49 protein-coding genes and 1 tRNA gene (2 of these 50 cut by a window edge) are annotated in these 57,671 nt (G+C 45.8%); 30 read left to right on the top strand and 20 right to left on the bottom strand.

From position 1 onward, the window contains the following. The 3 genes from AC51G0_RS26510 to AC51G0_RS26520 all read left to right on the top strand — a co-directional run. Nucleotides 1-755, top strand: partial view of a potassium/proton antiporter gene (locus AC51G0_RS26510; protein ID WP_496302559.1) — the 3' portion only. Its footprint begins 436 nt before the window's first position; the window shows 755 of its 1,191 coding nt (coding positions 437-1,191); its start codon lies beyond the left edge, outside the window; it ends in the stop codon at nucleotides 753-755. 203 nt (nucleotides 756-958) lie between these two features. After that, nucleotides 959-2,143: a maltose/maltodextrin ABC transporter substrate-binding protein MalE gene (malE, locus tag AC51G0_RS26515; protein ID WP_496302560.1), complete on the top strand. Its 1,185-nt coding sequence runs from the start codon at nucleotides 959-961 to the stop codon at nucleotides 2,141-2,143. A gap of 138 nt (nucleotides 2,144-2,281) precedes the next feature. Continuing rightward, nucleotides 2,282-5,077, top strand: coding sequence for an amylo-alpha-1,6-glucosidase (locus AC51G0_RS26520; RefSeq protein WP_496302561.1), 2,796 nt, complete (start codon nucleotides 2,282-2,284; stop codon nucleotides 5,075-5,077). A gap of 156 nt (nucleotides 5,078-5,233) precedes the next feature. Here the strand turns inward: AC51G0_RS26520 and AC51G0_RS26525 are convergent, their stop codons facing one another. The 3 genes from AC51G0_RS26525 to malK form a co-directional block, all read right to left on the bottom strand. Further along, on the bottom strand, nucleotides 5,234-5,413 hold the full coding sequence (locus AC51G0_RS26525) for a hypothetical protein (RefSeq protein ID WP_496302562.1): 180 nt from the start codon (nucleotides 5,411-5,413) through the stop codon (nucleotides 5,234-5,236). Nucleotides 5,414-5,551: 138 nt separating this feature from the next. Further along, nucleotides 5,552-6,412, bottom strand: a complete 861-nt coding sequence (locus tag AC51G0_RS26530) for an alpha/beta hydrolase (protein ID WP_496302563.1) — start codon at nucleotides 6,410-6,412, stop codon at nucleotides 5,552-5,554. 98 nt (nucleotides 6,413-6,510) lie between these two features. Then, nucleotides 6,511-7,620: a maltose/maltodextrin ABC transporter ATP-binding protein MalK gene (malK, locus tag AC51G0_RS26535; protein WP_496302564.1), complete on the bottom strand. Its 1,110-nt coding sequence runs from the start codon at nucleotides 7,618-7,620 to the stop codon at nucleotides 6,511-6,513. 630 nt (nucleotides 7,621-8,250) lie between these two features. Between malK and malE (AC51G0_RS26540) the strand changes: the two genes are divergently transcribed. From malE (AC51G0_RS26540) to malG, 3 genes are all read left to right on the top strand, one after another. After that, nucleotides 8,251-9,432 carry a maltose/maltodextrin ABC transporter substrate-binding protein MalE gene (gene malE, locus AC51G0_RS26540; protein WP_496302565.1) on the top strand — a complete coding sequence of 394 codons (1,182 nt, stop codon included), beginning with the start codon at nucleotides 8,251-8,253 and terminating at the stop codon, nucleotides 9,430-9,432. A 65-nt stretch (nucleotides 9,433-9,497) separates the two neighbouring features. Next, nucleotides 9,498-11,072 (top strand): maltose ABC transporter permease MalF, encoded by a 1,575-nt coding sequence (gene malF, locus AC51G0_RS26545; protein ID WP_496302566.1) that lies wholly within the window; start codon nucleotides 9,498-9,500, stop codon nucleotides 11,070-11,072. A gap of 11 nt (nucleotides 11,073-11,083) precedes the next feature. Next, nucleotides 11,084-11,974 carry a maltose ABC transporter permease MalG gene (malG, locus tag AC51G0_RS26550; RefSeq protein ID WP_496302567.1) on the top strand — a complete coding sequence of 297 codons (891 nt, stop codon included), beginning with the start codon at nucleotides 11,084-11,086 and terminating at the stop codon, nucleotides 11,972-11,974. Nucleotides 11,975-12,636: 662 nt separating this feature from the next. Here malG and AC51G0_RS26555 read toward each other — a convergent pair. From AC51G0_RS26555 to AC51G0_RS26565, 3 genes are all read right to left on the bottom strand, one after another. Beyond that, nucleotides 12,637-13,803 (bottom strand): GGDEF domain-containing protein, encoded by a 1,167-nt coding sequence (locus tag AC51G0_RS26555; RefSeq protein ID WP_496302568.1) that lies wholly within the window; start codon nucleotides 13,801-13,803, stop codon nucleotides 12,637-12,639. Nucleotides 13,804-14,047: 244 nt separating this feature from the next. Beyond that, entirely contained in the window at nucleotides 14,048-14,605 is a 558-nt protein-coding gene (locus AC51G0_RS26560) for a DUF1415 domain-containing protein (protein ID WP_496302569.1), read from the bottom strand. Nucleotides 14,606-14,743: 138 nt separating this feature from the next. After that, nucleotides 14,744-16,753: an exoribonuclease II gene (locus AC51G0_RS26565; RefSeq protein WP_496302570.1), complete on the bottom strand. Its 2,010-nt coding sequence runs from the start codon at nucleotides 16,751-16,753 to the stop codon at nucleotides 14,744-14,746. A 566-nt stretch (nucleotides 16,754-17,319) separates the two neighbouring features. On the opposite strand from AC51G0_RS26565, the gene AC51G0_RS26570 reads away from it, so the two are divergent. After that, the gene (locus tag AC51G0_RS26570) at nucleotides 17,320-18,852 is read left to right on the top strand and encodes a sensor domain-containing diguanylate cyclase (protein WP_496302571.1); all 1,533 of its coding nucleotides are present in this window, start codon (nucleotides 17,320-17,322) and stop codon (nucleotides 18,850-18,852) included. Between the two features lie 210 nt (nucleotides 18,853-19,062). Further along, a complete protein-coding gene (locus AC51G0_RS26575) occupies nucleotides 19,063-20,964 on the top strand; it encodes a DEAD/DEAH box helicase (protein ID WP_496302572.1) in 1,902 nt (633 codons plus the stop codon). A gap of 121 nt (nucleotides 20,965-21,085) precedes the next feature. Here AC51G0_RS26575 and AC51G0_RS26580 read toward each other — a convergent pair whose 3' ends face one another. Together AC51G0_RS26580 and AC51G0_RS26585 are read right to left on the bottom strand one after the other, a co-directional pair. After that, complete coding sequence (locus AC51G0_RS26580) at nucleotides 21,086-22,021, bottom strand: alpha/beta hydrolase (RefSeq protein ID WP_496302573.1); 936 nt, start codon at nucleotides 22,019-22,021, stop codon at nucleotides 21,086-21,088. Beyond that, nucleotides 21,972-22,940, bottom strand: a complete 969-nt coding sequence (locus tag AC51G0_RS26585) for a LysR family transcriptional regulator (RefSeq protein WP_496302574.1) — start codon at nucleotides 22,938-22,940, stop codon at nucleotides 21,972-21,974. Before AC51G0_RS26585 ends, AC51G0_RS26580 begins: the two co-directional genes overlap by 50 nt. Nucleotides 22,941-23,210: 270 nt before the next feature. Between AC51G0_RS26585 and fabG the strand changes: the two genes are divergently transcribed. Beyond that, nucleotides 23,211-23,945 (top strand): 3-oxoacyl-ACP reductase FabG, encoded by a 735-nt coding sequence (gene fabG / locus AC51G0_RS26590; protein ID WP_496304215.1) that lies wholly within the window; start codon nucleotides 23,211-23,213, stop codon nucleotides 23,943-23,945. Between the two features lie 72 nt (nucleotides 23,946-24,017). On the opposite strand, the gene AC51G0_RS26595 is transcribed toward fabG, so the two are convergent. Continuing rightward, entirely contained in the window at nucleotides 24,018-24,557 is a 540-nt protein-coding gene (locus AC51G0_RS26595) for an HD domain-containing protein (protein ID WP_496302575.1), read from the bottom strand. 589 nt (nucleotides 24,558-25,146) lie between these two features. Here AC51G0_RS26595 and cspE point away from each other — a divergent pair. Continuing rightward, a complete protein-coding gene (gene cspE, locus AC51G0_RS26600; protein WP_496302576.1) occupies nucleotides 25,147-25,356 on the top strand; it encodes a transcription antiterminator/RNA stability regulator CspE in 210 nt (69 codons plus the stop codon). A 154-nt stretch (nucleotides 25,357-25,510) separates the two neighbouring features. Here the strand turns inward: cspE and AC51G0_RS26605 are convergent, their stop codons facing one another. Beyond that, complete coding sequence (locus AC51G0_RS26605; RefSeq protein ID WP_496302577.1) at nucleotides 25,511-26,053, bottom strand: TetR/AcrR family transcriptional regulator; 543 nt, start codon at nucleotides 26,051-26,053, stop codon at nucleotides 25,511-25,513. Nucleotides 26,054-26,224: 171 nt separating this feature from the next. On the opposite strand from AC51G0_RS26605, the gene AC51G0_RS26610 reads away from it, so the two are divergent. After that, complete coding sequence (locus AC51G0_RS26610) at nucleotides 26,225-26,821, top strand: hypothetical protein (protein WP_496302578.1); 597 nt, start codon at nucleotides 26,225-26,227, stop codon at nucleotides 26,819-26,821. A 67-nt stretch (nucleotides 26,822-26,888) separates the two neighbouring features. Here the strand turns inward: AC51G0_RS26610 and AC51G0_RS26615 are convergent, their stop codons facing one another. The 6 genes from AC51G0_RS26615 to rbsD form a co-directional block, all read right to left on the bottom strand. Continuing rightward, complete coding sequence (locus AC51G0_RS26615; protein WP_496302579.1) at nucleotides 26,889-27,893, bottom strand: substrate-binding domain-containing protein; 1,005 nt, start codon at nucleotides 27,891-27,893, stop codon at nucleotides 26,889-26,891. Between the two features lie 78 nt (nucleotides 27,894-27,971). Beyond that, nucleotides 27,972-28,889 (bottom strand): ribokinase, encoded by a 918-nt coding sequence (gene rbsK, locus AC51G0_RS26620; protein WP_496302580.1) that lies wholly within the window; start codon nucleotides 28,887-28,889, stop codon nucleotides 27,972-27,974. 218 nt (nucleotides 28,890-29,107) lie between these two features. Next, nucleotides 29,108-29,986: a ribose ABC transporter substrate-binding protein RbsB gene (rbsB, locus tag AC51G0_RS26625; RefSeq protein WP_496302581.1), complete on the bottom strand. Its 879-nt coding sequence runs from the start codon at nucleotides 29,984-29,986 to the stop codon at nucleotides 29,108-29,110. An 85-nt stretch (nucleotides 29,987-30,071) separates the two neighbouring features. Next, entirely contained in the window at nucleotides 30,072-31,055 is a 984-nt protein-coding gene (rbsC, locus tag AC51G0_RS26630) for a ribose ABC transporter permease (RefSeq protein WP_496302582.1), read from the bottom strand. Further along, the gene (gene rbsA, locus AC51G0_RS26635) at nucleotides 31,052-32,557 is read right to left on the bottom strand and encodes a ribose ABC transporter ATP-binding protein RbsA (protein WP_496302583.1); all 1,506 of its coding nucleotides are present in this window, start codon (nucleotides 32,555-32,557) and stop codon (nucleotides 31,052-31,054) included. The genes rbsC and rbsA overlap by 4 nt, the downstream gene beginning before the upstream one ends. A 35-nt stretch (nucleotides 32,558-32,592) precedes the next feature. After that, complete coding sequence (gene rbsD, locus AC51G0_RS26640) at nucleotides 32,593-33,012, bottom strand: D-ribose pyranase (RefSeq protein ID WP_496302584.1); 420 nt, start codon at nucleotides 33,010-33,012, stop codon at nucleotides 32,593-32,595. A gap of 399 nt (nucleotides 33,013-33,411) precedes the next feature. Here rbsD and AC51G0_RS26645 point away from each other — a divergent pair, with 399 nt between their 5' ends. Then, entirely contained in the window at nucleotides 33,412-33,657 is a 246-nt protein-coding gene (locus AC51G0_RS26645; protein WP_496302585.1) for a hypothetical protein, read from the top strand. Here AC51G0_RS26645 and AC51G0_RS26650 read toward each other — a convergent pair. After that, nucleotides 33,654-34,445, bottom strand: coding sequence for a TOBE domain-containing protein (locus tag AC51G0_RS26650; protein ID WP_496302586.1), 792 nt, complete (start codon nucleotides 34,443-34,445; stop codon nucleotides 33,654-33,656). The two genes, AC51G0_RS26645 and AC51G0_RS26650, sit on opposite strands and share 4 nt — an antisense overlap. Nucleotides 34,446-34,551: 106 nt before the next feature. On the opposite strand from AC51G0_RS26650, the gene AC51G0_RS26655 reads away from it, so the two are divergent. Continuing rightward, nucleotides 34,552-34,923 (top strand): DsrE/DsrF/TusD sulfur relay family protein, encoded by a 372-nt coding sequence (locus AC51G0_RS26655; protein WP_496302587.1) that lies wholly within the window; start codon nucleotides 34,552-34,554, stop codon nucleotides 34,921-34,923. A gap of 60 nt (nucleotides 34,924-34,983) precedes the next feature. Here the strand turns inward: AC51G0_RS26655 and AC51G0_RS26660 are convergent, their stop codons facing one another. Continuing rightward, a complete protein-coding gene (locus tag AC51G0_RS26660; RefSeq protein WP_496302589.1) occupies nucleotides 34,984-36,381 on the bottom strand; it encodes an aminopeptidase in 1,398 nt (465 codons plus the stop codon). A 968-nt stretch (nucleotides 36,382-37,349) separates the two neighbouring features. Between AC51G0_RS26660 and trxB the strand changes: the two genes are divergently transcribed. The 9 genes from trxB (at nucleotide 37,350) to AC51G0_RS26705 (ending at nucleotide 46,731) form a co-directional block, all read left to right on the top strand. Next, nucleotides 37,350-38,561, top strand: a complete 1,212-nt coding sequence (gene trxB / locus AC51G0_RS26665) for a thioredoxin-disulfide reductase (protein ID WP_496302590.1) — start codon at nucleotides 37,350-37,352, stop codon at nucleotides 38,559-38,561. Nucleotides 38,562-38,571: 10 nt separating this feature from the next. Continuing rightward, nucleotides 38,572-38,898: a thioredoxin TrxA gene (gene trxA / locus AC51G0_RS26670; protein ID WP_496302591.1), complete on the top strand. Its 327-nt coding sequence runs from the start codon at nucleotides 38,572-38,574 to the stop codon at nucleotides 38,896-38,898. A gap of 148 nt (nucleotides 38,899-39,046) precedes the next feature. Further along, entirely contained in the window at nucleotides 39,047-39,514 is a 468-nt protein-coding gene (grdA, locus tag AC51G0_RS26675) for a glycine/sarcosine/betaine reductase complex selenoprotein A (RefSeq protein ID WP_496302592.1), read from the top strand. A gap of 14 nt (nucleotides 39,515-39,528) precedes the next feature. Next, nucleotides 39,529-39,993, top strand: coding sequence for a glycine/sarcosine/betaine reductase complex selenoprotein A (gene grdA / locus AC51G0_RS26680; RefSeq protein WP_496302593.1), 465 nt, complete (start codon nucleotides 39,529-39,531; stop codon nucleotides 39,991-39,993). A gap of 79 nt (nucleotides 39,994-40,072) precedes the next feature. Next, nucleotides 40,073-41,614: a glycine/sarcosine/betaine reductase complex component C subunit beta gene (grdC, locus tag AC51G0_RS26685; protein ID WP_496302594.1), complete on the top strand. Its 1,542-nt coding sequence runs from the start codon at nucleotides 40,073-40,075 to the stop codon at nucleotides 41,612-41,614. 12 nt (nucleotides 41,615-41,626) lie between these two features. Then, entirely contained in the window at nucleotides 41,627-42,790 is a 1,164-nt protein-coding gene (gene grdD, locus AC51G0_RS26690; RefSeq protein ID WP_496302595.1) for a glycine/sarcosine/betaine reductase complex component C subunit alpha, read from the top strand. A 121-nt stretch (nucleotides 42,791-42,911) separates the two neighbouring features. Then, nucleotides 42,912-43,958 (top strand): selenide, water dikinase SelD, encoded by a 1,047-nt coding sequence (gene selD, locus AC51G0_RS26695; protein ID WP_496302596.1) that lies wholly within the window; start codon nucleotides 42,912-42,914, stop codon nucleotides 43,956-43,958. A 167-nt stretch (nucleotides 43,959-44,125) separates the two neighbouring features. Beyond that, a complete protein-coding gene (locus AC51G0_RS26700; RefSeq protein WP_496302597.1) occupies nucleotides 44,126-45,418 on the top strand; it encodes a glycine/sarcosine/betaine reductase component B subunit in 1,293 nt (430 codons plus the stop codon). A gap of 74 nt (nucleotides 45,419-45,492) precedes the next feature. After that, the gene (locus AC51G0_RS26705; protein ID WP_496304216.1) at nucleotides 45,493-46,731 is read left to right on the top strand and encodes a glycine/betaine/sarcosine/D-proline family reductase selenoprotein B; all 1,239 of its coding nucleotides are present in this window, start codon (nucleotides 45,493-45,495) and stop codon (nucleotides 46,729-46,731) included. Nucleotides 46,732-47,339: 608 nt separating this feature from the next. On the opposite strand, the gene AC51G0_RS26710 is transcribed toward AC51G0_RS26705, so the two are convergent. Next, complete coding sequence (locus AC51G0_RS26710; RefSeq protein ID WP_496302598.1) at nucleotides 47,340-47,765, bottom strand: GrdX family protein; 426 nt, start codon at nucleotides 47,763-47,765, stop codon at nucleotides 47,340-47,342. A 388-nt stretch (nucleotides 47,766-48,153) separates the two neighbouring features. Between AC51G0_RS26710 and AC51G0_RS26715 the strand changes: the two genes are divergently transcribed. From AC51G0_RS26715 to selB, 3 genes are all read left to right on the top strand, one after another. Continuing rightward, nucleotides 48,154-48,245 (top strand) — tRNA-Sec (locus AC51G0_RS26715). A 283-nt stretch (nucleotides 48,246-48,528) separates the two neighbouring features. Continuing rightward, nucleotides 48,529-49,896: an L-seryl-tRNA(Sec) selenium transferase gene (selA, locus tag AC51G0_RS26720; RefSeq protein ID WP_496302599.1), complete on the top strand. Its 1,368-nt coding sequence runs from the start codon at nucleotides 48,529-48,531 to the stop codon at nucleotides 49,894-49,896. Further along, nucleotides 49,893-51,698: a selenocysteine-specific translation elongation factor gene (gene selB / locus AC51G0_RS26725; protein WP_496302600.1), complete on the top strand. Its 1,806-nt coding sequence runs from the start codon at nucleotides 49,893-49,895 to the stop codon at nucleotides 51,696-51,698. The genes selA and selB overlap by 4 nt, the downstream gene beginning before the upstream one ends. Nucleotides 51,699-51,764: 66 nt before the next feature. Here the strand turns inward: selB and AC51G0_RS26730 are convergent, their stop codons facing one another. Then, nucleotides 51,765-53,141, bottom strand: coding sequence for an endonuclease/exonuclease/phosphatase family protein (locus AC51G0_RS26730; RefSeq protein WP_496302601.1), 1,377 nt, complete (start codon nucleotides 53,139-53,141; stop codon nucleotides 51,765-51,767). Between the two features lie 372 nt (nucleotides 53,142-53,513). On the opposite strand from AC51G0_RS26730, the gene AC51G0_RS26735 reads away from it, so the two are divergent. The 5 genes from AC51G0_RS26735 to AC51G0_RS26755 form a co-directional block, all read left to right on the top strand. Further along, nucleotides 53,514-54,461 (top strand): DUF4382 domain-containing protein, encoded by a 948-nt coding sequence (locus AC51G0_RS26735; protein ID WP_496302602.1) that lies wholly within the window; start codon nucleotides 53,514-53,516, stop codon nucleotides 54,459-54,461. A gap of 214 nt (nucleotides 54,462-54,675) precedes the next feature. Next, entirely contained in the window at nucleotides 54,676-56,391 is a 1,716-nt protein-coding gene (locus AC51G0_RS26740; protein ID WP_496302603.1) for an NAD-dependent malic enzyme, read from the top strand. A 170-nt stretch (nucleotides 56,392-56,561) separates the two neighbouring features. Further along, entirely contained in the window at nucleotides 56,562-56,975 is a 414-nt protein-coding gene (arfB, locus tag AC51G0_RS26745) for an alternative ribosome rescue aminoacyl-tRNA hydrolase ArfB (RefSeq protein WP_496302604.1), read from the top strand. A gap of 92 nt (nucleotides 56,976-57,067) precedes the next feature. Continuing rightward, on the top strand, nucleotides 57,068-57,517 hold the full coding sequence (locus AC51G0_RS26750; protein ID WP_496302605.1) for a hypothetical protein: 450 nt from the start codon (nucleotides 57,068-57,070) through the stop codon (nucleotides 57,515-57,517). 91 nt (nucleotides 57,518-57,608) lie between these two features. Next, nucleotides 57,609-57,671, top strand: partial view of an aspartoacylase gene (locus AC51G0_RS26755; protein ID WP_496302606.1) — the start only. The gene runs 834 nt beyond the window's last position; only the first 63 of its 897 coding nucleotides appear in the window; its start codon is at nucleotides 57,609-57,611; its stop codon lies beyond the right edge, outside the window.

Consider the following 57,671-nt stretch of genomic DNA (forward strand, 5'->3'; position numbering starts at 1 on the left):
AGAGCACAGATACCGTGCTTGAGTTTGAATCGGCGACCAATGATCCCGTGGCATTGCTATTGGTGGTGATCCTTACTGGCATGTTGGTGAGTAGCGGGCAGCCGATGGGAGCCGCTGATATCGGAATGGAGCTGGCGCAGCAGATTGTTGTAGGGCTGTTGTTTGGTTATCTAGTGGGTGTTAGTGGCGTAAAGTTGTTGAACTGCATCAAGCTTGAAGAATATGGCTTGATCCCTGTGTTCATTCTAGCTTGCTTTATCATAGCAGCTTACGGTAGCCATATACTGGGCGGTAATATTCTCATCGCTTCTTATGTGTCAGGCGCCGTGATCGGCAATATGCTACAGCGTGGAAAGGAAGTGAGTAAACACTTTTTTAATAGCTTATCTTGGCTAGCTCAAGCATTGATGTTTATCATTCTCGGTTTACAGTTTTTTCCCAAAGCGTTACTTGGTGACCTATGGGTAGCGATTATTCCGGCTTTGGTGTTGATGTTTGTTGCCCGTCCTCTGGCGGTATTTATCAGTTACCTGCCTTTTAGAGGGGTGAGCACTAAGAAGAAGGTATTCATTTCGGCGATTGGTTTGAAAGGGGCAACACCGATTGTCTTTGCACTGATCCCAGCGTCGGCTGGCGTGCAGGGCGCACAGTTGATGATGCATATGGTATTTTTTATCGTGTTGATTTCCGTTATAGCCCAAGGTTGGGCGATAGAACCGTTGTCTAATAAGCTGGGCTTGAACCAGAAAGATTAGCTTCTATTGTGACTGGGTTTGAAACGGTCATGGATATTACGGCGAAGGTTTTCCTTCGCCGTTTTTGTTTTGGGCCAACATAATGTGTTCAGTTTCACATAGTTGAGTAAAACAGACAGGGGGCGTAGGGCGGGGGATGATGCTCATCAGCCTAGGGGGGGGGAGAATGCGTCTGTTCATAAAAATTACAATGGAAATCAACTATGAAACGTGTTCTGAAAACTCTGACCCTTTGTTCTCTAACAACAGCACTGGCTTTTCCTATGGCAGCTTCGGCTATGCAGGAAGGTGAAATTCTTATTTGGATTAATGGCGATAAAGGCTATGACGGCCTGGCTGAAGTGGGTCGCCAGTTTGAAGAAGACACCGGTGTTAAAGTTAATGTTCAGTACCCTGAATCTCTAGAAGCAAAATTCCAGCAAGTTGCTGCGACAGGCGGCGGTCCGGATATTATTTTCTGGGCGCATGACCGCTTTGGTGGTTATGCAAAATCAGGTTTACTAGCAGAAGTTAAGCCATCGGAAGAGTTTAAGCAGAAGTTAGTTGATTTCAGCTGGGATGCGGTGACTTATGAAGGTAAGTTAGTGGGTTACCCTGTTGCTGTTGAGTCTCCATCTCTTATCTACAACAAAGATCTATTGCCTGAAGCACCTAAAACATGGGAAGAACTGTATGCTATCGAGAAGCAAATGCAGGCGAAAGGCAAGAAAGCCATCATGTGGGATGTGAAGAATGCTTACTTTACGTGGCCAATGATTTCGGCTAACGGTGGCTATGCCTTCAAGAAGACGGCAACCGGTTTTGATGCTAAACAAGTTGGCGTGAACAGCGAAGCTGGCATCGCTGGTTTGAGTTTCTTGCTTGATCTGGCGAAAAAAGATGTTATCTCTCCAGATATGGATTATGCAGTGTCAGAATCCGAATTTAACAAAGGCAATGTTGCGATGACTATTAACGGTCCATGGTCATGGGGCAACCTTGAAAAATCAAAAATTAACTACGGTGTAGCGGTACTGCCTACATTAAATGGTGGGGCATCGAACCCATTCGTTGGTGTCTTGAGTGCTGGTATAAACTCTGCTAGTCCAAACCAAGATCTGTCGGTTGAATTCCTTGAGAATTACCTACTCACTAATGAAGGTCTGAAGATGGTCAACGACGATAAACCGCTGGGTGCTGTAACCCTGAAATCATTCCAGAATATCTTGTCGAAAGACAGCCGAATTGCGGCAACCATGACCAATGCTGAAAATGGTGAAATCATGCCTAATATTCCTGAAATGACGGCGTATTGGTTTGCCGAAGGTGCTGCAATTGAAAATGCGCTGCTAGGTCGCCAAACAGTAAAAGAAGCGCTAGATACAGCTGTTTCTCAAATTAAAAAATAAGCAGGTTGTGAGCCTATAACAGGCTGTAACCATCGATTCAATGCGCAGGCCTGGTCTGCGCATTGTGCTTTCTGAATGACCTATTTTGGCGTTGAATATAAAGCAGATTGCTATATCTCTTACTGATAAGGAACACAAGTGAACGGGTTAGCGAAAGCTCCATATAATGAGCAGTTATACGTTAAAGGTACCTTTAATGGATGGGGGGATGATACCCCAATGTCTTATCTTGGCGACGGGGATTATCAGGCGGTAATTTGCCTTTCGGCTGATCAGCATAGTTTTAAGATCTCTGATCAGCAGGGTAGCGAGCAACTAACGTTTTCTGCGGATAAGTATAAAGCAGTATCGTGTGCGGAGGATCAGGCCCAGCCTCTGATCTCTGCGAAGGGTATTGGCAATGATTTGACGTTCTTGGCACCGGAAACGGGGTTGTATACGATCTCAATGAGTGTTGTTGATGGTTCGCCATCATTGATGATCTCTCGAGGTGGTGAGAATGCCGAGTCTGAGCCTAGCCGTGATCTCGTTCAGGCTGAGTTTTCTATTCAGTCGGTAACACGACAGTTACATGCTAAAGCAGAACCCATACTTGCACCCCAAACGCTGTTCGAACAACTTGCAATCAAAGTTAACCAAAGCGCACCGTTTGTATTTGGCGATAATGTCGACGGTTACTATGAAGGTGTAACACACGGCTATGTTGCTGCAGGTAAATACCGCCATAAGCAGGGTTGGTACCTAGGGACTTTTGCTTCGTTTGTTGATGGTATAATCAATGACAGAAATAGTGCCCCTGAAGCTGATATTCTGCCATATGGTGCGACGCACAAGTATGCCAACCGTGCGACAGATACATTTATGCTGTTTTCCCAACAGCGATCAGCAGCGTTAACCGTCACATCAGAGCAGGCCAAGACACTGGCGATTGTGCCTCAGCTTAACCTGGCAATTAATTCCTCGTCTGTATCGACTTTCGATAATGGGGTGGTGTATGCGATTGATCCGTCTTTACGGCAGGAAAAAACGCCATCATTTATCGCGCTTTGTGCCAATAAGTCTTTTCGCTTTAAAGAAGCCACTTTCACCGAACTGCCGGCGCTGAATGATGTGATGCATCTTAGCGGCAACCATGTCAAACCGGTGATTGAAACACTTCAGCCTGAAACCAGTATTACGCTTTATCTTGCTTTTGCGGAGACAGAAGCCGAAGCAATCGCACAGGCGAACCAATTGCTGGAAGTCGATGGTTACACCCAACACCTTCAGCAAACGTACGATATGCTGACTCAGTCCTATTTATGGACTTCCGATCTTGAATACAACCGGGCGCTGATGTGGGCAAAGGCCTCAGGCAAGGTGTTTGTTTCGCATGAATTCGGTATGGGGATCTGGGCTGGCTTGCCTTGGTTTAAAGATTGCTGGGGGCGCGATTCCTTTATTGCGCTGCCAGGTATCACACTTGTCAACGGTGACTTCGGTGATGCCAAAACCATCATTGATAACTTTGCTTCGATGCAGCTCACGGACAAGCAGAGCCTTAATTACGGCCGGATCCCGAATCGGGTCACCAGCCTGACCAATATCATCTATAACACTACCGACGGCACGCCCTGGATGGTCAGAGAAGTATGGGACTATTTGCGTTATAGCGGCGATTTCGAGTATGCAAAATCCATTTACCCGGTGGTACAAACCTATATTGATGGAATCGAGAGGAATTACCTGGACCAGTATGGCCTGATGACTCACCGAGACCCTGATACCTGGATGGATGCTAAGTTGGAAGGGAAGTTGCCGTGGTCTGCCCGGGGGAACCGTGCCAATGACATTCAGGCGTTATGGTATACCAGTTTGAAAGTGGCAGTCGAATTGGCTCGGCTTAACGGTGATGCGAAGGGCGAGAATCATTATCAGGCCTTGGCTGATAACGTGCAATCGAGTTTTCAGTCACTGTTCTGGGATGAACAACAGGGGATGTTGGCAGATCGCCTCCGAGAAGATAATAGCCGTGATTTGCAAGTGCGTCCCAATCAGTTGATGACATTGACTGTGCCCTTTGACAAAGGGTTAGTCGATACCGAAGTCGGTGCCCAAGTGGTGCAAAAGGCGGTTAGCGAGTTGCTGTTTCCGTGGGGGATCACTTCGTTGTCACAGCATGATCCTGACTTCCATCCGTATCATGCCAACCGGGAGGAGTACCATAAGGATGCGGCTTACCATAATGGTACCATTTGGGGGTGGAATGCGGGCTTTACCGTATCAAGCCTGATCCAATATGGGTATGCAGATTTTGCCTATAAACTAACGAAGAACTTATCGGAGCAAATTCTCTCAATCGGCCACCGCGGAGCAATGAGTGAGAACCTGGATGCCTTCCTCGATGTTGAGGGTAAACTGACAACGACAGGTACCTATGCGCAGGCATGGTCGGTGTCTGAGTTTACCCGTAACGGCTATCAGGATTACCTTGGTTTTTCGCCGAATTTGCTAGCTGGTAAAGTGACGCTTTCGCCTTGCCTGCCTGCACAATGGCAGTCATTCCATGCGGTATTGCGATTTGGTCAAGCCAATGCGCTTAATGTGTCTTTTGAAGGCCACCTAGATGGTGCTGAGGTGTACCACCTAGAGTATCAGCAAACCGCAGGGGAAACGCTTGAACTGGTTCTGACGGCTAATGATAAAACCAAGTATCTGCTACAGGTTGGATCTAATATGTTACCGGCAACAGTGAAATTTAACCCGCTTTGCGCCGAAGCTGAACTTAACGGCAAGAGTGTGGCGCTAACCTGTATTCAGCGTAGCCATCAGGCTCTGATTGGTCATTTGGAATTTGCCAAACCCGAAGTCGATATTGCTTTTCCGGTGCTGCAAGAAAGCCATGTGCTGCAACAGCGTGTCGAGGCGAGTGGATTAGCCAAGGCTATTGATTAGAGCTGGACGAAAAACTCAATAAGCCAATGAAAACGCTGCTCTGTGAGCAGCGTTTTTGTTGGTTGTTGCTATGTGAATGCTAGGCATATTGCATATCTTGAGTGATAGCGCGGGATGAGCAACAAGGTGTTATCAAGCTAGGTATAGTTTTACCTTTCATTCATCAGTCACTATTTTTCCTTCTATCGAGTAGGGGTCGCTGTCATCATAGAGGTGCTTATCACCCCTTAGTTTTATCACCTTCGCTTCAAGCGATTTAGCCTCCTGATAGTTACCTTCCTGATAAGCCAAATAGATCTGTTGTTCGATATCTTCGATTCTGTCATGGCTGCTCATGTAATGATCCTCCATCAAAGATATTTATAGGTATACGCCGATTGGATGGTGCTGGTATCCGAATCAATGACCACCTGCAAGATTAAGTTTAGGAGGGATGGTGGCCAACCTCCACCTTATTACAAAGCTATAAATGGGTTAACAGCAGTAAAACTGTTTTACCATTTCAGGGTATCGTCTTGCCCAGGCACTTTCACTGTGCACGGCATCGTTGTCTACCCGCAAGCTGCAGCTTATTTTGTTGCTCTTGGCCTGAAGTTGCTGGTGGATGCGCTTGGCACCATCAAGATAGAGAAAGGGAAAATCGGGGATTGAATGATCACTGGTTTCAGCGGTGCCGATATCCATGTAGATATTAAGAGGATATGTGATAGAAGTCTGGTTAAGATAGTCACTGATTGGAGTTTCTGCGAACCAGAAGGCAGGAGAAAATATTCCCACGTTGCCAAAGACTGCTTGGTATCGAAGGGAGCTATATAGACTAATTAAGCCGCCCATTGAGCTGCCGGCAATGGTGGTGAATTCACGCTCTAACTGGGTTCGATAATGCTGATCGATATACGGTTTTAGGGTCTCGGCAATAAAGGCGCTGTAGGCTTCACCTTCTCCCCCCATAGTTTGTTTAATATCACTCCAATCACTGAGTTCCGGCGGGGGATTAAATGGCCATGGAGAGTATTCGTCCATCCGTCCCAAGCCATTCTTAAGAGGGCTGTTATCGACGGCGACAAGAATAACACCATCGGTTTGGCCCTGGCTCTGCATGTCGTCGAGATGCTCTGCGGCTTGCCAGCTCATTCCTGAAATACAGAGTGCCGGCTCGAAAACATTCTGGCCATCATGCATATAAATAACGGGATACGTTTTGTTGCTGGTGTGGTAGTCCGAGGGTAAGTAGATCCGAATGAGGCGCTGTCGACCTAGCTGGGGGATCTCAAAATCAGGTATCAGAATCATTCGGTCTGGATCATAGTTTTTGATACGGGCATCAAGCGTCATGTTTGGTTCCAGGTACAGAAGAGGAAAATACGTACAAAAAAAGCGCTGTCAGGTAACTGAGCAGCGCTTCCGTTATAGGGGGGAAATAGGAGGCTGGCTTATACGCCAGGCTCTTTAAATAGACGGCGGCAAGCTCGGCCGTCGCTATGGAATAAATGGCAGCGATGAGCCGGGATACCGAATTTGAAGCTATCTCCAGCTTCAACTTCTAGTGTATCAGGACGACGATAGATGAAGTCAGCGTCCATGTGTTCAAGGTGTAGATAAGCCTGAGTTTCATAGCCGAGTTTCTCGACAACTTGTACTTTGCCTTCGACACAAGCATCACCGTCTTCAGCTGTTACCAAGTGCTCTGGGCGAATACCCAGTGACATACGATCGCCTTTATTCACGGTTGTGCCGTCAACAGGGATCCAGAATGCATTTCCGTCAGCCATTTGAACCATGACTCGTTCATCTTCAACCTGCTCGATGAACACACTCATGAAGTTCATTTTTGGTGAGCCGATGAAGCCAGCGACGAAACGGTTTTGTGGGTAGTGGTATAGCTCAAGTGGCTTACCAACCTGAGAAACGTAACCGCCATCTAGAACGACAATTTTCTCAGCCATAGTCATTGCTTCGACCTGATCATGCGTTACGTAGACCATAGTGCAGCCGAGTTGCTTATGAAGCTTGGCAATTTCAATGCGCATCTGAACACGCAGTGCGGCATCAAGGTTAGATAGCGGTTCATCAAGCAGGAATACGTTAGGCTGGGATACTAACGTACGACCGATAGCTACACGCTGACGCTGGCCACCAGAAAGTGCTTTAGGCTGGCGATCGAGCAGGTGACCGAGCTGAAGGATATCTGCAGCGTGATCAACACGCTTTTTGATCTCATTCTTGTCTGCTTTTGCCAGCTTCATGCCAAAAGACATGTTGTCGAACAGATTTAAGTGCGGGTAAAGAGCATATGACTGGAACACCATGCCAACACCACGTTCAGAAGGTGGAACGTCATTCATACGTTCTTCGCCGATGTATAGGTCACCTGATGTGATATCTTCCAAGCCTGCGATGCAACGAAGAAGAGTCGATTTACCACAGCCTGATGGCCCTACAAATACAACGAATTCGCCTTCAGCAATATCGAGATCAACGTTCTTGGAAATCAGGTTATCTCCATATGCTTTACATACATTTCGTAAAGTGACACTCGCCATCGAGCCTATTCCTCTAAGTTTGTTGTTGCCTGCAAGGCATCAATTATACGGCATAGTATTCATGCCAGGCCTCACGGGTAAAGAATTTTTAGGTGTAGAGAAGAAAAAAATGGGTAGCGTTAATATCACCCAGGCAGTGGAATGAATGGCTACCCTGACCAAATCCGCCTTACTTACTTCCCCAAGAAGTAAAGCGGTGCTGTCGTTTCCAATAAATGTGGTTACTAAAAAGTCAAAACTGCGTAATGCAGAACAGTAAAAGCTTCTTCATCTACCCCATTGGGTATGTTGCTAATCTTACGTCACTGTCACCGTAATACATCATCCTTGAAAAGAATTTAAAAGGGGGATGAAGGGGGGAGGAGTGCTTGGATCACACTTTGATATTCCTGTTGCTGATGTGTTCTTTTAATCACAGTACTATGTGCGCTGTATCACAATCATGTGTCGTTTTTAGATCTGCGTCACTAAGCTGAACGACGCAGATCACGCTTTTAACTCTTAGGGATAGGGGGCGTAGGGCTCAGGATGATGCCGAGTGTTCATTACTGATGGATGATACAGACTGCAAATTGTGCTGCAGAGGAATTTCTGGAGCGCAACATATAACAATCATGAAGGATGTTAAAAATGAAGAAAGTCCTCAGCACTGTAGCTTTATGTACCCTTGCAGCCCTTGGCTCACTTAACGCACACGCCGCGATTGAAGAAGGTCAACTTACTATCTGGATCAATGGCGATAAAGGCTATAACGGCCTAGCAGAAGTGGGTAAGCAGTTTGAAGAAGACACGGGTGTAAAAGTCACTGTTGCTTTCCCTGATGGCCTATCTGAGAAATTCCCTCAGACAGCGGCTGCTGGTGATGGTCCAGATATCGTATTCTGGGCACACGACCGCTTTGGCGGCTACGCAAAATCAGGTCTACTGGCAGAAGTTAAGCCATCTAAAGAGCTAAAAGACAAAATTATTGATTTTACCTGGGATGCCGTGCAGTACGACGGTAAGTACATTGGTTATCCTGTTGCGGTTGAAGCACTTTCTCTGATTTATAACAAGGATCTTGTTCCACACCCACCTAAGAACTGGGAAGACGTTGAAGCGCTAGATAAAAAGCTTCAGAAAGATGGCAAGAAAGCTATCATGTGGAACCTAAAAGAACCGTATTTCACATGGCCATTACTGTCTGCTGACGGTGGCTACGCGTTCAAGTTCACCGCTGAAGGCTACGATGTGAAAGATGTTGGTGTGAACAGCGCTGGCGCGAAACGCGGCATGAACTTCATCAAGACTCTTGTTGATAAGAAAGTGATCTCGCCAGATATGGACTACAGCGTCTCTGAAGCTGAGTTCAACAAAGGTAATGTAGCGATGACTATCAACGGCCCATGGTCTTGGGGCAACGTTGAGAAGTCTGGCATCAACTACGGTGTTGCTGTTCTACCTAAGCTGAATGGCAGCCCTTCTAAGCCATTCGTCGGTATCCTGACTGCGGGTATTAGCTCTGCATCACCAAACCAAGATCTAGCCGTTGAATTCATTGAAAACTACCTACTGACTGACGAAGGTCTGGGTAAGGTTAACGATGATAAGCCACTTGGCGCGGTAGCTCTGAAATCATTCCAGAAGACACTAGACAAAGATGCACGCATTGCTGCCACTATGGATAACGCAATGAACGGTGAAATCATGCCTAACGTTCCTCAGATGGCAGCATTCTGGTACGCACAGGGTAATGCAATCAAGAATGTCGTTGATGGTCGTCAGGACATTGATGGTGCGCTAGATGAAGCCGCTGGTCACATGCTTAAGTAATACTTTTTACGGGGAGGGGTAACCTTCCCCATTTTATTGTCATTTTTTGCTAGCAAGGAGCTGAGATGCAGTCAGTTCAAGGTGCCGGACTTTTGGATGCACAACAAGAAAGTCCTAAATTTAATTATCGTAAGTGGCTGAAATGGTCGCTACTAGGCATGATCGGTGTTGTTAATGGTTATGCTACCGTATTGATGTATGCACAAGGTGAAATACCTTTTGCTCTTCTTACCGTTGTTCTAACAGCACTTGCTCTTTATATTTTCGGAAGTAAAAAAACTTACGCTCATCGTTACATCTTCCCTGGCGTTGCAGGGATGCTTATTTTCATTATTTTCCCATTGGTTTATACCATTGGACTGGCGTTTACCAACTACAGTGCCTCGAACCAGCTATCACTGGAGAGAGCACAGTCAGTGTTGGAGCAGCGTAGTTTCCAGTCGGGTGAAAGCTATGGTTTTGATCTCTACAAAGTAGAGAATGGCCACCAGCTGATTATTAAAGCGGATGGTGACCTACTAGCCTCTGATGTTTTCGACATTGCCAATACAACTTCGGATGCAATGAGCCTTCGTAAGGTTGACAGTGTTCAGGGTGACAAAGAGAAGATCAAAACGATTGTTAAGAACCGTGCGAACTTGACGAAAGTTGAGCTAGTGATGCCTGGTGGTCATGAAATTCGAATGAGTGGCCTACGTAAGTTTGCGGCTGATACGCCTCTGTTTACGCTTCAGGAAGACGGCCTGAGTATGATGAATAATCAAACTCAGCAGCTATACAAACCGAATATGGATGTTGGTTTCTACCAACCTGTCGACGCAGACGGTAACTTTGTTGATAAACCTATCTCTCCGGGATTTGCCGTGAGTGTTGGTACGGCTAACTTCGAACGAGTGATGACCGATGATGGTATTAAAGAACCTTTTATCGGTATCTTTATCTGGACTGTGGTTTTTGCCTTTTTAGCGGTCGCGTTAACACTGGCATTGGGTATGGTACTAGCGTGTCTCGTTCAGTGGGAGCCATTAAAAGGTAGCAGCATTTATCGCGTACTTCTCATTCTCCCTTACGCGGTACCAGCGTTTATTTCTATCTTGATATTCAAAGGCTTGTTTAACCAGAGCTTTGGTGAAATCAACTTGTTTCTTGAAGCCATATTCGGTATTAAACCATCGTGGTTCTCTGACCCAATCATGGCGCGTGTAATGGTTGTGTTGGTGAATACCTGGTTAGGTTTCCCTTACATGATGATTCTGTGTATGGGTCTACTGAAGTCTATTCCGTCTGATTTATACGAAGCGTCGGCTATTGATGGTGCGGGGCCGATTCAGAACTTCTTCACAATCACGCTTCCAATGTTGATCAAGCCGTTGACACCATTGCTTATTGCTAGCTTTGCATTCAACTTCAACAACTTTGTAATGATTCAGCTATTGACTGCGGGCGGCCCGAACATGGTGGGTACCTCAGAACCTGCTGGTTACACTGACTTGCTAGTAAGCTATACCTACCGTATCGCTTTCGAGGGTGGCGGTGGTCAAGACTTTGGTCTTGCTGGTGCAATCGCAACAATTATTTTCTTATTGGTGGGTGGTATGGCACTACTTAATCTTAGATTCACTAAGCTTGCACAAGACTAAGGAGAGACGTTATGGCTATGGTTCCATCAAAATCATTGAAATATAGAGTTTGGGCAACACATATCGGCTTGTGTCTTTTCTTATCAATGATTATCTTTCCGCTGTTAATGATTATTGCGATTTCATTCCGTGAAGGTAACTTCGCTGGTGGTGAGATAATTCCAACGAATCCAACATTGGATCACTGGCGTTTAGCTCTCGGCTTTGCTGTTACTAATAATGATGGCAGTATAACGCCACCACCATTCCCAGTTTTACTATGGCTATGGAACACGGTAAAAGTTGCAGGTATTACATCAATTATCATTGTTGCACTATCGACAACCAGTGCTTATGCGTTTGCCCGTATGCGCTTTAAAGGTAAAACCACAATCCTTAAAGGGATGATGATTTTCCAAATGTTCCCTGCAGTACTTGCACTGGTTGCTCTATATGCATTGTTTGACCGTTTAGGCCAATACATTCCATTTATGGGGCTGAATACGCATGGTGGTTTGATCTTTTCTTACTTGGGGGGGATCGCACTTCACGTATGGACCATTAAAGGTTACTTTGAAACGATTGATGTTTCACTGGAAGAAGCAGCAGCACTTGATGGTGCAACACCGTGGCAAGCATTCCGCTTTGTTCTGCTCCCATTATCAGTGCCAATTCTCGCGGTTGTTTTCATCCTGTCGTTCATCGGTCTGGTAGGAGAAGTACCAGTGGCATCGTTGCTATTAACGGATGTGAATAATTACACTCTAGCAGTCGGTATGCAGCAATATCTATACCCTCAGAACTATCTATGGGGCGATTTTGCGGCGGCAGCGGTACTATCAGCAGTACCTATTACTATCGTGTTCTTGCTTGCTCAGAGATTCCTGGTAGGTGGTTTGACTGCTGGTGGTGTGAAAGGTTAAGTAAACACACTGCTAAACAGAAAGGCTTGTCGATATGGCAAGCCTTTTTTAATGGGCAGAATATAAATACCTGGTCATTATCAGGGTTAAAATTACCAACTACAGCGATGAATGTTACCTGCATATAAAACACATAATCCTCAGAAATAAGCTTCTATAGACGTTTCTTGTTACGGCGTGCTGAATAGCACTTGATCGATACTGGAAGTCACTCTGAGGGGAATAGAATAATCGTTTGCCAACTGCTTTTTTTGTTTTAAAGCGATACATTGGCTGCTACTATGATTCCTATAAGGGATTTATTCTTCAGCCTTGATGAAACCACCCAGAGTGATTGGTTTTGATACTCTGGCTGAAAGGTTCCGCCGGAAGCTTGATTATCAACTGGGCTTTTGGCCATTAGATAAAATAACAATAAGGCCCATTCACTTATGGTGGGCTACTCCCAAGTACAGACCTTAACGCTGGTTTGGCCGCCGATCTGTTAGGGCTGCCTGTACTTAAACCTTATATTGGCGTTGCTGCATAGCTGGGCTTACTCTTCTGCTAGCAATAGGTGAAGATAAGTTTAATTGGTAACCAAAACCCGGTGATTTCACCGGGTTTTTTGTTTCTATCTTTGTTGGGGAGATTAATGAGTGGTCGCAATGTGTAGGTATGCTTTACTGACTCAAGCGATTCCGGCCAGATTTTTTGGCTTTGTACAGGGCTTCATCGGCCGCTTTCAGTACCGCGGCAGGGTTGTGGTCGGGGAAGCTGTCAGCAATACCTATGCTAACAGTCACTTTGACGGTTTCCTCTTTGGGTAATTGAGTGCGCATTTTGGCGCCTTTCTTATCGTTTAAAGGGCGGTCATCATACTGGCGGATACTCATCTCGTAATTGGCGATACCTTCCCTCAGCTGCTCAAGGTGTTCGATACACTGGCTATTTTCTTTACCTTTAAACAAGATGGTGAATTCCTCACCGCCATAACGAAAGACCTCAGCACCGCCTCTTACTTCTTGCATAAACTGGGCAACGAGCTTTAATACATCATCACCGGTTTTATGCCCGTATGTATCATTGAATTTCTTAAAGTGATCAACATCTAGCATTGCTAGGGTGTAGGTTCGGCCAAGATGTTTCAGCTCAGTTTCTAAGGCGCGGCGGCCGGGAATACCTGTTAACTGATCGACATACGCCAGCTCATGACTGCAGGTGATGAGGTTGAGCAAAAGCAGTACTGCGGCCACTGAAAATGCCGTAGAAGAAATGAAATCTTGGTGAAATGCACAGAAGGTGACACCGGCAAATAGCAGGCTAGTAAAGACTGCTTGATCATAGCCCTGATTACGCTTGAGTATTGCTGAACCGCAAGCCAGGCCAATACCAAGATAGAGCAGAATAAGTAATACCGGTAGGGGAGACAATTCAGGGAAAGCATAAAGATAGCTATCCCATAGATAGCCCAGATCTTTGTCTTCGAAGTGGTTTACAACCAAGACACCCCAGGCAAGCTGGCATCCGAGAAAGATTAAATAGCCAGTACCAAAGCGGGAAAACAGTCGTCGCTCAGGGAGAAGGTGAACCTGTAGTAGGTTCAACGGCAGTAGGGTTGCTAGCAAGACATAGATTATCCGGGTTTGATTATCAGAAAGCGGAGATTGCAGGTAGTTCTGAATAATGTAGAACGTCACCATCATCAGCAGGGCTGTTAGTGCCGTCTTGCCTTGACTGAATGGTTGGCTGAGCAGAATAACCAGGCTTAATAAGATGTAAGGCAGTACCAGCAATAGGCCACGGTAGGGGGCAAAGGTCGCCAAAACCGGCTCTAATGATATTATCATCACCACAGCGAGTAATAGCGGTAATCCGAAGCGAACTCCAGCGCTTCTAAATATTGCAAATGAAATTGATGGCATTACAACTTATTTCTCTATTCATGGCGCATCATTACGAATCTAGTGCATATTTCATCATTTGGTCAGAAAGACTGGCTCAGCGAACAAGTAACAGGATATGACCCTTTAAAGCTCTTTGAAGGGAGTATCTATCTACTCCCTTAATTTTATTTATCGTTAGTAACGCGGATTACTTGATAAGAAAAGGAAATAATTTTTTTATTTGTTCAGGTGACAAATTTTCCACACATTCAATATTCCGCCCTGGGATACCTTCGGGATCCGGGTAGTGCTTCAGCGCTTTTTCCATGCTGGCTTCACGGATCAAATGGAAGATAGGAAACGGAGAACGGTTGGTCAGGTTTTCGGCATCATTCGGCTGTGTGCCATAGAAGCAGTAGTCCGGATGAAAGCTTGCGATTTGATAGGTACCTTCTTTGCCCATTTGGATGATCAGGGCATCGACGAGATCAAGGAACTGGTTGTAGTCATCAAATGCCGCAAATAGGTTTGGCGCAACGACAAGTGTGGTCTCCAGCTCTTCAACGGAAGTTTCATCAAGCTGTTTAATTTCCTGGTAAATCTCTTCCAGTAGTTGCTCTTCGGCTGTTGCTTCACAGACATGGATTTTAATTTGTTTATTGCGATTTGGTTTGGCTGCGAACGGGCATAGGTTCAACCCGATGACAACGTCTTCTAACCATTGTTGAACTTGTTGAATAACGTCTGATTTTACTGCGTCTGACATTGCTGACTCGATGTACTACTTGAAATAATTATTGTTCTAAGAGTAACAATATTGAGCCAGAAAGAAAGCGAAAGGAAAGGTGGAGATAAAAAAAGGGCCAGCAATGGCTGACCCTTGATAATATTCGAACAAAGCAAATTACGCTTTTTCTTCCGTTGGCTGGCTGGCAGCAGCTCCTTCCGCGGTAGGGGCTGGGAACTCTTTTACTGGCTTGGCAACTAGCTGACGTGTAGTAGCACGGATTTCCGCTAGCTTAACCTCAAAAGAATCGCCTAATTGATACTCTTTGACTTTATCAATGTTGACGATGCCAAGATCACCGTTACATTCGATGCGTTGCTTATTATCTAAGATCAACGGGCCAGGAATAAATGCAGCCGCCCCATTTTCCAATAGGCGTACGCGCATACCGGCACGGTTGATGTCGAAAATTTCAGCGGTGAAGATTGTCTCTTCTTTTACGGCATCTTTCAGCAGGCGAATATATAGCCAGTCGGCAACATCACGTTCTGCCATACGGTGATGACGACGGTGGGTAGCGATCTCTTCGCCCACTGTTTCATCTGGGGTCTGTGTTGGTTCATTACCAGAAATAACGGCTTTCAGAAGACGGTGGTTAATCATGTCACCGTATTTACGGATCGGCGATGTCCACGTTGCGTATACATCAAGGCCCATCGCGTAATGAGGAGCTGGCGACTTGCCAACTTCACTATATGCCTGGAACTTGCGTAGGCGGTTGTCTAGGTAAGTGGTTTCCTGAGTGTTCAACCAACGGCGTAGGGCACTGAAGCCTTCCAGAGAAGTTAGTTGCTCTTTTTCAAATGGTGCTTCCGCGTTTTGCAGGAAGTCCATTGCTGTATCTAGCTTTTCTGGGTTGAAACCATTGTGGTAGTTGAATACACCCATTCCGAACTTATCTTGCAGTACGCGTCCGGCACAGATGTTTGCCGTGATCATCGCTTCTTCGATCATACGGTTCGCCGTACGGCGGGGATCCGAATGGATTGCGATAACGTCGTTATCTTCGCTAAGCTCGAAGCGGTAATCAGGGCGGTCTGGGAATACTACCGCATTGTTAGCTCGCCAGTCGCTACGCGCATTGGCAAACCCTAGCAACGCATTAACTTGCCCGGCGATTACATCGTTTGGTGCCCAGTTGTCACATTGGCCATTTTCAAGCAGGTCAGAGACATTGTCATAAGCCAAGCGTGCCTGTGATTTAATCCAGGCTGCGAAGAAGTTAATATCGTCTTGGATAACACCGTTTTTATCGACGGTGACTCGGCAACAGATGGTAGGACGTTTTTCATCTTCGATCAGCGAGCAAAGTTCATCACTTAGCTCACGTGGAAGCATCGGAATGTTTCGGCCTGGCAGGTAGATGGTAAAGCCACGCTGGCGTGCCTCATCATCCATTTTGTCACCCACAGCAATGTAAGATGTTGGATCGGCAATAGCAATGGTGATTTCAAAGCTGCCGTCATCATTGGCTACGGTATAGATAGCATCATCCATATCTTTGGTGGATTCACCATCGATAGTGATGAAAGGCAGATCGGTGAGATCCTGACGCTCAAGGCCTTCATCCAACATGTTCCAGCTTTCTTGAGGTGCTGGCTCTGCATTCGGTAGCTCATGACGGGCTAAAGTTACCCACCATGGTGCAATTTTGTCGTTGCTGTCTGTGATTTTTTCTTTGATTTCACAGAAGAAGGTTTTGTTGTCGCCAACTAATGGGTGGCGAGTCATGTTCGCAACAACCCAGTCGCCTTCTTTCAATAGCTCTGGATTAAGGCCTTTTACGGCACGAGCTTTTACTGCATCTTTAAGTTGTGGATGATCTGGAACAACATGCAGGCGATCGCGAATGAGTTTTACACGACCAATGAAGCGATTTACGAACTGTTCAACCAGTTCCTGAGGCTCAGCAACTTCACGCTCTTTCTCTGTACGAATCACAGCAACGACACGGTCACCGTGCATTACTTTTTTCATATAGGTTGGCGGAATGAAGAAGCTTTCTTTGTTGTCGGTTTCCAGGAACCCAAAGCCACGGTCTGTTGCTTTGATATTACCTTCCTTCTTAGGAAGGGTTTCCTGAATTTGTTTTTTAAGCTGTGCTAATAATGGATTGTCTTGAAACATTATGCCCGGTCTCAGATTGTGAACCGACACACTATAAGGCCTTCATGCACTAAAACCAAGCTCTATACCCACTAGAGAGCCTTCAAATTACCTATTCATCGCTATGTCTCAGACTGCTTCGGGCTCGATTTGTAGTCACGATGAGTACCCAGTGGGCCGTCAGTACGTTTATACGAAGAGCCCAATGCAACTAACAGACTGAAATTTGGGACAAAAGTGACAGCTTTACCTACATATAACAACTAATAAACTGATGCTTTATCTGTTCGCCCTGTTTTCGGTTGTAAGGGGTCACACTCTCAGAAATAGTGGTTACTACAACTACAAGTTTCTGGTAAACAAGATAATTATCATTGATAAAAAAGATGTGCTCAGCACACAGGTCAGTTCTGGAGGTTAGGTAAAAGATGGTTGCATGTTTGAAAGATGAATTTAATCGGTTAGTAGATTTGTTGGCGCGCCAGGCAAACATGGAGCGTTGGTGTCACTGCTTGTTATCAGTTTTAAGAAAGGAATTAAAACTGAGTTACATTACTTTAATGGTGGAACAAAACCATGAGACAAGGGTGTTATCGAGTTTGGTCTCGGATGATTTCAAATACTATAGCAACACACTCACTTTAGATGACTATAACGGTGTACCAACAGGCCTACTAGAGCAAGCCAAAAAAGGTGGCCAGTATGTCAGGGCGTATGTTGATAAACCTTATAAAGCGATTTGGCGAGGAGGCGATGATGCTTGGTGCCAATTGCTTTTGCCAATAACAATGCATAACTCTAATGTCGGTTATATTTACGCTGAGACTCAAAATCCTGTCTATTTTGAAGCAAACTTTGAGCAGGTTGAAAACCTGTTACTGTTGTTGGCATCTGATATTAGCGCCAGGGTGTTAAGACAAGAAGTTATTGATCACCATTTAACAAGGCGCAGTGTGGAAGCTGAGCTGGAGATCCGCAATCACTCGATAAACGAATATTTGTCTTTATTGAGAAACCTCCATGAGGTGACGCTGAATTTGTCAAAAGCGAGTGATCTTGATCAGCTTTACCGCAATGCCGTCTTTCTTGGGCGGACACACCTCGGTATTGATCGGATGGCAATATTCTTAACTGATTTTGAAAAGAATAAAATGCAAGGCACTTACGGTACCGATCCGCAAGGTAACCTGGTGCAGCGTACTGAATTTACGAGCACGATCCCTGATCACCCGTTGGTGCATGAGGCGCTGAGCCGGAAAGATCATGTTGTCGTTAAAGAAAATGCCCCTCTCTACTATGGGACTAACCAAGTAGGAACGGGATGGAATGCGATGATTGCGATGTGGAATGGTAATGAGTGTATTGGCTGGCTTGCGGCAGATAATCTGATAAACCAACGTATGCTCACCGATCACCAGAAAGAGATCCTCAAATTATTTGGCGCCGCCTTGGGTCAGCAAATCGTTATCAAGCGGAACCACGATCAGCTGACTAGTTTGAATGCCGAGTTGGAAGAGCATGTCCTGAAGAGAACCCGAGAGCTGCAAGAAACTAACCGCGCGCTAGGAGATGCCAACCAGCGCCTAGAGTTGTGGTCGATGCAGGATGGACTGACCGGAGTCGCTAACCGTCGCTTCTTTGATCTGACCTTAGATCGCTATTGGCAAAAAGCGAAGATAAAGCAGGTGCCACTCAGTTTGATTATGATCGATGTGGACCACTTTAAGGCATTTAATGATACATATGGTCACCTGGAAGGAGATAATTGTTTAAAGAAAATAGCCAGCGCGCTGGAAAAAATAGTGAAACCGTATCAAAAGTCACTCTTTACCCGGTATGGAGGTGAAGAATTTGCCTGCTTATTACCAAAAGTAGATGCGCAAACCGCGGCGTCAATCGCGACAGAGCTGCAGGCTTGTATTTGCCAGTTGGCGCTAACCCATGAAACAGTTGAGGAAGGGAAGGTAACGATCAGCCTAGGTTGTCAGACAATAATTCCAAATGTCGATGCTGGCTTAGAAAAGTTAATCGAAGGGGCTGATAGGGCTCTTTATATGGCAAAGAAGTATGGAAGAAATCAGTATTATCAATGGGATGATCAAAAGAAACAGCCTAAATAATGTGAAACATGTTCAAGTGACAAGCTTATTGTTTAATAAATAGGTGTTTGAAAGTTAATTTGTGACAACGCTCAATTTTTTCTGGCATTTTATCGAGTAATGGCGCACAATGCGCGCCTCAAAGTCGAGGCCCATGCTTGTGGTTGCTGTTGCAGAACTCTTAAAGCAGAAGGGGCCCCGTTTTACTTTAGATTACATATTGGGATCCCAATGCAAGAATCTGTTACAGAATTTCGCCAGTTAGATCTGGCCGACACACTACTATCCGCACTTGACTCAATGGGCTTCGTTGCGCCTACCCCTATCCAGGCGGCGTCTATTCCTCTACTGCTTACAGGTGCAGATGCACTTGGTAAGGCACAGACTGGTACTGGTAAAACGGCTGCGTTTTCACTACCTGTTCTGAACAAAGTAGACCTTTCTCAGCATAAGCCTCAGGCTATCGTTATGGCTCCAACACGTGAGCTAGCGATTCAGGTTGCTGCAGAAATCAAAGTTCTTGGTCAAAATATCAAGGGACTTAAAGTTTTAGAAATCTACGGTGGTGCCTCTATCGTTGATCAAATGCGTGCACTTAAAAATGGTGCACACATTGTTGTTGGTACTCCTGGTCGTGTTAAAGACCTTATTTCACGTGATCGTTTGCACCTTGATGAAGTTGGTACGTTTGTACTAGATGAAGCAGATGAAATGCTGAAAATGGGCTTCGTTGACGATGTAACGTGGATCATGGAACAAGCGCCAGCATCTGCACAGCGCGTATTGTTCTCGGCAACTATGCCTCCAATCGTTAAGCAAATCGTTGACCGTTTCCTACGTAACCCTGAGCGCATTGACGTTGCTGGCGAAAACCGCACGGTTTCTCAAGTAGAGCAGCAGTTCTGGGTTGTTAAAGGTGTAGAGAAAGACGAAGCAATGAGCCGTCTTCTTGAAACTGAAGAAACTGATGCGTCAATCGTATTCGTACGTACGCGTCAAGATACCGAGCGTCTAGCTGATTGGTTATCGTCTCGTGGCTTTAAAGCTGCTGCACTTCACGGTGATATTCCTCAGTCTCTACGTGAGCGTACTGTTGATCACATCAAACGTGGTGTTATCGATATTCTAGTTGCAACTGACGTTGTTGCTCGTGGTCTTGATGTGCCACGTATTACACACGTATTCAACTACGATATCCCATTCGATGTAGAATCATACATCCACCGTATCGGCCGTACAGGTCGTGCTGGACGTACAGGTAAAGCGATCCTATTGGTTCGTACTAACCAAATTCGTATGCTTCGCACTATCGAGCGTGTAACGAAGTCTCGCATGGAAGAGATTCAGCTTCCAAACCGTGATCTTGTTGCTGCATCGCGTTTGAACCGTCTTGGTGAAGAATTAGCGGCTCAAAAAGAGCAAACAAATGTTGAAGCATTTGTTGAGCTTGTTGAAAAGCTACAAGAATCTATCGAAGTAGATGCGGCAACACTTGCTGCAATGCTGCTTCAACGCCAGCAGGGTAACCGTCCATTGTTCTACAAAGGCCCGGACCCAATGATCGCTGCTATCGAGCGTGAAAAGCAACGTCGTGAGCGTCGTGGTAACGACCGTGAGCGTGGTGGTGAGCGCGGTGAACGTCGCGAGCGTCGTTCATACAGCAACGCTGACTGGGATACTTACCAGCTGCAGGTTGGTCGTGAGCAAGGTGTTCAGGTTAAAGATATCGTTGGTGCAATTGCAAACGAACTTGGCCTAAGCAAAGAGTTCATCGGTGCAATTAAACTTGCTCCATCACATACTTTTGTTCAACTTCCTAAGAAGATGACAGCAGAAGTTGCGGCACAGCTAAAGAAATTGCGCATCCGTCAGAACGATGTAAAAGCTGTTGTTGTTGAAGGTGAAGTACTTCGTGAGCACCGTGGTGGTAACCGCGATGGTAACCGCGATGGTAACCGTGGTGGCTACCGTGGCAACCGCGATGGCAACCGTGAAGGTGGTCGTGGTCGTCGTGACGGCGAGCGTCGTTTCGACCGCAACCGTGGCGGTGACAACCGTGGTAGTTACCGTGGTGAACGTAACCATGGTTCAGACCGTCCACGTCGTGAAAGCAAGCCTCGTCAAGACGCTTAATCACTGCGTAATATAAAAAACCGGGCATGGCCCGGTTTTTTTGTATCTAAATTATAGCGCTAGCTTTGATGTTGATTGATAATTAGTGCTGGAAATCAGTGTGATATAGCACCCAATGCCACTATTGTTTGTTGTTTATAAAATGAGTGATGGCAGTGTATGTTTGCTCACACTCTTTTTTTGCCAGATCCTCCAGGTTGAGATAGGCGTGGGGCATATTGTCCAGGTGAAGGTGCTGGCAGGGCACGTCTGCTAACTTCAAGCGTTCTAAGTAGCTGATACCGTCGTCCTTTAGGGGACAAAAGCCCGCAGTAACAATTAAGGTCTTAGGGTGGCTATCGGTGATGTTACCAAATAGAGGGGAAACCTGCTTCCGATCTTCGTTATGCTGTAGGTACTGATTGAAGTACCATTCGATTTTGTTCGTTTCTAATATATACCCCTTACCATTATCAATAAGCGAGTCTGCCGCAAAAGTGTAATCAAGGCTTGGATAGATCAAAATAAGCTTTTCTATTATCGGTGGAGTATTTGTTGTCTCTTGAATAACGGTTGCTGCCATTGCAGCACCAGCTGAATCACCGATTAACGTTATATGTTCAAGGTAACTAACTTTTAATTTATCTAGCGTGGCGTAAAGGTTTTTTAAACTACTCGTGGCATCTTGAATGCCGGCCGGGTAAGGGTGCTCGGGAGCTAGGCGGTAATCGATACTGACTACGATACATTGGCAGCAGTCAGCCAGTTTCCGGCAAATGGGATCGTAGACATCAATATTGCCACACATATGCCCGCCACCATGAATAAACAGGATGACAGGTAAAGGCAAATCCAACATAGGTTGATATACACGGCAAGGAATAGCCGTGTGACTGATAGTGGAATCTGTAATGTTTGCTATAGGTGGGATATCCGTAACGAACTGTATGGTAATGTTCGCCAGCCCCAAGCGTGCCAGTTCAGGAGTTGGTTTGATGCCGGCCTGTTCTGATTGGGCTACTATGAGGTTAAATTGTGTTAGCCAGGTCTGAAGCAGGGGGGGGAGCGTAGGCATCATGGTTTCCTTGTCTGTTGGCCCCTTCAATTTCAGCAACGCGTTTGATGAGGTAATCCTTGAAGTTTGCACAACGGGCCGGCATATATTTACGAGGCTTGAAGTATAGGTTGAGCTCAAACTCGCTACTGACATAGTTCTTTAAGACGGGGATTAAGTTGCCTTTGGCGATATCTGAATCGATCAGGCTATATGGGAGATATGCAACCCCACCACTGGCCAGTGCAATATTCTTAAGGATTTCACTGTCATCAGCTTCTACGGTTTGCGCAATTTCGACGGAGTTAGATTCACCGTTGAGCTCAAAAATCCACTTGTTTCCGCCAACTAAGGTGGTGGCATATAGGCAGAGGTGCTGCTTGAGATCATCTGGGACAATCGGCTCACCGAATTGCTTAATGTAGTCTGGTGAACAGCAGGCTGTGAGCGGCTCCCGCAGCAGTGAACGTTTTACCAGTAAACTGTCTTTGTCTTGAAAGCCGCGATAGGTTGCATTAGCCCTGATAGCAAAGTCAACGTCATGCACATGGTCGACTTCAAAGGCTGTTTCAATTACCACAAAGTTAATGGATGGGTGCGCCTGAAGGTACTCACCGATGATCTGGCTTAAATAGTGCTTGGCAAATAAAGGTGTACTTGCGATTTTTATGGTGCCTTTATCTTCATTGCTCATATTCTGAACTTCATTGAAAATATCGTCTATTTCTGTATGAATCAGGCTAAAGCGATCATAGAGACGCTGACCAGCCTGGGTGGGACTGATCTTCCTTGTCGTTCGTTTTAGCAAGCTTACTCCCATATTTTCTTCCAGCTCGTTAAGCCAGCGGCTAGCAGCTGAAGCCGATATACCATTTTGTTTGGCAGCGACACTGATAGAGCCTGAACGTATGACATGAAGAAAAAAGACAACCTTGTCGAGCATTTTCTACCCTGATTAATTATTAGCCACTCTCAATTTATAGCAAACAACCACCTTGAAAACCAATGAAATAGCGGTTACACGAATGTTATGGTGGCTTTTTCCCTATTACGCAAATGTGATTTGCAACAATGTTGGTAATAATTTTGCATAGTTCATCTAAGATATGTAGACATGAAGTGAGTTAGTGATGATTTGTGTTTCCCAGCACACTAATCGTGGTTCACTTTTTGGTATTTATACCGTTGATTGGTATTAAGGATGAGGGAAATGATGCTAAAAGACAAAATCTGTATTGTTACCGGCGGAGCACAGGGAATTGGGCGCTGTATTGTAGAAACCTTTGCAAAAAATGATGCGAAAATGGTGTTTGCCTGTGATATGAATGCTGCGGTGATGGCTGATCTGGAATCGCAGTTTGCCAATGTTCGCGCTGTCGAGCTGAATGTCTGTGACCGCTCAAGTATTGCCCACTTTGTGGAGCAAGTTAAAATTGAGTTTGGTCGAATTGATGTGTTGGTAAATAACGCAGGGGTTACCCGCGATAACCTGATTGAAAAAATGACAGAAGATGAGTGGGACCTGGTTTCTGATGTTAACCTAAAGGGTGTATTCAATATGACCCAGGCTGTCGCCCCTGTCATGATGGAGTATGGTTCAGGTTCAATTGTTTCCATGTCTTCTGTTGTAGGTACTGATGGGAATATAGGGCAAAGCAACTATGCTGCGACCAAGGGCGGTGTTATTGCTATGACCAAAGGCTGGTCGAAAGAGTTTTCTCGAAAGGGAGCCAAAATTCGCGCGAATTGCATAGCCCCTGGTTTTATTGAAACCCCGATGACCGTCAACCTGCCCACCAAATTGTTGGATTTCATGAAGGGCAAAACGTCGTTACAGCGGATGGGAAAACCAGAAGATATTGCAGAAGGCGCTTTGTTCCTGGCTAGCGACCGTTCATCATTTATTACTGGGCAGACTTTGAAGATTGATGGTGGCTTGGTCATTTAAGCGAAATCGTAGCTGTTTTAGAAGCCATCAGGTGCAGTACCTGGTGGCTTTTTGATGGTGGGGGGAGACGTATTACCATTTCATCATTGGGGCAGGGTTGAGAGGTTCCTTTTTAATCTGCTTCCATATAAGTTGCATCAAGCGCTTGTGAAAGCCCGCATTGGGCAGTGCCTCTTTAACTTCATCGATGAAAGACTTAGATACGCCGTTCTTGATCAAGCCTAACGAGAAGTCGACCAGATCAGCACGCCGGAACCATTCAACTAAAGGGTAGCGTTCATCTTTAAACGGCCTTACTTTATGGTGTTCATTGATAATGAGTTCGATCTCCTCTGTCCAGTCTTCCAGACCGTTAGCCTTGAGGTACTCTCGAGCCTGTTTTAGCGATGGGGGAAGGTAATCCACGGTGTTGTCACTCCAGATCCCAATATCGTGAAATGCAGCGGCAATAATGAGTTTTTTGCGCTCTTCTTTACTCGGAATGGTTAAATAAAAACAGAAATTCAGCATTCTGGTGACATGGTTTTTATAGCCAACGTAATCATCACCTATTATAGGCTTCCAGGGCTCTAAAATTTCATCGAGTAATGGGATTTGAGTTTCGACTGGCATCGGATCTCCTTCAGCTTATTGGTGAATGTGAATAGATAAGCTAATTATTGGCCACGTTAGGACTTTTCACTAAAGTAAAACGGGTATTAGAGAAGGTAAAGCTGATGTAGCCAGCTTTGCTTACTTTAAAGCGCGATTGTTACTGAACCCTGTGAGGCTGTACGGGGCAAGCTGTATCGACTTGAATGTGTGGTAAAAATTGTACGCACAAGAGCATTTTTTCGACAGATGGGTTTGAAGATAAGCTGCTGTTAACATCTCTATCAATAGGTGTTTGATCACAGGAAGTATTGAGCGCAGTGCAACGAAGTTTGACAAAGTGGGGGGGATACCAATTGATTGCCCGGCAGCATGAAATAAATGACAAAAATACTATACAAAGCAATAAATACTGGTAGTATTGTCCTCGGCCTGTAATCAGACCTATTTATATGAAATACAAAATTATGCTATTAGAACGCTTCTCTACATCTGCTTTACCAGTTAGTGTCATGAAGTTTCCTTTCATAATTATTCCTCACATAAGTAATTCTTTTCCCGGCTATACACGCATTATGCGAATTATTTGTTAAAAAATTAGGATATAATCATGTCTAAATCAACTGGTATCGTTAAGTGGTTCAACGAAGAGAAAGGTTTCGGTTTCATCACTCAAGACAACGGCGGTGCTGACGTATTCGTTCACTTCCGTGCTATTGCTTCTGAAGGTTTCAAGACTCTTGCAGAAGGTCAAAAAGTTGCATTCGAAACTGAGCAAGGCCAGAAAGGTCTTCAGGCAGCTAACGTAGTTAAGCTGTAATTCGAAGATTTATCTTTGAATGAGAAAATGCTGGCCTAGGCCAGCATTTTTTATACCTAGAAAATCTTGTCATTATTTGTGCAAACGAACGCTAACTAGCAATTGTTTTACAGGTGAGTTGGCTACCTTGCTATTGAGCCATAGAAACTGACAGTTACTGCGTCTTCAACGCTGTATAGAGCCATTCATAAATTTCATCCCAAGATGTGGATCCGCCATCCAGCAAGCGTCCTAACATTCCACCTAGCAACATATGATAAATCTGCTTTGCTTTCGTATCTCCCACATAGAGAGTGATGAGCCCTAAGTATCTTTTTTCCGCTAATTGCATTTGCTCATTTTCGCGAACTTGTACGTTATTCATCCCCCGAGTGAAGTCCAGCACTAGCCCTAGCTCACCCGCAAATCGCTGCTCGATTATTTGCATGAGCGATAGTAACGCTTTTATGCGTTCTTCTAGTGGCGCATCTAAAGGCGGTGCTGATGATTCCATTTCTTTTTGAGTTATCGTCATCAGGCTGGCGGAAAACAATGCATCTTTGCTCGGAAAGTAATGGTAAAGCGCACTTTTTGATATGCCGAGTTCTTGAGCAAGCTGCCTCATCCCAAGGTTTGAGTAGCCATGTTGTAAGAATAGGTGTGCAGCTTGCTTTGCAAGCGATTGCTTATACTGATTGTGATCAACGATTTTAGGCATAGTCACTCCTTTTTAGTCCAGTCGGACTATAACCCCTTGTTGAAGTGTGGGCAAGGTGATAGCTTAATAGTCCACTTGGTCTAAAAAGGATGTGTTCTTTCTGAACCAATATATAGTCAGTCTGAATGTCGTGACTGAAGAGTACTGAAATCGCTGGGAAAGGAGTAAACGATGACAATTAATTGGAATTACCCAAAGCCACGGGCAGGTATGGCAGGCACAATCGATCAGCTTTTTGGCCCAGGGGCAACACGCGCAGAGGTATGTCTTCAAACGATAATACCCGTAGTCGCGGTAATCGCTTCTTTGTTATACGCAGCCTGGATAGATACTGGTTGGTCCTTGCTTCAACAAATTGTGTGTGCGCTTCTTGCTTTTGACATTATGGGTGGCATTGTGACTAACGCGACTTCAAGTGCAAAGCGTTGGTTTCATCGAGCAGGGCGGGGAGCAAAGCAACATATGTGTTTTGTTCTGGTACATTTAGTCCACCTTACTGTTATCTCCTGGCTTTTTCTCTCTTTCGATTTACTCTGGATTGTAATTACGGGTGTATACCTTGTGGTCGCCGCACTTTGTATCACAAGCTCAGCGCTATATTTGGAAAGGCCTATCGCGATGATTTTTTATGCAGGTTCGTTGCTGATAATTATCTATGGATTAGAGGCACCCATTGGCCTTGAGTGGTTCCTGCCGTTGTTTTATATCAAGTTGCTATTAAGCCATCTCCCCAAAGAAGAACCGTATCGTCCTGTTGGAGAGTTGTAATACTGTTTTAAAAAGACAAATTCCGGACTGACGCCCGGAATTTAATATTGATATGTTTTACCGATAATTATCTTAGTGACTTTACACTGTCACGTTCAACAAGGGTGGGTTCAAGTTGAATGACTTGGTTGGTCTCGCGTTTGCTCTGAATTTTATCCAGCAGGGTATCGACGGCCTGCTGGCCGAGCCGGTGCTTAGACTGGTGTATCGTCGTCAGGGATGGCGTAATGTATTTTGCCAGTTTGATATCATCGTAGCCGACAATAGACAGATCATCCGGAACGGATATCCCTTTTTTGTGTGCGATATTGATCACTCCCATCGCCATCATGTCGTTACAGACAAATAGGGCAGTAGGAAGTGGGCCTCGTTCATAGATTTTATTAAAGGCGATCTCGCCGCCTTCACATTCAAAACTGCCAGAAGCAATCCAGCTTTTGTTGATTTCCAGGCCGGCCTCTTCCATCGCCTGGACAAAGCCTGACAGGCGTTGCTGGGCTGGAAGTTTATCCAAGGGGCCAGTCAAGCAACCGATTTGTTTATGGCCCTGTTCAATGAGGTGGCGGGTTGCCAGATACCCACCGTGATGGGAGTTATCTTGAATTTTGTCACTTGGAAAATCAATGGGTCCCCAGTCCATCACCACGGTCGGGACCGGTTGGTGGCGGGCAAAAAGATCGAATTCTTTTTCTTCTACTTCACTGCACATCAGCAGTAGGCCATCGACACGTTTTTGAAGCAGGGTGTCAAGGTTCGAGTGCATACGTTCGACATCACCTTCGGTATTACACAGGATCAGGTTGTAACCTTGTTGGTAGCATCGGCGTTCGACGCCTTTTACTACCTCACCAAAGAAGGGGTTAGTCGATGTCGTCACTAGCATGCCAAAAGTGCGAGTGTGATTCACTTTAAGGCTGCGGGCAAGGGCTGATGGTGCGTAGTTTAATTCTTCTACTGCAGCCTGCACCCGGACTGAAATATCCTCACTGACGAAGCGAGTCTTATTCAGTACGTGGCTGACCGTGGAGGTGGATACCCCGGCATGTTTTGCAACATCTTTAATTGTCGCCATTGAGTTCTCCCTGACACATACCAGAATTCTGGTATTAGCCTATATACCTTGAGCATAGCTATATAGGCGATAAACTGATTAGTGCTCTATCAGAAAGCGTTCCACTTCTCTGCGGTGTGGAATGGAAGTCTGAGCACCCATACGTGTAACTGAAATTGCAGCAGCGGCATGAGCAAAACGAATCGCTTTTTCCAATACTCGACCTTCCTGCATCGCGGTAAGTAATGCACCGTTAAAGGTATCACCGGCAGCTGTGGTGTCTTTAGCATCAACGCGGAAACCAAGTACTTGCTGGCCTTCACCGCTCTGGCTGATCCACACACCTTGGCTGCCGAGAGTGATCATTACCTGCTTGATACCTTTGGCATGCAGTACATCAGCCGCTTTTTGTGCTGAGGCCATATCTTCAACTTTTACACCCGTCAGCAGTTCTGCTTCAGTTTCGTTTGGTGTAATCATATCAACAAGTTGCAATAAGTCATCTGATAATGACTGAGCAGGGGCAGGGTTGAGAACGACACGTGTACCGGACTGCTTGGCGACCTTGGCTGCTGCTTCAATTGTTTCGATAGGGGTTTCAAGCTGCATTAGCAGGGTGTCGGCATTCTCAATCAAGTGATGATGAGGTTCAATGCGTGCCGGGCTGAGGCAAGCATTGGCCTCAGCTGAAATACAAATGCTGTTTTCGCCCGTTGCGGCAACTTGGATCATCGCAATGCCCGTCGGCACACCTTCTTCGATCATTACTGCTTCGGTGTTCATACCTTCTTTAGCAAATACTTCGCGCATCTCATGGCCAAAGCTGTCATCGCCAACGCTTGCGATGAAAGCAATATCAGCGCCAAGGCGAGCTGCAGCAACTGCCTGATTCGCCCCTTTACCACCAGGAATAACACAATAGCTGTGGCCATGTAACGTTTCCCCTGGACGCGGGAAAGAAGCTACTTGCAATACATGGTCAGCATTGACGCTACCAAGAACAACTAATTTATTCATATCGGGACCTTTATAACTTTACGTTTGCCGTTTTTATCTGGCCAAAATGTATGGGTTAGCATGACGTTTTGTGAACGGCTGCTAAACGATGCATTTTGGTTAAAGGAAGCGGGAAGCGTGGGCGCTTTGCTTCGTGAGGCGAGGAAGAAGCGAAAACTATTGACTGTGGATTAAACTATCAAAGATTGTTCTCGCTTCTCGCTTCTCGCTTCTTGCTATTACTCAGTAACCACTTTCAGTGGAACTGGGATGCTCGCTTCAACCTGCTCGCCTTTTAGCATCTTGTCAGCAGTTTCAACACCTAGCGCACCGATTAGATCAGGCTGCTGGGCGATTGTTGCACCTAGCTTACCGCGTTTAACGGCAGCAATACCGTCGTCTGTGCCATCGAAGCCAACGATTAGTACGTCCTTGCCTGATGCTTGAACTGCACGTAATGCACCTAGTGCCATTTCATCGTTCTGTGCAAATACCGCCTGAACGTCTGGGTTAGCGGCCAGCATGTTTTCCATTACGTTAAGGCCTTTGGTGCGGTCGAAGTCTGCTGGCTGGCTTGCTAGCAGGTTCATATCGTTATCTTCAACAGCTTTCATGAAACCTTGACCACGCTCACGGGCCGCAGAGGTACCAGCGATACCTTCTAGCTGGATAACGCGTGCTTTTTCACCCACTTTTTCCATGATGTATTTACCCGCCATTTCACCACCTGCAACGTTATCAGAAGCAATGTGGCTGACAACTTCACCACGGCTTGCACCACGGTCTAGCGTCAGGACAGGGATATTAGAGCGGTTAGCCATGCGAATCGCGTTAGAAACTGCATCGGAATCTGTTGGGTTGATTAGAATTGCCTTCACACCACGAACTGTAAGATCTTCGATGTTAGAAAGCTCTTTGCTCGGGTCGTTTTGTGAATCAAGAACAATCAGCTTATAGCCTAGCTCATGTGCTTTTGCCTCTGCACCTTCCTTCATGGTGACGAAGAATGGGTTATTTAGCGTTGAAACAACCATTGCCATGGTGTCTTGCGCGGCAGCTGTTGTGCTGAATGAAGCGGACAATACAGCGGCAGAGATTAGGGTTGCTAACTTTTTCATTCTGTTTTCCTTTCTACATATGTCGGGTTGGTTGCGGGCAGAGGGGGACTGCCCGCGTTGCTAGTAATTACCTAGCTACAGAGGGTTACTTATTTTTGTTATCTACCAAGACAGCAAGCAAAATTACGACTGCTTTTGCAATCATTTGGTAGTAGGATGATACGTCCAATAGGTTTAGTGCGTTGTTCAGGAAGCCGATGATTAGAGCACCAATCAGGGTACCCATGATTCGACCTTTACCACCTGCCAGGCTGGTGCCGCCAAGCACTACCGCAGCAATCGCATCCAGCTCGTATCCCATACCAGCAGTAGGCTGTGCCGAAGATAGACGAGAGGTGACGATAATGCCTGCCAAGGCTGCTAACAGGCCGCAGATTGCATAGACGCCAATCTTGACGCGATCTACATTGATACCTGAAAGACGAGTTGCTGATTCGTTACCGCCAAGTGCATAGATATAGCGACCGAAGCGAGTATGGTTCAGTAGGTACCAAACTGCTGCGAAGACAATAACCATCAGCCAGATTGGAACTGGAATGCCCATTGCGTAGCCAGTACCAAACCATGCAAAGCTGTCTGCTACGTCAGTGAAACCAGTAGAAATTGGTCGACCGTCGGTGTAAACCATAGTGACACCACGAAGTAGGGTCATGGTTACCAAGGTTGCGATGAAGGCCTGCACTTTACCCTTGGCAATAATCACACCACTGATAGCACCCAGGGCTGCACCAGCGAGTAGGGCGGTTGGTACAGCAATGAGTACCGGAATTTCCAGTCCGATCATTGTTGCTGCGAAGGCGCCACACAAGGCCAGTACTGAACCGACACTCAGGTCGATACCAGCAGTCAGGATAACCAGTGTCATACCCACAGCGATAATGGCATTCACCGAGGTCTGACGCAGGATGTTCAAAACATTGTCGACGGTAAAGAAGTTCGGGTTAAGGAAAGACACCACTACGATCAGGAATACCAACGCGATCAGTGATTTCTGTTCAATTAGCCATTCTTTGGTAAATAGCTTATTGCTACCGGTTTCTTGTGTTTTGGTCATAGCGTTGGTGCTCATGCTGCTACCTCGTTGATTTGTTTACCTACAGCGCAGGCTAGTAGTTTTTCTTGATCGGCATCAGAGGCCATAAACTCACCGCTGATATGTCCTTCATGCATAACCATAATACGGTCACTCATACCGAGTACTTCAGGCATCTCTGAAGACACCAGGATGATACTCATACCCTCGGCTTTGAATTTGTTGATTAGTTGATAGATTTCTTTTTTCGCACCAACATCGACACCACGGGTTGGCTCATCAAGGATCAGCACTTTGGGTCTGGTCATCAGGCCTTTGGCGATAGCCACTTTTTGCTGGTTACCACCCGACAGGTTGCCAATGATTTGGTTACGGGTCGGTGTTTTAATATTGAATAGGCGAATAAAATCTTCGACGGCAGTGACTTCATCAAAATGATTGAGCTGAACACCTTTCGAAAGCTGATCCAGTGAGCAGATCGACATATTTTCTTTTACCGATAAACCCAGGATCAGGCCGTCACCTTTGCGGTCTTCCGAGATATAGGCGATGCCGTTGGCCAGACCGTCCTGCGGGCTGATTGGGTTAATGGTTTTGCCATCAAGAATGACATTACCGGATTTGCGGGTGAGGGCACCGTAAATCACTTTCATCAGTTCGGTACGACCAGCGCCCATCAGGCCGGAGACGCCCAGAATTTCACCGCGGTCTAAGGTAAAGCTCACGTTGTTCACACCAGGGCCACAGAGGTTTTTAACTTCCAGGCAAGTTGTGCCGTGCTGAACATCAATTCGAGGGTACTGCTCGTCAAGGCGGCGGCCCACCATCATTTCAATCAGGATATCTTCATCGATATCGGCAACCTGGCGTTCGCCAATGAACTTACCGTCACGAAGTACCGTAATACCGTCACAGATTTCGAAAATTTCTTTTAAGCGGTGTGAGATATAAACAATCCCGCAGCCTTCATCACGTAGTTCGTTAATGACCTTGAATAGAGATTCGGTTTCGGTGTCTGTCAGGGCATCTGTTGGTTCATCCATAATGATGACCTGAGATTTGAACGACAATGCTTTGGCGATTTCAACCATTTGTTGTTCACCTAGGCTTAGCTCACCCAGTAACTGGCGAGAGCTATGCTTGACATTCAGGCGCTTGAGCAGGGCATCGGCCTCACGGTACATCTCAGACCATTTGATCCCACCAAAAGCATTGGTTTTTTCACGGCCAAGGAAGATGTTCTCGGCGATAGTCAGTTCAGGGATCAGGTTAAGCTCCTGGTGGATAATGCTAATGCCTGCTTCCTGAGAGTGACGAGGGCCGTTAAAATTGACTTGTTCGCCCTGGTAGCGGATTTCACCCGCATCCATGGCATAGATACCGGTGAGTGCCTTCATCAAGGTCGACTTACCTGCACCATTTTCACCCATCAAAGCCATTACTTTGCCTGGGTAGACATTCAGGCAAGCATTGTCGAGTGCTTTCACACCCGGGAACGCTTTCTCAATGCTTTTTAATTCTAATATTGGCTGTTCCATGTTAGTTCCTTGCAACTAAGCAGAAGAGTAGGGTGTTAGAACACTACGCCGGCCTGGAAAATCACATTGGCGTAAGGTGTACACTCGCCGGTGCGGATCACCGCTTTGCTGTTTTGGGTGTGTACTTTGAATGCCTCGTGGCTGACATAGGAGATGTTGATTGATTTGCCGCACAGCACCTCTTCGTTGCGGATGAGTTCAATTAGAGCCTGATGATGGTCTGGACTCACCTGCTGAAATTCTTCGGCCACCACAACCCCTTCAATCTGCATTTCGCCAAGTACTGCTTTCACGGTATCAACAAAAGTGGGTACGCCAGGAATAAGTGCAAGATCGATACGTTGTGTTTCATCAGGAATGGGTAGCCCAGCATCACAGATAGTGACTTCGTCGGTATGACCTAATGTCGCGACGATGTAAGACAATTCAGCATTGATGAGTGCGCTTTTTTTCATGGGTTGCACCTTATTAATTCATGGTGGTGATGCGTTGTTATAGCCTGCCTTGGCTTTTCTTTCCGTGCTGTTTTTTTATACATCGAAACGTTTACGCAAACGTTTCGATGGCTGTAAATGTAAAAGCAAACGTTTCGATGTGCATTAGTTTAGATAGCAAAGTGTGACTTGGGTCAGAACAAATATGCTTTTTGTGAATAAAAAGAGGAGTCGATCACACCCAAAAGATGTCATTTCATATTCATGACGTATGGTTTTGGGGTGCTGTTTAGTTCAGTGAATGGCTTGTGTCAGGTTTCTGTAATTTATTGCAAATTGTGCCGGAAAGCTTTGAATTGAGAGCAGAAAAAGACTTATCATTTAGTCCTGCATATATTCTACTGAGGTATGATGCTCGATATGTCACTTTCGGCAGTGAACTTCTTACCACTAACGCTATTAGTCGCACCTGTATCGTTTTTCTTGTTATGGCTGGCGTTGAAAAAGAAGAAAGTTTGGCTGATTAGGCTGTCTCTTGTTGGCTTGGTTTTAGCCGCCTTGCTACTGGTGCTCTTCCAGTATCTGGATTTTAAGCATTTTGAAGATTGCCTATTGCAAGGTGCTAGTTACAGTGCTTTCCGCGGTGCGTGTATTCAGTTCAATTAGCGTAACGTCGCGATGATGACCTGAGCAGAGGAGAAGCATGCCAGTGCATGTTTCCCTAGGCCTAAGTTCCCAAAATCGTTTTCATCTTTATTGACCAGTGCGCAAACCTCATCACTTCTATCAAGCTTTATTGATACTTCAGCAGAACTATCACCATATTGAATATCCTGCACGATGCCTTGCAGCTGGTTATCCAGTTGGGGATCATTCGGAGGTGTACTGCAAATTTGAACCGCAGGCCCTTTCACTAAGGCAACAACATCTTTGCCAACAGCCAGCTGTAATCGCATCGTGCTACCATGGGTGATTGTGGCGATAATTTGTTGCCCACTTTGCAGCCTGATGAAAATTCTGTCATGCAGGGCATGGTTCTCAATATCGCAGATAGTACCGAAGAATTGATTACGCGCACTGGTTTGCAACGAAAATTTTGCCATAACACCAAGCAGGCTATGAAGTGGGGCATCTTTGTCATTAAGCGCCTTGAGCCCCATATTCTGAATTGTGTCTAGCAGATCATACATTTGGATAATACGCTCACCGAAATGGGTGAGTGAAGCACCACCGCCACCTTTCCCGCCTTTCTCGCTGGTGATCAGCGGTGACTCAGAACGATTATTCATATCTTTGATGGCATCATAGGCTGCCTTATAGCTGATCCCAGCTTGTTTGGCCCCCTTACTGATAGAGCCTGTTTGCTGGACTGCTTTTAGTAGCGCAACACGGCGAGGATTGGCAAAAACCTTTCCGTTTTCAGACAGGGTGAGCAGAGCGTCGAAATCCATCATTAAAGAGCCTATGCGGTCGAAAACTAGAACTAAATCATGAGTGTAACGACATGATTGACGTAGAGTATAGCGAATTATTCTATCGAGCATAAGTTAGGACGCTACGATGTTAGATCAAACCAAACAAACACTACTTTTTATTCTCAATGACGCCCCTTATGGTTCAGAGCGATCTTTTAATGCGCTTCGACTGGCGATTAACCTTAATGAGCAAGAAGGCACAGAGGCGTCGATTAAAATCTTTCTGATGTCTGATTCGGTAAGTTGCGCTCTACCTAGGCAGTTTCCGGGAGAGGGCTATAACATCCAACAGATGCTAGAGATCCTGCTATCGCAGGGATCCGAAGTCCTGTTGTGCCGGACATGTTGTAATGCTCGAGGGCTGACGGACTTGCCGTTAATTGAAGGAGTGAAGATTGGCACGCTGGATGACTTGTCTCGATGGACGTTAGAGGCGGATAAGGTGGTGACGTTCTAAGGCTTTGCTCCGAAAGGCGTGAAAAAGCGAGAGCTGTTGACTCTCGCTTTTTTTCGGGGGCTATAGTGTTTGGATGTAGAACGTTTTATAGGCTCGGTACAGTTCGTAAATATCGAACTTGGAGGAAAGTTCAAACGGCGAGTGCATAGAAAGCAGTGCGGCCCCTGCATCAATAGTGTTGATGCCATAGTGAGCGAGATATTTTGCGACTGTACCACCGCCACCTTCGTCGACTTTGCCAAGTAAGCCTGTTTGCCAAGTGATCTCATGGTCGTCGAAGATACGACGCAGAGATGCCACATATTCAGCATCGGCGTCGTTAGAGCCAGCTTTACCACCATGTCCTGTGTATTTGGTCAGTACCAAGCCATAGCCAAGTTTGGAGGCGTTCTGCGCATCATGCACAGACTCAAACAGCGGGTTAAGGCCAGCGTTGACATCAGAAGACAAGGCATAGGATTGCCACAGACAGCGACGTAGCATTTGATCGTTGTATTGCCCGCCTGCCTGACGAATGAGTAGTTCACCGGTGAAATATTCGAGATAACGCGATTCTAGGCCGGTGGCACCAGAAGAACCAATTTCTTCTTTATCAACCAGGAAGCAGACAGCCGTTTGCTCCGGAGTCTGAATATCTAATATGGCTTCGAGTGAGGTATAGGCACAGATGCGATCATCCTGGCCGTAAGCACCAACCAGCCCCTGATCAATACCGACATCACGGGCATCGCCAGCAGGAACCAGCATTAACTCGGCAGAGATAAAATCGGGTTCGGAGATGTCATATTTCTCATGGAGCTTGGTGAGAATATGATGTTTGACTTTGTCTTTGATTTTATCGTCTTCGAAAGCCATCGGTATAGAGCCAACAATGATCTGTAGCTCTTCCCCTTTGAGCACCTCGGCGGCATTACGCTCGCGTTGAACCTTTTTATCTAGGTGTGGGAGCAAATCCGGAATGGTGAATACGGGATCTTGAGGGTCTTCACCGATAACAATATCAACACTACGTCCTGACTTGGTGACGACAACACCATGCAATGCGAGGGGGCGTGAAGCCCATTGGTATTTTTTAATGCCACCATAATAGTGAGTACGCATCAGAGCGAGCTCATTTTTTTCGTACATCGGGTTAGGCTTTAGATCCAAACGCGGTGAGTCGATATGAGAAACAACAAAGCGGATCCCTTCACTGATCGGGCGTTTGCCAACAACCGTTAGCACAACATTCTTATTGCGGTTGATGAAATAGACTTTATCCCCCGCCGCTAATTGCTCGAATTCTTCAATAGGGCGGAAGCCATGTTGCTTGGCTTCTGCTATTGATGTTTTCACGCACTGGCGCTCGGTTTTTCCGGCATTAAGAAAATGTTTATAGTCTTCACAGAAATGATTGATCTCATTAATCCGGTTATTATCAAGATTGAGCCAACCATTAGTGTATTGCAGCGTATCCATTGCGTAACTCCAAATGTCGATGTGAACTTTTGCTGCGGAGATTACCACTCTATCAAATTAGTTTTTTGTGAGCGTTATCGTCTTATTCATCAAAACACATCGGGGTGTTCTTGCTATTGGTGGTTTTTTGGGGGGCTTTACGGTTGAGTTGTTGTTGTTTTTGATAGAGGCAACTAAAAAAGTAATCTAAATGATTGTTTAGTTAACTTTAAGGCCGGTAGTTATTGTCAATTCTGATTTCTTAACGCAAGAAATAGATGACAAGTAAATAATTTTAAACCGTATTTCACAGATAAAACATAATAATTTATATCTGAAAATTAGTATCGGGATAAGTATCTTTCATATGTGCAATTGGTGCAGTATATTTTTTAACACTACCCATTAGTTTTTCTAATGTTGTTGTGTGTTTGTTAGTCTTGGTTAAATTTATAAAACTCTGGCAATTAAAGTGTCACAATGCGCAAGAAACAGGACAATTGACACTATAGGGGTATGGTATTTCTTATGGTGTAACGTGTTTTCTTGTTTTTATTTCTTTTTGTAATTAACGCCTGCTTTGTTATTCCTTGTTTATATGAATGAGTATGATCTATGTATCATTAGCAGTTCTATTTCAGTGTTTTATCCTGTAATTGGGTCTTGCTCACAAAAAAACAAACATTACTAATTATAATCGGATTCAAGTTGTTAAGGATAAGAGGTTATCTCTTATATAAAGGCAAACCAAAAACAATTTATTACTTATATAGAGAGTTATTTCTTTAACTGTTTAATTTCAAATGCTGAGAGTCATAGTTGTCATCTCGCATTGCTCGTATTAGCCGAAGGGCTATTAAGCCTATGTCGGAAAACTGATTTATTTTGATGTGCCATGTATCCGTAACATTTTCTGAAAGTGAAGTGGTCACTACGGGTTGTTTGGAATAGATGGCATGTGGTGGTGAAAATAAAAATCGGTGAAAAATATGTCAGAACTTTACGATGTCATCATTATTGGTGGCGGCTCGGGCGGTATGTCAGCAGGTGTTTATGCGGCTCGCGGCAAAATGAAAACGCTAATTATTGAAGAGAAGCGTAATACTGGCGGTCAGGCAGCAACAACCAGTGAAATGGAGAACTATCCGGGTATCCTTGAAGCAACGGGCCCACAGTTAATGGATATGTTCCGTGCCCACTGTAATAAGTTTGGTGTCGAGTTCGCTAAAGGCCTAGTGACTGAAATCACAATCGCTGAAGATGGCTTCATTAAAACCCTGAAGACCAACAAAGGCGAAGAGTACCAGGCTAAAAGCATTATCGTAGCGACAGGTGCGACACCTCGAATCTTAGGTATTCAAGGCGAATCTGAATTCCGGGGTAAGGGCGTTTCTTATTGCGCAACGTGTGATGCGGACTTCTATGAAGAGTTAGATGTTGTGGTGGTTGGCTCTGGTAACACAGCGGTTGAAGAGTCTGTTTTCCTGACCAAGTTTGTTAATAAAGTCACCATGATTGTTCTGCATGAGCAAGGTGTACTGGATGCGGACCGTACCGCACAAGAGCAGGCTTTCGCTAACGACAAGATAGAGTTTGTCTGGAACTCAGTGGTAGAAGAAATCTGCGGTGATGAGTTGGTCGGTGGCGTTAAGCTGAAAAACTTGAAAACCGGTGAGATCACCGAGCAATCAGCAGACGGCGTATTTATGTTCGTCGGAACTGTGCCAAAAACTGATTTCATTAAAGATTTGGTCGCACTGACGCCGCAGGGCTATGTACTAACAAACGAGAAGCAGGAAACCAATGTTCCGGGTATCTTCGCAGTCGGTGATGTGACGGATAAGTTTTTGCGCCAAGTGGTAACAGCAGCCGGTGATGGTGCGGTGGCAGCAGTAGCGGCGGATCGCTATATCGAAGAAGAAGAGAACTGGCGTAAGTCTGTCGCCGAGTTTGGTGGAACGGCAATGGTGGCATTCTGGAACCCGCTCAGCAAAGAGAGCCTGGATGTTATCAACCAGCTGGAACAGAACTGCAAAGATAATCCCGATCAGCGTGTTGTCACCATTGATACCTATAAGAGCCAGAACATTGCCAACCGCTTCGATGTTACCGAAGTGCCCGTAGTAATCCGATTTGACGCTGGGCAGGAAGCCAAGCGAGTAGATGTGAAGGATATCGCTGAGTTAGAAACTCTGTATTAAGGGAAAAGCAATGATCGAATTGAACAAAGAAAATTTCGATGCAGAAGTCAACGTTGACGGTGTTGTTTTGGTGGATTTCTGGAGCGAAAACTGCGGCCGTTGTATTGAGTTAATGCCTGATGTGATGGAGCTTGCTGAAAAATATGGCGACGACATCAAGTTCTGCAAACTGAATATTCAGGGCAACCGCCGTTTGGCTATGGCACAGAAAGTGATGGGCTTACCTTCATTTGTGTTCTACAAGAACGGTGAAAAAGTGGAACACCTTTCTGGCGAAGAGCTGGAGATGGAAGATGTTGCACAGCGAGTTGAAAGCTACATTGGCGTAGACGCTTAAAGAATTTGTATTGAATAGGTAATTTAACCTGTTGAACAAATATTAAAAATGATGCTTTGAATAGAAGCTGAGTTTTTAAATTACCCCATGTTGTACCAGGCAACTGGCAGCAACATAACCTTAGTAATCTGTACCCTTGGAGTGAACAATGCTCAAAGATAAGAAAGTTATTATCTTGGGAGACAGAGACGGTGTACCAGGACAGGCAATTGAAGCTTGTATCAAGTCTGCTGGCGCACATGTTCTTTTCTCTACAACTGAGTGTTTCGTCTGAACCAGCGCAGGTGCTATGGATCTGGAAAACCAAAAGAGGATTAAAGGTTTTGCTGACGAGGTCGGTGCAGAAAATCTGCTTATCGTTCTCGGCGGTGCTGAAGCGGAAGCTTCAGGCCTAGCATGTGAAACCGTGACTAACGGCGATCCTACTTTTGCCGGACCATTAGCCGGAGTCCAGTTAGGACTCTCTTGTTATCATGTGGTTGAGCCGGAAATTAAAGACAATGTGGACTCTGCTGTCTATGACGAGCAGATAAGCATGATGGAAATGGTACTTGATGTCGATGCCATCGTTGCAGAGGTCAAAGAGTATCGTGAGCAATTCGGAAAGTATGTTTAATCGGGAGAAAGATTGTGTTCGCTAATAAAACAGTGATCATTCTTGGAGACCGCGATGGCGTACCTGGTCAGGCTATTGAAGCTTGTATAAATACCACAGGTGCTCACGTTGCTTTCTCTACAACAGAATGTTTCGTCTGAACAAGCGCTGGCGCAATGGATCTTGAGAACCAAAAGCGGATTAAAACCCTTGCTGAGGAAAAAGGCGCAGAGAATCTCGTAGTGATTCTTGGCGGCGCAGAAGCTGAAGCTTCTGGCCTGGCATGTGAAACCGTCACCACCGGCGATCCGACTTTTGCAGGACCATTGGCGGGAGTCCAGTTAGGACTTTCTTGTTATCACGTGGTTGAAGACGAAGTAAAAGAAGCCGTCGATCCGGCAGTCTATGACGAGCAGGTCGGAATGATGGAAATGGTACTTGATGTCGATGCGATTAAAGCGGAAATGCAACAATACCGCAGCGAAACTGCATTAGCATAAGTATATCTCAATGCTGGTTCGGATCTGTTGTTAACAGGCAGGTTCGAACCTACTATCCGGCTCGGATGCAGGAGTAACAATGGGATACGCAGTAATCAAAGGTGTGAGCTATGTGCTCGCCCATACCCCAGATGTGTTGATTCAACATGGTTCGGTACAGGTGCAGTCTCGGGCAAAAGACCCATCAGACAGCTACTTGCAGCAGTTAAAAGACCACCTTCGCCCATTTGAAGACGTGGTTTCTTACCCAGCTAACCAATGTTATATCGGTAACCTGACCCCACAACAGTTGGCAGATATTCCCCAGCCATGGTTTGAGAATAAAGAACATACTTCTCACCAAGGTAAGTTTGGTGAAATCTATAGCCAAGAAAGTTTCTATGCCATGTTGAACCACGTAGACGTGTTCAACCTGGTTCATCTTACTCAAGAATTTATAGATACCTATCAACCAACCGTTGGCCAGCACGCCCTATATGGCGATGTCGACTTGCTAGCTGGCCATCAGATCATCACCAAAGATGAAATCCTGGCGCTGGTTGAGCATCATCAGGCGGAAGTGCTGATGATGAACGGTGAATTGGTCGGCTGTGTGAAAGCCGCCCACGATGAAGATGAAAACCTATCCGCCCATATCATGCTTGAAAACTTATGTACTAAAGCATCGGGCGTGATGGCGGCAATGCACCTGAAACAGCAGGGCGTTGAGCTAGATAAGGTTGATTACCTCATCGAGTGTTCTGAAGAAGCGTGCGGTGATATTAACCAACGCGGTGGCGGTAACTTTGCCAAGGCAATTGGTGAGGTCATTGGCTGTAACAGTGCAACGGGCTCGGATGTACGTGGTTTCTGTGCGGCCCCCGCCCATGCCATGACACTGGCTGCTGCTCTTGTTAAATCAGGCGTATTCAAAAATGTGATGGTTGTCGCCGGCGGCGCGGTAGCAAAGCTGGGTATGAACGGCCGAGATCATGTTAAGAACAACATGCCGGTACTGGAAGATTGTCTGGCTGGCTTTGCATGTATGGTGACAGAAAACGACGGTATCAGCCCTGAAATCAATACTGATATCGTTGGTCGCCATCAGATCGGTACCGGCTCCTCTCCACAGGCTGTGATGACAGCACTGATTGCTAAACCGCTGAAAGATGCGGGTATGGCGATGACAGATATTGATAAATACTCTGTCGAGATGCAAAACCCTGAAATCACCAAACCAGCAGGCGCGGGTAACGTACCTGAGTCGAACTACAAAATGATTGCGGCACTGGCGGTGAAAGAAGGCCAGCTAGAGCGTACTCAGCTACCAGCATTTGTGGCAGAACACGGTATGACAGGTTTTGCGCCGACCCAAGGGCATATCCCGTCAGGCGTACCTTTCCTCGGCTTTGGGCGCGAAATGATTGTCAACGGTGATATCAACAACTTCATGATGGTCGGTAAAGGCAGCTTGTTCCTAGGCCGTATGACCAACCTGTTTGATGGCTTGAGCTTTGTAGTTCAGAAAAACAGCGGCAAGCAGGAAGAAGTGTTTGATGAGGCTCAGGTCAAGCAGGTTGTTGCCCAGGCAATGCGTGATGTGGCTGAGAACTTGCTTAATCGTGAACAGCGCGAGCAGTAATCGGAGGTTGCTATGGGTAACATCAATCAACAACTGTCCGACACCTTCAATGCAATGGCTGACGGCCTGCTTAGCGGCCAGTTCGGCAAAAAGATCCGTATCGCCCTGACACTGGTCGGCAGCGAACACGGCCCTCAGGAGCTACTTCGTGGTGCTGAGCTGGTGGCTCGCCAGTATAGCGATATCGAGCCAGTACTGATTGGCTGTGACGACCCTGAATGTGGTTTCGAATGCTATCCGGCGGCGGATCTGCATGAATGTCACAAGGTGATGGAAGCGCTGTTTACTGACAAGAAAATTGATGGTTGCGTGACCTTGCACTATGCCTTCCCGCTAGGGGTGAGCACCATGGGTAAAGTGGTGACACCTGGGATTGGCCGCGAAATGATCATCGCCTCGACAACAGGCACCACTGATACCAACCGCCAGGCAGCCTTGCTGAAAAATACCATCTACGGTATTGCTCTGGCAAAAGCCAGCGGTATCGAAAAGCCGACGGTGGGGGTGTTGAATATCGACGGTGCGGCATTATGCGAGCGCAGCCTACGCGAATTGGCCGATGCTGGCTATGACATTCACTTTGCCCAGTCGGGCCGTGCCGACGGTGGTATTGCCATGCGAGGCAATGACCTGCTGCAAGGTACCCCGGATGTCATGGTGACAGACAGCCTGACCGGTAACCTACTAATGAAGATGTTCTCCTCGTTCACCACTGGTGGTAGCTACGAAGCTTCGGGCTTCGGCTACGGTCCGGGGTTGGGTGAGGGCGCTTCCGACAAGCTGGTAAATATCATTTCTAGAGCCTCTGGCGCACCCGTTGTAGCAGGTGCTATGAGATTGTGTGCAGATGCAGCAAAAGGAAATGTTATGAAGCGTGTCGACGAAGAGTGGGAAGCTGCATCACTCGCCGGTCTAAATAGCGTTCTGGCCAAGTACCGACAGCCGAAGCAACCAGTGGAAGCAAAGGCCGAAGTAGCAACGCCACCTGAGAAAGTAACAGATGCAGAGATTGGCGGTATCGACATTCTAGAGATTGAGGATGCGTGCCAGGCTCTGTGGAAAGCCAACATTTTTGCCCGCACCGGGATGGGCTGTACCGGCCCGATAGTGTTGGTTGCAAGAGATGATTTGGAACAGGCTCGAGCACAGTTAACCGAAACGAAATATATCGGCTAATAGTGGCTTTTGTCTAAAGATGTTCCAGTCAATCTACTTCGATGACTTGAGAAATTACGCGAGCGCGAAATCGGCAGCAATGAGAGTAGCGCTCTTACCGTCCGTTACTAAGGATATAGAGATGACAGAAACAGTAGTGCGTCTTACGCAGATGACCAAAAAAGCTGGGTGAGCGGCGAAAATTGGCCCTAAGGCCATGGCGCAGGTTCTGCAGTCCATTTCACCCCTATTTCCCGAACAAGCGTATCCCGATCTGATGGTTGGGTTGACGGTAAGTGACGATGCTGCCGTCTATAAAATCACTGATGATGTTGCTGTTATCCAGACATTGGACTTTTTTACTCCAATCGTGGATGACCCGTACGACTTTGGCGCTATTGCTGCTGCAAATGCACTCAGCGATGTCTACGCCATGGGGGGACAAGTAACATTGGCAATGAACATATTTTGTGTTCCGAGTGATCTTCCCCAAGAGATCGTTGGCCAAATCCTCAAAGGCGGCGCGGAGAAAGTCCGTGAGGCTGGTGCGGTATTGGTTGGCGGCCACACCGTCGAAGATGATGAACCGAAATTCGGTTTGTCGGTAATGGGTACGATCCATCCTTCTAAAGTGCAAACCAAGGCCGCTGTCGACAGTGGCGATATCTTGGTACTGACCAAGCCAATTGGTACTGGCTTAATTTCAACCGCAGCAAAACGGGGTAAGGCGAGTCAGCAGGCCATTTCGGCCTCAACCGACAGCATGAAAAAGCTTAACCGTAAAGCTGCAGAAATTTTCGCCCGTTATCCGGTGAAAGCCTGTACCGATGTGACTGGTTATTCACTTCTCGGCCATGCCTTGGAAATGGCTGAAAAAAGCGATGTCTGTATGCACTTTAACGCGACCCAGGTGCCTTTCTTAATTGAAGCTGAAGATTACGCAGCTCAGGGACTCTTTCCCGGTGGGGCCAAGCGTAATCTGGATGCCTACCAAGATGAGATTGAATTTGCACCGGATCTCGATGAAAGCTGGCAGCGCAAGCTCTGCTGTCCGGAAACCTCCGGTGGCTTGCTGGCAGCGGTACCCAAAGATTGTCTGGACGCTTTATTAACTGAATTTAGCAATAGTGAAGAACCATGTTGGGTTGTCGGGTACGCCGAGGAAGGAGCCGGCATAAAAGTCAGCTAGTTAACGCTCACCTCATTGTTATTAGGCTCAATATCTGCATCAAAAGTGCTCATTTATGTCCATAAACTGCGTGCTTTCTCTTTGCTCTTGAGTCTAATACCTTCGAGGAGAACGTTAGACTTTTTAAAGGATTACCCATCCCAATTGACGCTTGTTTGGAGATATAAATGAAACTCGAACTAGGCAATATTCATGTTCGCGATTTGGCTTTCGGGCCAGTGAGCGAAGTAAAAGAAAATACCGTGGTGATTGAACAGCAAGCACTTTTGAACCATCTGTGCGAACTGGATCACCGTATCCGCTCGATTGAACTATCAATCGCAAAACCAGGCGATAGCATCCGTATCATGCCGGTCAAAGATGCTATTGAACCTCGAGTGAAAGTTAACGGTGGTGGAGATATCTTCCCCGGACGTCACCTAGGTGAAGAAGCTATGGTAGGTGAAGGCCGTACGCATGTGCTGAAAGGCATGGCGGTGATCACTACCGGTGAGGTTGTTGGTTTCCAGGAAGGTATCCTGGATATGAGCGGCCCAGGTGCGGAGTACACACCATTCTCTTCAACCATGAACCTGGTAATTCAGTGTGAAGTGGATGAGTCATGCAACCAGTACGATCACGAAGGTGTACTTCGCTTGGTTGGCCTGGAAGCGGGTCGCTGGATTGGTAAGCTGGCTGCTGATGTTGAGCCAGACGAAATTCAAACTTACGAAACGAAACCGTTGCTAGAGCAGGCGGCTGAGTATCCTAACCTGCCTAAAGTGGGTTATGTTTACATGCTGCAAAGCCAAGGCCTATTGCACGATAGTTACTATTACGGCGTTGATGTAAAAGGCATGCTTCCTACACTGATGTACCCAACAGAAGTGATGGACGGTGCAATTATCAGTGGTAACTGTGTGTCTGCCTGTGACAAGAACACCAGTTATGTTCACCAGAACAGCCCGGTTATCTACGATCTTTACCGCCACCATGGTTCGAAGTACAACTTCATGGGCGTTATCGTGACCAACGAAAACGTTACCCTGCGTGATAAAGAACGTTCATCTAACTTTGTTGTTAAGCTTGCTAAGCAAATGGGCTGGGATGCAGCGATTGTCAGTGAAGAAGGCTTTGGTAACCCAGATGCTGACCTGATGATGAACTGTGCCAAGCTAGAAGCTGCCGGTATTCAGACTGTCTTGCTGACCGATGAATACGCAGGCCAAAACGGTGAAAGCCAGTCGCTTGCAGATTCGCATAAGAGTGCTGATGCAGTAGTGACTAATGGTAACGCCAACCAGCTAGTGACACTGCCTGCAATGGATAAAGTGATCGGTCATGACCGCTATGCGGATATGGTTGCCGGTGGTTTCCAAGGCAGCTTGCATGAAGATGGCTCTATCACGGTTGAAATACAGGCTATTCTTAGCGCGACCAGTGAACTTGGCTACCATCACCTCACCACTAAAGCAAGCTAAGCGAGGATACTCACATGACATTGAAAGTAGTTTATTACTTGAACCAATTCTTCGCCCAGAAAGGTGGTGAAGAGATGGCCCACATTCCGATGGAAGTGGTAGAAGGTACCGTTGGTGTTGGTTCACAAGTGAACACGATGCTTCAGGACAAGGCTGAGATCACGCACACTATTATTTGTGGTGATTCCTACTTCAACGAAAATGAAAGCTTGTGCTGCCATGGATTACAAGAAATCCTAGCTCAGCTGAAACCGGATCTGATTGTTGCGGGTCCTGCTTTCAACGCCGGCCGTTATGGTATGGCTTGTGGTACGGTGGCAAAAGTTGCGCACGAAATGGGCATTACTACCATTTCGGGTATGTACCCAGAAAACCCTGGTTATGAACTGTTCCGTCAATATGCTTACATGATTGAAACGGGTAACAGTGCAGCAAGCATGCGTAAAGCTATTCCTGCGATGGTTAAGCTGATTAATCGCTATGTTGAAACTGATGGTGAAGTTGGTTCACCAGAAGAAGCGGGTTATATGGCTCGTGGCATCCGCGTGAATTTCTTCGCAGAAAAACGTGGTGCAGAGCGTGCAGTTGACTTGCTGATTGCGAAACTGGCAGGGCCTGAGTTCACGACTGAATACCCAATGCCTGCGTTTGACCGTGTTGACCCACAGCCGCCGGTTGCAATGATGAGCACGGCTAAGATTGCGCTAGTGACATCAGGTGGTGTTGTTCCTAAGGGTAACCCTGACCATATCGAATCCTCAAGTGCATCTAAGTATGGCGAGTACAGCATTCGTGGTTTGGAAACCTTGACGGAAGAGACCCATGAAACAGCACACGGCGGATATGACCCAGTTGCTTGTAACCAGGACCCTAACCGAGTTCTTCCAGTTGACGTGTTGCGAGACATGGAGCGAGAAGGTGTTATCGGAAGCCTGCATGACACGTTCTACACCACGGTCGGTAACGGTACGGCGGTCGCGAAGGCGAAAGAATACGGCGCAGAGATTGCGATGAAACTACAGAAGGCTGGGGTGACAGCAGCTATATTTACTTCCACTTGAGGCACTTGTACTCGTTGCGGCGCAACGATGCTTAAAGAAATCGAGAAAGTAATGCCTGTCGTTCACGTTTTAACTGTCGTGCCTATCTCTAAAACGGTCGGTGCAAACCGTATCATTCCTGCGATTGCGATCCCTCATCCACTGGGTGATCCAAAGATGCAGCCAAAAGAAGAGAAGTACGCACGCCGTCAGCTAGTTGAAAAAGCACTAAGTGCACTTCAGACTGAGATTGATGAGCAGACTGTGTTCTAAATATAAAAATATTGAATAAGAAGCACTAAAGCCAGCCGGTTTACCGGCTGGCTTTTTTAGTCTCTGCGTTCCGAAACTGAAAGATGTGGATTATCCACCAATAGAGTTTATACCCAAGCTACTTCAAGATGCAGGATTCAGAGTGATATCAGCATGTCCAGTTTAAGGAAAATGGCGGCAGGAATGGTGGCCCCTTTCGACGTTATTTGACATAGAAATGGGCTTGCTGAATCACTCCCAAAGGGCGAGTTGGCTGGGCTGGTATGCTTTGTTGCTGCTTTTTAACGTAGAGCCACTATGTTTTCAAATCAGCGCCTTGCCTACGCGGCCCGACCTACCAGTCCAGCCATTCTCGCTGAAACGAGCATCTTGAGGTAGTTTGGGTATATCCGTGATTGCCAAGTGTGGTTGATCGTTCATGAACATAGAAGGTTCAATACCAAAGACGGTTCTTCCCCTTGTACGAAGAAGTAACGGGATCAAGATAGTTGATAAAGGGGGAAGTTAGATGGGGTTGGTGATTCCGATGTGAAATCTTGGGAGAAGTCGCTTTGGGGAGATCCCCGCTTTCGCGGGGATGACTAGACGAGAGTTATGGTTGATGGAGGTTAGTTAAGCCCCTTGAAACCAAGTGAATCGAGACAGGATTTGATCAGCTGCAGATCAATGAAACTGAAGTCAGTTCTTTGTTTTTCAGGGAACTGTACGTCAATGTCTTCACTGGTGAGAGTCAGGTGTTTGGGGTTGGCTTGGCAGAGTACCTGATAGCGTTCAATTGCTTGTTCGATGGTACTGAGTGCCTCCATATCCAGCTCGTCATGGTTGTTGAATACAATAATACTTCGGTAGGGGGTTTCATGAGGTTTTACACTGCCAGCAAGCGGATGGGAGATAAGCTTGCCGCCAAGGTGTATTTTGTCTCTGGTTAGCATCAATACATCTTGAATGTGATTTCGTTGAGTATATTTTATTGACGTATTTAATTCTGCGATGCTTGGATTATTAGTAATGATCTCAAGTTTATCGTATCTCATGTTTAAATCCCTAAAATAACCATAATAGAAGCAGGAGTATCGTGCTTGTGGTTATAAAGTGTTCAGTTGGTGATTGTAATTATATTAAAAATAAAGAGGTTAATTGATGGCAGATATCTTGTTTTTGTTATTTTCAAAGCAATATTAGGATAACTAATGACTATCATAAACTCATTAATGGTCAATGTAAAAAAGTTGTGATTTGGCTGTTTTATTTATAGGTGAATTAACGTGTTACTAGCGATATATGACAATAAAAAATGTTAGCTAGCTAACCAATTAGGAAAGAACTTATAACTATGTTTATCTTTGCTGAAAAGGTCACAGAATGCCAACCAAGCACTTTTAAATCATAATCTTATTAGGTAAATTAAACCCATCGAAACGCGGAAGTGGATGGGGTCTGGTGGCCCTCCCGGTCTTCAAAATCGACGTGAGCTGAATAGGCTTTGGCAGGTTCGATTCCTGCTCCTTCCGCCAACTCAATTTTCTATACTTACTTTAGTTTTTTATTAAGTGTTTATAGAAAATTGATTTTAAAACATGGTAATAGTGAAATGTTATGCATGTTTTATTCAGGATGGGAAGAATGTCGGTGGCAATATTAATCACCACTAATTTAATAGATTAGTTTTCATTTTGTTCTTGTCTCTGAACTCTTCCTTAACGTCCTCACTTCAAATAATCCTGAATAGACAATCAACATTCAAATTTACTTAATGATATACGATCATCTATTTTAATTTATTATTGGGGCTTTATCATGGCAATAAGCACCTTATCATCTATCCCACAAATAGAAAAAATCCTTCAGCAAGCTTTTCTTTCTCCCTATATTGAGCGGCTTAGTCGTCCAGTCGTGACAGATATTGTCCGTGAGCAAGTACAAGCCTACAAAAAAAAACACTTAAAAGATCCAGAGGGTATCCTGTTTTCTCTGGAGCAGCTTTATCACTATATTGAGCAAGCGTGCTGGCTAATGAACCAGCAGCGACTACAGCGGGTTGTGAATGGGACTGGTGTGATTGTCCATACTAACCTGGGACGTTCGCCGATTGATGCCGAGTTGTGGCAAAGCGTCAGCGAGGTAAATACTCACTACAACAACCTAGAAATCGATCTGCACACCGGTAAGCGCGGTAAGCGCAAAGGTATGTTGCAGCAGTTGATGCAGTATTTGGTTAAAGGTGAGGACACGTTAGTTGTCAATAACAATGCATCTTCAATTTACCTGATGTTGCACGAATTGGCCAAAGGCAAAGAAGTGATTGTTTCCCGCGGCGAGCAGATCCAGATTGGTGGCGGATTCCGGATCCCCGATATCTTGGCACTTTCCGGCGCTAAATTGGTGGAAGTTGGCACGACTAATATTACAACGGCCCAGGACTATCTCGATGCGGTGACTGAAAATACCGCCATGGTATTGATTGTTCATACTTCGAACTTCAAGATCCGTGGTTTTACTGAATCAGCAGATATCAAAGATCTGGCGCGCGATTTACCGGATCATGTCGTACTGGCCGTTGATCAGGGATCGGGTACAACTACCGAAAATATGCCCGATGAACCTACCGTTGCCAGTTATATTCAGGCTGGCGCCGATATTGTTTGTTTCTCGGGCGATAAGATACTGGGCGGCCCACAGGCCGGGTTGATAACCGGTAAGCAACAGTTGATCCGGCAGCTTGAAAAAAATCCAATGATGCGAGCATTCAGGCCAAGCCGAATTGTCTATTCGTTGCTTGAAGAGCTGGTGATACGCAAGCTGAACCAGCTTGAAAGTGGTCGAGGAGTCGCTGAAAGCAAGAGCTCGCTTACTGAATCGGAACTTGAAAGCAGAGCTAAGCAGTTAGCCGAAGGTTTTGGTGAGCAAGTACGAATAGTGCGTTCAGAGATGACAGTCGGCGGCGGTTCGCTGCCGGATCAAAATGATCCTTCATGGTCAGTTGAGATCTTACCGGAAAATGGTCGATACAAACGTTCGGCAGAAAAACTGCTTCAAGTCATGCGTAACTGGCCCTTACCTGTGATTGGCGTGATTAAGCACGACAAAGTACAACTAAATCTCGCCACGATTAATGAATCTGAGATCCCTTATCTACGCAGCCAGTTGGCGGAGGTGTTGCAATGAGTTATGTCGTAGGTACTGCAGGCCATGTTGATCATGGTAAGTCTGCATTGATCAAAGCACTGACTGGGATTGATACCGCGCATCTGCCTCAAGAAAAGAAGCGAGGGATGACAATTGATCTTGGTTTTGCCTATTTTAAGCACCAAGATGGCAGACCTGTTGGTGTGATCGATGTGCCCGGTCACGAGCGGTTCATTCGTAACATGGTAGCAGGGGTGTGGAGCCTCGACATGGTGCTGTTTGTCGTTGCTGCTGATGAAGGGTGGATGCAGATGTCGACCGATCACTTGAAAGTGATTGCATCAATGGGGATCGAGAACGTGACTCTGGTGATCTCTAAATCAGATTTGGTCGATGATGAGATGCTGGCACTGGTCGAGGAAGAAGCGCTCGAGCAGTTTTTGGACATTGCTGGCTTTATTCCTGACTCCGTGGTGGTTTCAGCCCATCAACAAAAGGGGATTGATGGACTACGCCAACATATTTGCCGAAAACTGGATAGCCATTCGAATGAAGGTCGTCAACAGGATGCCCTTCAGCGTCAAGCCCATTTATACATTGACCGCGTGTTCACGGTTAACGGTGTGGGTACCACAGTAACAGGCAGCTTGTGTGGCGGTGAGTTTCATGTCGGGCAGAAGTTAACGCTTCAACCCTCTGGCAGGGAAGTACAGGTAAAAAGTTTGCAGTCTTATCACCAAAATATTGATACTGCAGTGCCTGTCTCGAGAGTTGCGATTGCCCTGAAAGGTGTGAAGAAAAAAGAGGTTGAACGTGGCTTTTGCCTAATGAGCTCCAAGGAAGCGGGTTTTGTCACCGATGAGTTGATAGTGAGGTTAGACAGCCTCCTCTTTGAAAACAAATGTCGTAATAACAGTGAAGTCGAGATTGCTTTTGGTACCTTTAATACCCTTGCCAAGATCTTTGTGTTTAAAGGCACAAACCTGGCACGCTTACGGTTGAAAGAACCTGCCTGTTGTTTTTGGAACCAGCGAGCGTTGTTGATCCAGCATGGTGGTAGCCGGATCCTGAATTGTGGGGCTGTTGTTTGGGGAGGCGCTGTTGTTAAGCAGCACCGTAATAAACTGTATGACCTACTAATGGCAATGCCAGATCACCCCGCATGGGAAGATTATGTCACGATTAACATGTCGTTGTATGGTTATGCTAAGCGTAGTGACCATCAACTTGATGAAGTTGGTTATAAAGTCTGTGGGGATTGGCTGTTCACCGAAGATTGCTACAACTCATCTCATCAGCAGATAGAATCAATCCTCAAACAGGAGCAAATTGATCTGTCAGCCAATGAGCTAAGCGGTAAGCTTCAATTGCCGATTACTGTTTTGTCAGCCTTGCTACAGCAGCTCGTTGAGGAAGGAAAGCTGAAGCAAAGCGGAGAGCTGTTTTCACTGGGTAATGGGCGTAGTGAAGCCCAGCTATCGCCAACGGCGAAGCAAATCCTTGAGCGAATGATCCAGGCTGAAAAGCAAGGCTATGAAGCAGATAAAGAGAAAATCCCAGGTGCTCAGAAAGAGCTACGAAATCTGGTAAGGCTGGGCTTTGTTGTTCCGCTCGAAGGTAAGATTTATTATGAAAAAGCTCTTTATGATGATTTGGTCAATGACATTATCGAGGGGCGTGAAGTCAACGAGTTGTTTAAGATTTCGGATGCCAGAGACAGAACAGGTCTTTCTCGTAAGTATATGATCCCGGTGCTTAACCGTATGGAATCTGACGGCTGGATCAAGCGAGTTGAAAATGACCGCCAAGTGTTAAGGGCTGCTGAAGCCGTAGTAGCATAGTAATCGTTTCAAAAGTGTTAGATAAAGAAGCCTCGCAGTGAGGCTTCTCTTTTCAAATAAACTGACTTACTTCGTTAGGTCAAAATCCATCCAGACAAGGCGGTGGTCAGAAGAGACTGACTTACCATGTACATTGCCTTTACTGTCAGGCAGGTTTTCATCGTAGACAAGGTGGTAGCCGTTCTCGTCAAGCGAAGGCCAGAATACGCCTGAATCAAGAGCTTCCAGATTCGATGATGGGATCACATAATCAAGGCGAAGGCCGCTGGTGCTGGTAATATTTTGAGGGTGAGGTGTATCTTGGTTTCGCTTACAGATGTTTGCGTTTAAGCAATACTCACCGCCATTACTCTTTGGTGCATAAGCATTGAGAGATGCCTCAGTATTGACCATCGAGTGCGATAATAGGCCATTGATTGACGTTAAAATACCGTCCCCTTTGATTGGATCGGCATTCAAATCGCCTGCAACAACAAATTTACTGCCAGCAGCAAGCCCCCCCTGGAAGCCATTATCATCGTACATATAGCTATTGGAATCGATATAATCATTCCAGAATTTTATCTCGGCCCGGTTACGCTCTTTGTTGTGATTGGCTGCGTTATCAAAAATCGGTGGTGCAGGGTGAGAAACCAGGAAGTGGATCACCTGCTCACCACCTGGGGTTGGGATAATTACCGGAACATCAGCATGGTTTTTAGATGAAAGAGGAAATTGTTCCCAAGCATCTTGGCTATACCAGTTATCGTCACATTTACGGTTAGCAGGAATAGGTTTGTCTTTGGGATCGTTACATTCCGTAATTATTAGGTTTTTTTCACCCGGCATATCTTTCCATTTGAAGTTCTGGAAAGTACGGGTATTGCTTTCGTCAATTTCGAACTGTGAGAATACTGCAAACGCATACTGCCCATGATAAAAACCAAAGCCCCATGCATCATCCCCTGTATCTGTTTTGCCGTTCTTTAGATCAAGGTCGAAGCCACTTGGTTTGCCAGTGTTTGTGGCAAAATTTTTGCTGTATTGATAGTGAATAGATTTAACTTGGCTATTTTGCGCATGGGATAGGTAGTTATCATGAAAGCCATTGAGTGCCTCCATGTCTTCACCGTTGCCTTTGTTGTTGAATTCAGCCAATAGAAAAACATTAGGGCGGGTGCGCTGGATAGTCTCAGCCACATTACGGATCTGAATAATATTTTTTGCTGTTTTTTGCTGAGCTTCTTCAAGCACTCCTTGATGGTATGCAACAAGGTAATTGTCTTGCTGTTGGCGGCTTAGCGTCATTTCGGCCACCAAATCTTCATAAGATGCGCGATCAAATGAGAGGTTATAGGTCGCAAAGCGGGCTTCTGTATAGTTCTTTGCAGAGTCGTTGTCGTTACAGCCGGTTAACGCAGCTAGAGCAATGGATGCTGCAATAACATTACGAGCAAATTTCATTTTACTTATCCGTTATGGGTGAAAACCGCGCGCATCCTACTTATTTTTGAAAAAGTAAAACTAAGCCACAGTACTCAGTGTGATCTAGGTCACGTATTGTTGTGTGGTTTGTTTGCATCTTCCCCATAACGGTAAATTAGCAATCGTTTGGTTGTTTATGAATTGAACGGGCAAACGATTATCTGATGGTGATGATGCAGGGTTTATGTATTTGTGAGGCTTATTAATTAATTGATAATGCAATATTTTGCTGCGAGTTTATTAGGCTATGTAAAATCTTTGTCAGATATGCGCTAGATGGGAACTATTGGCTATAGGAATGCTGTGAGGGTGGGTATCCTTCTCGCAGGATTATTATTATGAGTTTTATCAATGCAAAAATTAGTTGTTGCCAGTGTAGTCAGTCTGGCGTTAGTAGGGTGTGGTTCTGGTTCATCAGGTAGTAGTAGCAATACTGGGAAATTCAGCTTAGCCTTCTCCGACGCGCCAGTCGATAATCTGAAAAAAGTCTGCGTTGCCTTTGACAAAATTACGGTACACCACACAAACGGTAGTGAATCTAGCTGGGGAACGACTTCCTTTGCCGCGGATCAAAGCTCTGATGACTGTATTCCTGATGGGTACTCAATTCCGCTTGATGCGGATGGGAATCCAGAATTTATGGTCATTAATTTAATGGCGTACCAAGGTGAACAGTCTTTGCAGGTACTAAGTGATGAGCAGATGGAAGCGGGTAACTATACTCAGATGCGCTTATCGGTGCTTGAAAGCGGAGACTATACCGATGGAACGCCATATTCGCATGTTGTGACTGATACGAATGATACTCAGGGAATACGTGTCCCTAGTGGTGAGTTAAAGCTTGATGGTTTTGATGTACAGGCTGATGCAACACAGGCCTATACTCTTGAATTCGACCTTCGTAAAAGCATGGTTCAAAATGCGAACGGTTATCAGCTGAAGCCTCGTGGTGTTCGCTTGGTAAATAATGAAGATGTGGCGACGATTTCCGGTGACGTTGAGCTGGGAGGCGGCGCGTGCGGAAATATTATCGATGATGCGTTCGTTTATATTTACAGTGCGCCGACAGGCGGAGTGCATGAGGATCTGGGATCCGCTAACGAACCTTATACGACGACAGGGGTTGATCCAATATCCGGTCAGTTTGAAGTGGGTTATGTGCCGTTAGGGAATTATGACGTTGTATTGGTGTGTAATGGCAGCGAGGATGATCCTGAAAAATCCGGGGATCAACTGACTATTGATTCCAGCTTTGTTGATGAAGTGTTGACTGCTTCTGGTCGAACATTCCGGTTCTAATCATTATAAAAACCCGCTGTAACAGCGGGTTTTCTTTTTAACAATTACCATTAAATCAACTAATTATTCTCCGAATATCACATTTTTCATCCAACTATGGGCGTAGAATCTTTCGTTATCTCCTGACGGAGCCAATGTCAGCCCTCCTATTCTCTGTCATCGCCACAGAAAACAAACGAGGACTGATTGTCGAAAATGAGACTGGAGGGATACCATGACGATAGGCAAATACCTGCGTTGGAAAGATGAAGATGGCAATGAATTCAGACCTGTTTCTTTGACTGGTACTGAGCTACTCAACGACCGGACACTCAACAAAAGTACAGCTTTTACCTATGAGGAAAGAGAAGCTTTTCAGCTGAGTGGCTTGTTACCCCCGCGTGTGCAGACATTTGACGATCAGTTGAACCGGGTTTATGACGGTTTTAGAAATGCATCCACCGATATTGAAAAATACCTTTTCCTACGAGCGCTTCAAGATCGAAATGAAACTTTGTTTTATGCCTTGTTGTCTCGTCATATCGAAGAGATGACGCCGATCATCTATACCCCGACTGTCGGTAAAGCTTGTCAGGAGTTCAGTCACCGTTACCAGAAAGCACGTGGCTTATATATCACTGAAGACAATGTCGAAAATATGGGTGAACAGGCCCGCCATTTTACCGGTAAAGATATTAAGATCATCGTTGTTACGGACAGCCAAGGCATTCTGGGGCTGGGTGACCAAGGTGTTGGTGGGATGGGGATCCCGATTGGTAAGCTATCGCTTTATACACTGGGTGCAGGCATTCATCCTGCACATTGTCTACCAATAGCGCTCGATGTAGGGACAGATAACCAGGATCTGCTGGATGACCCTATGTACCTAGGCGTGCCTCGCAAGCGGATGCGTGGTGAAGAGTACAAAACATTCATCAAGGAGTTTGTTCGTCAGGTGAAACGCCACTTCCCGAAAGCAGTGCTGCAGTGGGAGGATTTCAGTAAATCGAATGCCTTCGATAACCTGTCTGATTACGAAGATTTCTTACCTTCCTTTAATGATGATATTCAGGGCACAGGCTCGGTGGTACTTGCCGGTATTTTGGGCGCAGCCAAAATCAAAGGTGAGTCATTAGTTGATCAAACCTATGTGGTATACGGGGCTGGCGCGGGTGGTGTCGGGGTTGCTGACCAGATCTATGCTGGCTTGTTAAAAGAAGGCTGCTCTCATACGGCTGCCCGAGATAAGATTTTCATCCTTGATTCCCAGGGATTGGTATTTGATGACCGTGATGGGCTGGATGAGTATAAGAAGCGCTATGCCAAGCCACGTTCGTTGGCGGAAGGCTGGCACACCGAAGTGCTTGGCAAGGTGTCGTTGACTGAGCTGATCAACAACCACCCGGTCACAGTTCTTCTTGGTACAAGCGGTATTGGCGGTGCCTTCAAAGAAGAACATGTTCAAAAAATGATGGAGTATACCAAGCGCCCAATGGTATTCCCGCTGTCGAACCCGACTGCGAACTGCGAAGCACTACCGGAAGATATCTATCAGTGGAGTGATGGTCAGGCTATCGTGGCAACTGGCAGTCCGTTTGGTAATGTCAGTTACAATGGTTATGAATACCGGATTGGGCAAGGCAATAACGTCTTTATCTTCCCTGGGGTAGGGTTAGCCGCTATTGTTTCTCGTTCGAAGAAGATCACTTTGGATATGTTCACCATGGCTTCATACGCTCTGGCGGAGTGTGTGTCTGAGGAAGATCTGGCTGCGGGCTGCGTATATCCTCGGATCAGTGAGCTGAAAGAAGTATCACTGCGCGTTGCTACCAGTATTTTGAGCAATATGCAGGCGACAGATCCAAATAGCATCCTGCGCGGTAAAGATGTTGAACAAGAACTGGCTGAACATATGTGGGAGCCGGTCTACCTGCCTTATCGCCGAGTGTAATCATCACTTAAATTTGTCACTTAAAGCCCAGCAATCATGCTGGGCTTTGCATTTTACGCCAAAGCGATACGCGGTTTGTTGGTGCTGGGTATTTATTTTCGTACAATTCTTCATTGATAATTTATAATGTTGATTGAATACCTTATCGTTACAGGCTTGCTTTTCTTTTCATGCTAACTATCTCCAACACCGTTCAACTGGCCGACTGGGAAATTGAAATTACGGCAATTCGTGCTCAGGGCGCGGGTGGTCAGAATGTCAATAAGGTTTCCAGTGCCATTCATCTACGTTTTGACGTCAAACGCTCATCATTACCTGTCTTTTATAAAGAGCGCTTGCTTAAATTATCCGATCACCGGATCACCAAAGATGGGGTGATCATCATTAAAGCGCAGCAATATCGAACCCAAGAGCAAAACAAAGAAGATGCACTATTACGATTAAAAGAATTGATCCAAGAGTCAGTGGTGCAGCAGAAAGCTCGTCGGGCAACAAAACCCACAAAAGGGTCACAACGTCGCCGAATGGACAAGAAAACACAACGAGGGCAGACGAAATCGATGCGAGGAAAGGTGAAGTTTTGAGCCGGTTAACACTTTCACTCATTTCTCAGTGAAAGATGGCACATTAGCGTTTAGTTTCACTTCTAACATGATGATGTATAAAGGTGATATGGATGTCTGAGAAGAAAACCTGCCAGTTGCTCCAGCTTTATTTTCGTGAATCAGAACGCGTTAGATTACTGGATTTGGATGCATTGCCAGAGTTAGATTCAGCCGAGCAAGCTAATATGCATGAGTGGCTTGCGTTTAAGCGGAATTTTTCACTGGATGAGGTTTTTTCACAACACTGGATAAAGACCTGCAGTGCTGGCTATATCACTGAATTGATTTTGTACCCTGATGGTTCACTCGATGAATTTACGTTATTTAATCGGCATCGAAGTACTGGCAACTGGGTGCTGAATGATGGTGTCATTGACATTGAAATAAGCAAGGGCGAAAACCAGTATCACTGTAGTGTGTTTGCGAACAGGAATATCAATATTCACTCGGCGATTGAGTACAAAAATGGCGAGCTGCATTCTTACTTGAAACTGGCACAAACCCGACCTGTCGAAAATTAGTGGGTTTTCACTGGCAAAAAAAGAGTGAAACTGGTATTCATTTCAGTATATTGAAATGAATACCTAAGAATGACAAGTGAGAGCCAGGCCTGTGAATACAAGGACGAATACAATTAATTCGGTTGCTGTTGTTGGCGGCACACACGGAAACGAA

The organism is Photobacterium sp. HL06, from assembly GCF_059552575.1.

Coding starts and splice junctions, on each gene's coding strand:
- AC51G0_RS26575 (WP_496302572.1), top strand. CDS start 19,063: ATGCAAGAATCTGTTACAGAATTTCGCCAGTTAGATCTGGCCGACACA.
- grdD (WP_496302595.1), top strand. CDS start 41,627: ATGGGTAACATCAATCAACAACTGTCCGACACCTTCAATGCAATGGCT.
- AC51G0_RS26660 (WP_496302589.1), bottom strand. CDS start 36,381: ATGGATACGCTGCAATACACTAATGGTTGGCTCAATCTTGATAATAAC.
- grdC (WP_496302594.1), top strand. CDS start 40,073: ATGGGATACGCAGTAATCAAAGGTGTGAGCTATGTGCTCGCCCATACC.
- malK (WP_496302564.1), bottom strand. CDS start 7,620: ATGGCGAGTGTCACTTTACGAAATGTATGTAAAGCATATGGAGATAAC.
- AC51G0_RS26525 (WP_496302562.1), bottom strand. CDS start 5,413: ATGAGCAGCCATGACAGAATCGAAGATATCGAACAACAGATCTATTTG.
- AC51G0_RS26585 (WP_496302574.1), bottom strand. CDS start 22,940: ATGCTCGACAAGGTTGTCTTTTTTCTTCATGTCATACGTTCAGGCTCT.
- selA (WP_496302599.1), top strand. CDS start 48,529: ATGGCAATAAGCACCTTATCATCTATCCCACAAATAGAAAAAATCCTT.
- AC51G0_RS26735 (WP_496302602.1), top strand. CDS start 53,514: ATGCAAAAATTAGTTGTTGCCAGTGTAGTCAGTCTGGCGTTAGTAGGG.
- AC51G0_RS26750 (WP_496302605.1), top strand. CDS start 57,068: ATGTCTGAGAAGAAAACCTGCCAGTTGCTCCAGCTTTATTTTCGTGAA.
- fabG (WP_496304215.1), top strand. CDS start 23,211: ATGCTAAAAGACAAAATCTGTATTGTTACCGGCGGAGCACAGGGAATT.
- rbsA (WP_496302583.1), bottom strand. CDS start 32,557: ATGGAACAGCCAATATTAGAATTAAAAAGCATTGAGAAAGCGTTCCCG.
- AC51G0_RS26710 (WP_496302598.1), bottom strand. CDS start 47,765: ATGAGATACGATAAACTTGAGATCATTACTAATAATCCAAGCATCGCA.
- AC51G0_RS26565 (WP_496302570.1), bottom strand. CDS start 16,753: ATGTTTCAAGACAATCCATTATTAGCACAGCTTAAAAAACAAATTCAG.
- AC51G0_RS26605 (WP_496302577.1), bottom strand. CDS start 26,053: ATGCCTAAAATCGTTGATCACAATCAGTATAAGCAATCGCTTGCAAAG.
- rbsK (WP_496302580.1), bottom strand. CDS start 28,889: ATGAATAAATTAGTTGTTCTTGGTAGCGTCAATGCTGACCATGTATTG.
- AC51G0_RS26730 (WP_496302601.1), bottom strand. CDS start 53,141: ATGAAATTTGCTCGTAATGTTATTGCAGCATCCATTGCTCTAGCTGCG.
- rbsB (WP_496302581.1), bottom strand. CDS start 29,986: ATGAAAAAGTTAGCAACCCTAATCTCTGCCGCTGTATTGTCCGCTTCA.
- AC51G0_RS26645 (WP_496302585.1), top strand. CDS start 33,412: ATGTCACTTTCGGCAGTGAACTTCTTACCACTAACGCTATTAGTCGCA.
- malE (WP_496302560.1), top strand. CDS start 959: ATGAAACGTGTTCTGAAAACTCTGACCCTTTGTTCTCTAACAACAGCA.
- AC51G0_RS26530 (WP_496302563.1), bottom strand. CDS start 6,412: ATGACGCTTGATGCCCGTATCAAAAACTATGATCCAGACCGAATGATT.
- malE (WP_496302565.1), top strand. CDS start 8,251: ATGAAGAAAGTCCTCAGCACTGTAGCTTTATGTACCCTTGCAGCCCTT.
- trxA (WP_496302591.1), top strand. CDS start 38,572: ATGATCGAATTGAACAAAGAAAATTTCGATGCAGAAGTCAACGTTGAC.
- cspE (WP_496302576.1), top strand. CDS start 25,147: ATGTCTAAATCAACTGGTATCGTTAAGTGGTTCAACGAAGAGAAAGGT.
- AC51G0_RS26650 (WP_496302586.1), bottom strand. CDS start 34,445: ATGATGGATTTCGACGCTCTGCTCACCCTGTCTGAAAACGGAAAGGTT.
- selB (WP_496302600.1), top strand. CDS start 49,893: ATGAGTTATGTCGTAGGTACTGCAGGCCATGTTGATCATGGTAAGTCT.
- AC51G0_RS26700 (WP_496302597.1), top strand. CDS start 44,126: ATGAAACTCGAACTAGGCAATATTCATGTTCGCGATTTGGCTTTCGGG.
- AC51G0_RS26610 (WP_496302578.1), top strand. CDS start 26,225: ATGACAATTAATTGGAATTACCCAAAGCCACGGGCAGGTATGGCAGGC.
- arfB (WP_496302604.1), top strand. CDS start 56,562: ATGCTAACTATCTCCAACACCGTTCAACTGGCCGACTGGGAAATTGAA.
- AC51G0_RS26595 (WP_496302575.1), bottom strand. CDS start 24,557: ATGCCAGTCGAAACTCAAATCCCATTACTCGATGAAATTTTAGAGCCC.
- AC51G0_RS26615 (WP_496302579.1), bottom strand. CDS start 27,893: ATGGCGACAATTAAAGATGTTGCAAAACATGCCGGGGTATCCACCTCC.
- malF (WP_496302566.1), top strand. CDS start 9,498: ATGCAGTCAGTTCAAGGTGCCGGACTTTTGGATGCACAACAAGAAAGT.
- rbsD (WP_496302584.1), bottom strand. CDS start 33,012: ATGAAAAAAAGCGCACTCATCAATGCTGAATTGTCTTACATCGTCGCG.
- AC51G0_RS26655 (WP_496302587.1), top strand. CDS start 34,552: ATGTTAGATCAAACCAAACAAACACTACTTTTTATTCTCAATGACGCC.
- AC51G0_RS26555 (WP_496302568.1), bottom strand. CDS start 13,803: ATGATAATATCATTAGAGCCGGTTTTGGCGACCTTTGCCCCCTACCGT.
- AC51G0_RS26580 (WP_496302573.1), bottom strand. CDS start 22,021: ATGATGCCTACGCTCCCCCCCCTGCTTCAGACCTGGCTAACACAATTT.
- rbsC (WP_496302582.1), bottom strand. CDS start 31,055: ATGAGCACCAACGCTATGACCAAAACACAAGAAACCGGTAGCAATAAG.
- AC51G0_RS26560 (WP_496302569.1), bottom strand. CDS start 14,605: ATGTCAGACGCAGTAAAATCAGACGTTATTCAACAAGTTCAACAATGG.
- malG (WP_496302567.1), top strand. CDS start 11,084: ATGGCTATGGTTCCATCAAAATCATTGAAATATAGAGTTTGGGCAACA.
- trxB (WP_496302590.1), top strand. CDS start 37,350: ATGTCAGAACTTTACGATGTCATCATTATTGGTGGCGGCTCGGGCGGT.
- AC51G0_RS26740 (WP_496302603.1), top strand. CDS start 54,676: ATGACGATAGGCAAATACCTGCGTTGGAAAGATGAAGATGGCAATGAA.